The organism is Alteromonas sp. MmMcT2-2, assembly GCF_022348305.1.
Classification (GTDB): domain Bacteria; phylum Pseudomonadota; class Gammaproteobacteria; order Enterobacterales; family Alteromonadaceae; genus Alteromonas; species Alteromonas macleodii.
Map to the genome: position 1 here is coordinate 1 of NZ_JAKRFA010000029.1, position 46,231 is coordinate 46,231.

The following is a 46,231-nucleotide window of genomic DNA, read 5'->3' on the forward strand; positions in this document are numbered from 1 at the left end:
CTCTTCAATTAAATATATCGAAATATGAATCGTCGTTGTGACACTCTTAACGAGTGCCCACACAGATTGTCTTGTCTAAATTTTTAAAGAACATTCACTTGAAGCCGCTGCTTCTTAGTGACTCACCCTGTTCGAGTGAGGTGCGCATTATACGCTGGAAGTTTTCGCTGTCAACACTTTTTGAAAATTTATTTTCTGAAGCGTTTCTTCTAAACTCCCGTCTTTACTGGCCTACAAAGGTAGTAGAGACTTACTTCAGGAGGCTTGCTATTTTGCTTTTCCCCCCGAAGCGGATGCGCATTTTAGGGAAATGAGCGCTCACGTCAACACTTATTTTGAAAAAGTTGAAAAAACTGAACTAACCGTCTATTTTTCGCTCAAATGTGATAATTAGTAGACAATATGGACTAATTACTAATAGGATAGGAATTCAGATCCTATAAAGTAGTAGTTCTTAAAGTAGTATTTGATCCTGCCGTTATTATATTAATGCTTAATATTAGCGATAGAAATTAAGGCTTGCGTAAAGGAATACGTATAAGAATGTATATAAGCGTAAATGACCTATGCTTTGTGTTCTTTATAAATGTATTAATACTGGTGGTGTCAGAAATTGACTACGCAATAATTATAAAGGTGGGTTTATGTTACAAACTCTTACACTGCTGTCTGCGGCAATACTAGCAACTCATGTTAGTCATACAGCAATGGCACAAGAATTATCCGCAAATGATGTTGCTCAGCCACCTGCGTCAGCGAATGTAGAAAGTGCTGACGAGTCAAATCATTTTCAAACCGCCTTCTTAAGACGTCAAGTAAACCAAACTATGTCGGTTGGCCGAGCAATCAGTTCAATCGCTGGTCATTATCCGCAAGAGATTGTGTCTATTGTGGATATTGCTTTAGATACCTATCCAGACAAATACAGAGAGATCATTTTTGCTGCTATCTCTGCACAACCTGCGTCTACTGAAGAGATTGTACAGCTGGCTATTGAGAAAGAAGTAAGTAGCTGCCCTAACATTGTTCAGTTAGCGATAAAAGCAGAGCCGACTTATGTCGACTTTGTTGTGCAGGCTGCTGCGGTTTCAACACCTGAAGAGCTAGATGAGATTGTACGCGTTGCCGTGCTTACTCAACCTGACGCAGCAGACAGTATTGTTCAGACATTATCGCAAGAACATCCAAATAAGATTGTCGATATCATGACAAGCGCATTGAATGCTGTTCCTTTTGTTGGTGAGTATGTAGTGGATGCGCTTCTGGCCGTGTTTCCTAACGAAGCAGAAACGGTAGTTGAAACGGCGGTGAGAGAATCTGCCCAGCAGCGTGAACAAGTAATGCGTATTTTAAATACTGCGCAACACGCGGGTGTATCTCAGGATAAGTTAAAAGAATACGCTATGTCTGCCGGACTAAGCGAAGACGACTTTAATAGTGCACTGGGCAATTAACCCCCTACTAAATTGATTTTAAAAAAAACGGCGTATTGATTTACTCAATACGCCGTTTTTGTTTATAGCTGTACTAGTATCTTCAACCCTTACCTGCTTTTTAACAACAAGCAGCAAGCGATAGCAACCAAGCCTACTTCACAATTAAACTCGATGTTTTCAAAAAAGCTCAGTTGTTAAGGGAGTGCAACATAGCGGCTTCTTTATAAAGGGTTAGTTCTGCCTTTAGTAAGTCCACTTTCGCTTTTATCTCTTTTATTTGGGCCTTAATTTCATTTTGTGCGCGCGCATTTAACACGAACATATCACTGTCACCTGCATCGAAACGTGTTTTTTCTACTTTAGAAAGGGTTTTCGCTAGCGCCGCATTTTCACTTTGAAGAGCAACAATGTCTTTCGCCTGCCCCCAATAAACTAGCGCTTGTTCAAAACGCTGAGTTATCGCTTGCTCAGTAGAGGTTAGCTTGTGCTCTAGCTCTCTTTGCTTTGACTGTAATTGGGCTTGTTCAGCTTTCGCCTTCCTGTTTCCTAAAGGGTAGGAAAACGACAGTCCTACTTTTGTTTCGGTACCGTCCAAATTTGACGGACCAGAACCTATATCTCTTGCAACCGATGCTTTTAAATCTAACTTCGGCAATAACGCGTTACTAGCCAGCGCAGCCTTGTTATTTACCACCTGCTGTTCTAATTTCATCACATCAAGTTCAGGGTGATTACGAAGGGCATTGCGAAGAGTCATAAGCTGACCGTTACCAACCCAGAAAGGCCAGTTGATATCTTTAGGCGGGTTCGCTTCATCTACTATCAACATATCTCCCTTAGGTGAACGCCAATAATAAGAAAGCATTTGAGCATGTGCGTCTCGCTTTTGCTTAAGCTCGGCAAGCAAAAGGCGCTGTTGCAAAATGTTGGCTTTAAATTCTGTCAGCACAACATTGGCTAAATCTCCTTTCTCTACGCGGGTCACCAACGCTCTTTCACGTTGTGTTGCGGTGTTAAGCAACTCTGTAACGGCATTGACCTGCAATGCGCTTTCGTACCACGCAACATATTCACTAACCCCTTTGTAAACAAAGTCATTAATTAAACTTGTCGCTAACGCTTGCCATTGTGAAGTAGCTAGCCCTGCATTGGCTAACTCCGTTCTACGCTTATCCAGTTCTCTGTTTTTAAGTAGGGAGATGGCAATGCCCACACTAGCCTCGCCGCCAGACAAGGTTTCGTAATCGGCTTCGTACACTGGAAAATCACCGTCTGATATACGATACTCGGTATAAACTGAGCCATTAAAGTCTTCGAACGGATTAGAAAAGCGCTGCGTTAAATTAGTACCATCGTAATATCCGCTAACGCGGCTACTGGTTTTCTGCTCTATAAACGGATCAAAACTGCTTCTTGCTATTTCTAACTCGGCGGCAGCTTGATAGTTTCCTTCATTTATCGCCATAACGTAGGGATGATAGTTCACCATACTCTGGATAAGTGCATCGATTGATGGTGCTTGCCTAGTATTTTTGTTTTGCGCTGCTGCATCAGAAACATGAGTGCTAATAACCGCAACAGTTGCAAGCATTGCCAATGTAAACCTTCGAATTACCATATTGATGCCCCAGCCCCCTTGGCTCCACCGGTAGTAGGCTCTTGCGTTGGCAATGGCGGGAAGTTGTTCAACTGTCGCCACATCTCGTAACCTAGACGCACCTCTTCTAATAGCACCCACGCTTTAACCCGGCTACCCAAACGCGCAGAACTTTCAGCCGGCCAAGGAATATCAGACTCGTCAGGTCTAATCCACACGTTAAAATCGCCAGTAGCATTAGCAACAGGCTCTACATACACAACTTCACCACCAAAGGTACCTATTGCACTACCCGGCCATCCACTAAACTGAAAAACGGGCCAGCCATCAAACTGCAAACGCGCCTTTGCACCAGGCTTAACCAGCGGTGCGTCTAACCCTCTCACGGTAACGCGAACGCTGCGTTTTGCATCTGCTGGAATAAACTGCCCAAGAATATCGCCCGACTTTACGAACGTAGACACACCGCCTGATAGCAACCGAACAACCGTACCATCAACGGGTGCATATTTAGTTTGCGTCGATTGGCGAGATAAAATCATGCTTACTTCATTAATTTCCGAAACAGAGGCGGCAGCTTTTGCTCGCAGTTCCTGCACTTTTATCTCGGCCTGTTCTACTTCTTTGCGTGAAACCAGCCCTTGCTCTTGCAGAGACTGTTGACGCGCCAGGTTGTTCTCAGCATTTCTTACTGCTGTTTCATTAGCTTGATTCTTTAAGTTCGCTGCTGAAAGCTGAGATCGCAGCTTCTCAAGTCGCTGCGCATCAATATCGATTAACGTAACGATTGGCTCGCCGGCTTTTATTTGTTGGCCTTCCCTTACGTGCCACTGCTTTACTTGTCCATCAACTAACGCATTTATCGGTTGGGTTCTGTCTTTAGGATCGAGCGAGTCGACCATACCGGTGCCATAAGCCGTTTGGATCCATGGTGTGAAATACAAAATTAATCCAGCTGCCAACACCAAGAAGATGATAACTCCGGTAATTACACGATGAAGCTTTGGCACTTTCAATGAAGGCAATGAAGTGATGTTATCTAAAAAGCGACGTTCTGCGTGATTCACTTACTCACCCTCCTTATTGTTCTTTGAAGCCGTGCTGCTCTCACTTGCGTTAGTAGCACTAATCGGTGACTCACCATTTGAATACTCATTTAACATTGCCGTTGCGTTATCGTGCAGATGCAACACACCTTCGAAACAATCTGGCAGTGGCATATTGGTAAAATACATGACGGTAAAATCATATTTACTTAAGCGTCTTAGAAGTCGCGCCCTCAACTCTACCGGTATTGCGTCGAAGTGCTGATTCAAAATGAGCAGCTTAGGTTTACCAATAATTGCGGCGGCAAGTTTAAGCAACAAAAACTCCAATGGCTGCAGCGGTGCCCCTAATACGGATACTTTAGTCTGCAAACCCGCTGGTAAGCTATCTATCACTTTGGTCATTTCTACTTCCTCAAGCGCAGCGCGAATATCCGCGATGGTTGCCTGAGGATGTGCCAACTTTAAGTAGCGCTCTACAGAAACTTCGATAATTAAAGAACGATCTAGAATGGTGACGGCCTGCCGTAACTCATGGGTGTCGTAATCGTTTAGACTAAGCTCTCCTAACAAGATGTCGCCCGATTTAACGCGGTCATATTGCTTCAGCAATCCTAGCAGTTGCTTCTGCACCCAACTTTTATCAGTAGTAACAAAATACTTAGTGCCAGGTTCGAAGATAACATTGAGGTGGCACGCATCATTACCATGTTTAAGTTCAACATCGTTAAACACCAATTTAGAAGAAGCTGGTATATGTTCCGAGGTATTGAGCTCTTCCTGCGGCATGGCAAGAGCGCCACCCAGCTTCTCGGCAGCGCCATATAACTCATAGTAAAGTTTTAAATATTGGGTAAAGCGAGACAACCCAAAGAAAACAGCAGACATCACAAGCTCAGCAGCCACTAGCTGACCAATAGAAAGCTCGCCTTGTACAACCAGAACACCACCGATACCAAGTAGCGAAGCACTCGCCACGGCATACATCAATAGAAACATAACCACCTGCGAAAAGGTGTAGTGAAAGTGGCTTTTGTGCTTTTTCACATAGTTACTGATATAACCTTCGGTGCTGCGCCCTGCGTATTCAACATGATCAGCTGACTTAAAGAATTCGTGAGCAATTGCAATATCGTGTAGCCACTTTGCAGAATCGTATTTCGCGTTAGACAATTCAATAGCCGTGCGCTTAGCACCACGCCCCCAAATTTTCCAAACCGCATACATGGTAAGTAAAAGCACCACATTAAACGCGAAAAGCGCTGGGTGGTAGAATGATACTAGAGTGAAACCTACCAGCATCTGTAGTACTAGCGCGAAACCATCAATCATTAAAGACGGCATATTCTTTTGAAAAGTCATTATGTCGAAGTAGCGCTGTGTAATGCTAACGTTTTGTCGACCTTCAAAAAAACTGTGGGGCGCGAGAATAGTTTTTAGCCCTAAGTCTGCGGTGAGGCGGGCGTAAACTTTACGCTCGTAGAACTCCATCACTCGCATACGAAGCGCGCTAAATACGCCAGATATAAATAAAGTAAGAAATAGAATGACGGCCAATATGATAACTGCCCGAGTTGAACCGATATTGGCGATACTGTTAATCAGCGTTTGAACCGCTATAGGTACGGCAAGGGTCATTAAACTAATTGCTACACCGTATGCGATAGCAACCCAAAAAAAGCCAGCTTCTGGTTTCAATAGCGAAAATAAGGTCTTTCGCGTTTTACGTAAATCAATTGGTTTAGCCATAGTTATGTCTTCAATATACCGCTAGCTTAAAAATCAGTGACGCGCTGCTTCTAATCGTACAAAAACAACGCTAGATAGTGTATTGCAATAGTTAGTTAGAATAAATCTGTTATATTCTTAATAGTTCATCGAAAAAAATGGGGTCAGAGTACATTTCTTACCCTAATACCTTAATAACCGAGTAGCTTGTTGAAGTATGCATCACCTAAACTACCATCATTTATATTATTTCTATCTTGTTGCCCGTGAGGGTAGCATTGCGAAAGCCGCTAAATTACTCCACGTTACCCCGCAAACCGTAAGCGGGCAACTAAGCACCTTCGAAAATCAGCTAGGTTATTCTCTCTTTGATAGAATAAATAAACGCCTATACCTAAACGCGAGAGGTAAAGTAAGTTATCAGTATGCCAGCGAAATATTTCATAAAGGTAATCAACTAGCTGAAATACTTAACAATAGCGATGAAGTGAATACGAAAGAATTTGTGATAGGTATTACTAATGGTATTCCAAAAGTGCTTTTTTACGACTTTGTGCATGCCACCATGCGTAGGTATTCACAGGTTAAATACGTGATAAAAGAGGATAGCTTCGACGGTTTGTTGAAAGAGCTCGCCATTAACGCAATCGATTTCATTCTAGCAGACAGAGGCATAGCCCCTGGTACACAAATAAGCGCCAATAGTTTTTTCTTAGGCGAAAGTTCGTTGAGCTTCTTTTCTAAATCCCCCCTGGGTGAAGGGTTACAATTCCCAGACTGTTTAAACCAAATGCCACTGCTTATTCAAGGTAACACTTCAGGAATACGTCACGCGCTCACAAGCTGGCTTGAGACAGAACAGCTTTACCCCAAAATTGTTGCTGAATTCGATGATACAGCGTTGCTGAAGTTATTCGGCAGCGAGGACTTCGGCGTATTCTGCGCACCTTCTGCTATTTCTAAGCATGTAGAGGAGCAGTATGGCGTGCACTGTATTGGTAACGCAAATACGCTTAACGAAAGATACTACGCCATTACCGGTAAAAGCCGTGCCGACTACACGATAAGTAAGGCAATCGTAGAAGCCGCTCGCGGAATTCTAGCCTAGTGCACTAAATGGTGGGGTCAGAGTACATTTTCTGCCCCCACTTAATTTAAGCAGCAACACCACCATCTATATCTTGAGCATAAAAACTCAGTGTTAGAATTTTTTCTAACACAAAACGTAGTGCGTCATTTATAGGCATAAGTCTTTCCCCCAATTCATAATCTAATTGAGCAAGTTTTTGTCTGCCTTCTGCGATCATTGGCGGCTTTGTCGATGTAACTCGAACCTCACTATTTGCGGCAATATCATCCACTAATCGCTTTTCAAAGATATCTAAATGCTGAGGCTGTATAGCAATCAGCGCGGCCGCATACTTCTCTGGTACAGCTTGCTTAATTGGTTTACACACCGAAAGTGTGGCTTCGCCAGATTTGGTTTTATAACCTGCTGCACCGAACATACGGCAAATGCCAGGTCGGTATTCGTAAATTCCGCAGTAGCCTTCTTTACCGTCCAAACTTAAGCGTTGATATTGTTTACAGGCGAAGCCGCTGTAGCTGTCTAGCTCGTCAAACGCCTGTTCAGCCCGTCCTGTATCAAACAGATGAAGTGCTAAAGGCAGCATCTCCAATGGCGACACTTCAATGTCGGGGTTATTGCAACATGCACCACATTTCTCAACACAGTTTAGTGACTGGCTAGATTGATATGCACTGAATTCTTGGGAAAGAGATTGGTAAACATCCATCACTTGGCTGGACAGCTCACGCAGCCTATTCATAACGACTCCGCTAATAAAAGCAAACTAAAACAAATACATGTTCATGCTGGTGTAATGTAATAGGTAGCATGAACTCAACATTCTGATTATTGATTTTGGTAACCAAATTGACAGATCGTACTGGAGGAAGAAATGTACTCTGACCCCAATATTTTAAAGCATGCTTCTTCCCCGCCGGGTGTGCGTAAGCTTGAGGCTTAATGGCAGGGGTTGAATTGGTGCGGATTCTATTTTGGATTTTGGGATTTGGGAAGTTTTTTTGTGAAAGCTCTTTGATGATAAGAGCAATACAGCGATGTGGACACAGTAGGTATAACAGATATGTATGGCTTGTAGTAAAAAAATTTTGGTCGATACCCGTTTTTAATATGGTGGATGAACACTTTCCTGCGTACGGGATAAAATTAATTAACGCATTAACAGAATGGTTCTGTGGGTATTTTGGTGATAAATATACGTTGGCGCTAGCTCTGATAAACTAGCGCCATAACTTTTTTGAACTATCGCGTTATTAATTCCGAAGTATACGACAGCGAGATGTCAGGCGCATTTAAATTGCCTAAATCTGTATTTTCCCAAAATTCAGGATATTGTTCTTCTAGGTTTATTGTAAATGTAAAACTTAAACGAGGAAGAATGTTAAACACAGTGTCTTCGTTAAAATCATCTGCGTAATCAACTTTGTTGGACTGCATTTCAAGTATTGTAACAACACCTTCTTGCTTTGAGCCCAGTAATTTCCAAGTGTATTCTCTGTTGAAAGTAAACGCGTTACTTTCGCGTAACCCAATGATGTTGACCTCGTTGTCGTCTGCGGTCCATTGGAAGTTATAAAGTTCACGATCTCCTACAAAGTATGGCTCTTCCATATGGGAATAAATTCTCCCAGCCGTACCGTCCGCGTAAAAGTAATAAGCAAATAAGTCTTCAGGTAACGGTACACCATCTACGAAAAGTACTTCATTGTAAGAAGACATCCAAACATTAGGTAATGAGCTCTCTATGCTGAAGTCTTCGGCCAACTCATAGTCTATGGCGTGCATATCGCCAGTGTATTTAATCGCTACGCCATCATTGTCAAATTCATAAAGCGCCAGCACGAAATTATTCTGCGCTTTAAAGGGCGTAACTGTGAAAGACATATCTTCCAATTCAATGTCTATAACACCATCATTTAGCTGCCATGTTCCTTGCACATCAAAAACAAGAGACGTAAAGGTATTATCATCTTTAAATGTGAACTGGTCGTTCAAAATACCAACTTCAGTACGCTCATCTTCATTTAAGTAGTCTTTGTCATACGTATAACTTCCCTGATAAGCAAATACCCAAGGTGATGCAAGCAGGTCTTCCTCGGTTACGGTAAACGTAGATGCTGTGGTGTCGGTATACTTAACGTCGCTGGTAGTTTCGTAGGTGGTAGTAAAAGTTGGTTTATCTTGTATGTCATCCATCGGTGTGATGGAAAGCTCAGTGGTAGTTGTTAACACAGCAAGTGCGTGACCGCCGGATTGTGTTAGCAATTCTATACGCTCGCCCACTGTGGTTCGCTCTGTTTTCCAATACTCAATGCCATATTCATGAACATAACTAAGAATCTCCGAAGCTGTTTCTTCATCAAATCGATCATAGATTTCTTCGTCAAGAAACACAAAATAAGCTATGAGTGATTCATCAAGCTCATCAATAACTAAGTTTCCGTCTACAACACTCCAGTTAAATTCATCTGAATAAATATTAAATGCATTTTCCGCAGACGTTTTTGCGCCGCTACCGTCCGCGTTGAACGTATACGCTGTCATGCCCTTGCCAGCTTGCTGTTCTGAATGGTAGTAAGTCGCAAAAACCGCACCCGCAATGTCGGCATTTACGAAATTTTGCTGTAACGATTCATCTTCGAGAGTTTCTGCTCGGGCAGCATTAATTGCTTCCACATAAGCCTCGTCATAAGTACCGTCATCGTTTAACAGTCCCATGCTATCAACATACTTTCGGATGGTGCTTAGCGCATCGACTAGGCTTCCAGTAAAAAACGACAAGGTGCTCATACCTTCAGGAACCGAGAACTCGCTATTATCAGCAAGAACTTTTATGAAGCTGGCCAATCCTAAAACCTTTTCGAAGTCCACTTCACTTGCAAACGTATCGAAGCTTCCCTCGCCGCCGTTCTCTTTATACTCCGAATAAAGTACATCCATAGCCGTACTTAAATGAGTTATTTTGCCTGCAGGAAATAGATCGCTGTTAAGTTCATCAGTATTATTTTCGATGCTAAGGTTACGCATTGTAGTGAAGTCACCGACTCGTGATGATAGCGTTACATGGGCTTGTTCTTCCGTGCCCACTGCATTAAGAATTAAATCGCCGGGCGCAGCACTTACAGTAATAGGAAGTGTGAATCGACCATCCGCACCGGCCTGCACGGAAGCAATTACATTTCCACCTGCATCGAGCGCGCTCACCTCTGCATTCGATAAAGGCGCATCGGTTGCAATACTCGAAATAGAAATAGACTGTTGGTTCGTGATTGTAATCGTTGAACTTACTGTGTTTTCACCGTCAGTTACATCGTATGAAAAACTGACTTCGCCCATCGCCAACGCTGTAGGTGTGTACACTATCTCATTATTGATGATAGCGGCTTCACCAACATCTGGCACTCCAACTGCCGATATAGTTAAAGCATCGCCGTCAGGATCGGTATCATTCGCAAGTACATCAATAGATACTGCGTCACCATTGAGTGTAACCGCGGAGTCTGCGACAAGCACTGGTAGTTGGTTGTTGTCGTCGGAACCGCCACAGGCAGCAAGAAGAGTTGAACTAACGGCAATAGCAATAATGCTTTTGTTCATTTTGAACGTCCTTGTATTTAGAGTTATTTACTATGAGGCTTCGAATTTATCTGGCTGAATATAACCTATTGTTAAGCAATAATTAAGATAACTACTAGAAAATTAAATGCTCTTTTTTTTGGCTAACGATTAAAGGCACGTCGAAATATTTTTATCTCGCCCATAACTCAGTATACTGGATGCATAAAATGTATTTGAAAACTAGGGAATTCAAATGAAGCCAGTCATTCTTGCAGGTGGTACCGGAAGCCGCTTATGGCCAAAGTCTCGCGCCGCTTTACCAAAACAGTTCCTGTCTCTTACTTCTGACAAAACGATGATTCAAGACACTGTACTGAGACTCAATGGCATAGAGTCTTTGCCACCTTCTATTATCTGTAACGAAGAACATCGTTTCCTTGTTGCCGAGCAAATGCGACAAATAAGTGTCGATAACAGCGACATTCTTTTAGAGCCAGTTGGTCGCAATACCGCTCCTGCTATTGCACTTGCTGCATTTCAAGCTTGCGAAAACGGGGATGATCCTGTTCTTTTGGTATTAGCCGCCGATCACTTAATAAAAGATAGCGATACGTTTCGTACCAAAATTAAAGAAGCCCAGGCTCTAGCTGAACAAGATAAGTTAGTTACTTTCGGTATTGTCCCCACTCAGCCTCATACTGGTTACGGCTATATAAAAGCCGGAAACAAGCTGAATATTGGCTTCGATGTAAGTGAATTTGTTGAAAAGCCAGATATGCCTACCGCAACACAATACGTAAGTTCAGGTGAGTATTTTTGGAATAGCGGCATGTTTATGTTTAAAGCCAGTGCATTTTTAAAGGCGCTGGAAGTGCACGCACCTGACATATATTCGGTATGTAAAAAGGCGATTGAAAAAACCGAAAAAGATCTCGACTTTGTTCGTGTAGACAAAGACATTTTTGCTTCATGCCCAAGTGATTCTATCGATTATGCAGTGATGGAAAAAACTTCCGAAGCCGCGATGGTAACACTAGATGCAGGTTGGTCTGATGTAGGCAGTTGGTCGTCTCTCTGGGAGACGGGAGAAAAGGACGCAAATGGCAATGTAACTACTGGCGACACCTTATTAGAAGGCACCAACAACAGCTATGTGAATGCCGAGCACAGCCTCGTTGCAGTTATTGGCCTTGAAGACGTAGTTGTAGTTGAGACCAAAGATGCTGTTATGGTGGCGAATAAGAAAAACGCAGAACACATCAAAACCGTTGTGAACCGTTTGAAAGCTGAAAAGCGCCCTGAATTTGAGTTTCACCGCGAAGTTTTCAGACCTTGGGGAAGTTACGATTCAATAGACAATGGTGGACGTTTTAAAGTTAAGCGTATTACCGTGAAGCCAGGCGAAAAACTATCAGTTCAAATGCATCATCATAGAGCTGAACACTGGGTTGTAGTATCGGGAACAGCTAATGTGACAATAGGCGATGAAACGCAAATGCTAACGGAAAATGAGTCTGTTTATATTCCTATTGGGGCAGTTCATGCATTAGAAAACCCAGGAAAAATTCCACTAGAACTAATTGAAGTACAATCTGGAGCTTATCTTGGGGAAGATGACATTGTTCGCTTTTCTGACAGGTATGGACGGTCTGATAAATAAATGCAGTGTAAGGCAGTTTGTCTAACTAAGAAAAGCCAGGTTATGAACCTGGCTTTTTTAATTTACGTGGAAAAATGTACTCTGCCCCCAAACTTGGGTTAATCAGCGTTGAACAAGTCGCGGCTGTATACTTTATCTAGTACATCTTCGATATCGCCCGTAACTCGGTTTGCTACGATTACGTCAGAAATTTTCTTAAACTCTTCTAAGTCGTTAACTACGCGTGAATTAAAGAAATCTTCTTCCTTAAGTACCGGCTCGTAGACTACAACTTCAATACCTTTCGCCTTAATACGTTTCATGATGCCTTGAATAGCACTTGCTCGGAAGTTATCAGAACCAGACTTCATGATAAGACGATAAATGCCTACAATTTTAGGCTTACGGCTTACAATTGAATCGGCGATAAAATCTTTACGCGTACGGTTAGCATCCACAATGGCCTGAATCATATTATTAGGCACTTCACTGTAGTTAGCTAGTAACTGTTTGGTATCTTTTGGTAAGCAATAACCACCGTAACCGAAGCTTGGGTTGTTATAATGATTACCGATACGTGGGTCCAATCCGACACCTTCGATGATTTGTTTAGTGTCTAAGCCATTACGTTCTGCATAGCTGTCTAACTCGTTAAAGTATGCTACACGCATTGCCAAGTACGTGTTGGCGAAAAGTTTGATGGCTTCTGCCTCAGTACTGTCGGTGAATAAAACATCGATGCTCTCTTTTATTGCACCTTGTTGAAGTAGCTTGGCGAAAATTTCTGCTCTCTCGCTTTGCTCGCCCACAATAATACGGCTAGGGTAAAGGTTATCGTAAAGCGCTTTGCCTTCGCGCAAGAACTCAGGCGAAAAGATAATATTGTCAGAACCAAAACGGGCTTTAGCGTCTTTGGTAAACCCTACCGGTACGGTCGATTTGACAACCATTACCGCATCAGGGTTAACTTCCATCACGGTTTTGATTACCGCTTCTACACTACCAGTATTGAAGTAATTCGTTTGCGGGTCGTAGTCTGTTGGTGTTGCAATTACCACATAGTTAGCATCTTTATATGCTTCTTGCGCATCAAGCGTTGCTACAAGGTTCAACTCTTTCGTTGTTAAATACTCGGCTATTTCTTTGTCTTCAATTGGAGACTTTTTGTTATTAAGCATCTCGACTTTTTCAGGTACTAAGTCGACCGCTTTCACTTCATTGTGTTGTGCAAGTAGCACTGCATTTGAAAGCCCTACATAGCCTGTGCCTGCTACAGCTATTTTAAGCTTCTGCATAGTACTATCCATTTAAATCCTCTCCAGTTTTGTACAAATAATTTACGAAAGCTTTATTACTATCATTGCATAGTAATTTTAAACAATAATGAATACTACGGCTAACTCGCCTAATTCTCTTAATAGTGTATCAAAGCTCTGTTTGATGCAGTATGCATAAATTATGCCTTATGTGACACTCTTTCAATTCTACTGCGCTTCTTATCGAAAAGTTCTCACGCTTTAGCGTTAGATTCGGATTGTAAGCTGGATCATTTGCTATGAAGTCGCTCCACGTTGTTTGAAGGTAAGCTAATTCGCGATTAAAACGAGCCGCTTTTTCAGGTGAAATATCTAAGCCTCGACTAACCGATTCATGATGGAAAAGCTCTGCTTCTGCACAGTAAACATTATTAACGCCTAAGCCCTTAACCTTCAAACAAAAATCCACATCGTTAAAGGCAACAGAAAGGTCTTTTTCATTCAAACCGCTTACTGCATCAAAATCCGTGCGTTTAACTAATAAGCACGCTGCGGTTACCGCACTATAGTTGTTTGTAGCGACGATTCTTTTTAAGTAACCAGTATGAAAGCGCGGAAAGTTCTTGTGAGCATGGCCAGCACCACCGCCGTAGCCTAAAACAACACCAGCGTGTTGTATGCGTGTATCAGAATAAAGCAGCTTTGCACCAACACAGCCAACGTCTTCGCGCTCTGCATGACCAACCATATAAGTAAGCCAATTAGGCGATATAACCTCGATATCGTTATTGACTAACCCAAGAATGGAACCTTTTGCATGTTCAACACCGAAGTTATTAATTGCAGAGTAATTAAATGGCGCTGGATAACGAAGAACTCGAACCTTATCCAAAGTGTCTAAATAGTCAAAGTACTCAATACTTTCCTGCTCGTCAGAGCCGTTATCAATGAGCAATATCTCGTAATTTTTGTATGTTGTTTTTTCTAGAATTGATTCAATACAAGCTTTAACCAATGCTTTCCCATTTTTCGTGGGAATGATTAAGCTTACCAAGGGATTACTATTGGGCCAGCATACTCGGTTTACGCTAAATTGCTCGTCTAGTTCGACTTTCGCATTTGTATGTTTTTCTATCACTGTTTTAACGCGCTCTAGCGTGTTTAATTCACCTTTTTTCTCTGGTAATTGGTGCACCAAGGGCAGCGGCAAATGATTAATAGCCAAACTTTTGATAGTGAGGGAAAGTTCTGTAACTATCTCTGCAATTGTTGTTTGGTTAGTAATGTGTAGCGACTTGAGCAGCGCTGTTTTGATCATTACCCCAGTATTGATATAAGCGGTAGAGAATTGAAGCTCAGGGTTCCAATCGGGTAAGAATCTTGGTGATGACTTAGCCCCATTTATATTAAGTTCATCCGTATCACAATAAACTAAGTCGCGTTCTTGCAAAGCATCACATAGGTGGCCAATAGCAACTTCCTGTAATGAATCACCACCGTTAAGTAATAACGTAGGAATCTGGTCATCCAGTCTAGCAATATTCTTTTCTAAGGTACTTTTATCTATATCGCCCGCAATAAAGCAGGTTTTAACACTAAGCGCCTTAAGCCTTTTTTCAGTGACGCCTTGGCTGTCGGTGCCAAATACTATAGCTTGCCATCCATCAATCTTGCCTGCTGGCTTTGAAAAAGCAGACTCATTTACTTCAAGCCAATAATTGTATAACGCCTGAGTTTGTTTAGGCGCTGGCGCATCGAAAAATAGCCCCGACTTTCTTACAGACCTTACATACAAGCCAGTTAAACGTTCGTTTTGTTTGAGCTTGTTTTTTAAGTTTTTAGGAATAAGTTGAAGGGCGGCACGCACTGACCGCATAGCAATTTTTTTCATGTAGACTATTTAGGGCCTTAAAAATAAAGAAAGCCGCTTTATTTAAAGCGGCTTTCTAGTTTAACACTTGTAAGTTTGTATGGGTATCAGCTTCCGGTACCTAAACGCTCGCCTTGGTAACTGCCGTCAAGAACTGCTTTCCACCAGCCTTCGTTTGATAAATACCACTCAACAGTTTTGTGAATACCGCTTTCGAAGGTTTCTTGAGGCTTCCATCCCAGCTCACGCTCAATTTTGCTAGCATCAATGGCATAGCGCATATCGTGGCCTGGACGGTCTTGAACGTAGGTAATCTGCTCAGCGTATTTGCTATCTTTCGGCTTAACTTCATCCAGAATTGAACAGATAGTTTGCACTACTTCAATGTTCTGCTTTTCGTTGTGGCCACCAATGTTATAGGTTTCACCGATTTCGCCGTTTAGTGCAACCACAACTAATGCACGTGCATGGTCTTCAACATACAACCAGTCACGAATTTGGTTACCTTTGCCATATACAGGCAGCGGCTTTCCAGCTAGCGCATTTAGAATAACCAACGGAATAAGCTTTTCCGGGAAGTGGTACGGGCCGTAGTTATTCGAGCAGTTAGTAACTAGTGTGGGTAACTTATATGTACGAAGCCACGAACGCACTAGCTGATCTGAGCTCGCTTTACTTGCTGAATACGGTGAGCTAGGTGCATACGGTGTAGTTTCTGTAAAGAGTGGAAGCTCTGTTCCTGGTTCAACCTCATCTGGGTGAGGAAGGTCACCATATACTTCATCGGTAGAAATATGATGGAACTTAAAGCCTGCTTTTTTATCGCCTTCTAGTGCAGACCAATACGCTCTTGCTTGCTCAAGTAAGGTGTATGTTCCTACTACATTGGTCTGAATAAATTCGCCTGGACCGTCGATAGAACGATCTACATGTGACTCGGCCGCTAGGTGCATAATAATATCGGGCTTGTGAGTATTGAACACGCGCTTTACTTCTTCAGCATCACAAATATCAACTTGCTCAAAGCTATAGCGGTCGCTATTTGAAACTGATGTTAATGACTCTAAATTGCCCGCATAGGTCAATTTATCCAAATTGACTACAGTATGGTCTGTATCGTTTATAAGGTGGCGAACCACGGCTGAGCCAATAAAGCCTGCACCACCTGTTACTAAAATTGTTTTACTCATTTTATTTACCAAAAGTATAATTCTATTTCGACCGTTTAGGCTTTCAATTCATCAAGCATATCGGACAACTGCTTTCGCCAGTGAGCGGGCTTGCACGAAGTAAATGCTTCGCGCGCAGTTTGTTTATCCAACACGCTATAGTGCGGACGCTTCGCTGGGGTTGGGTACTGGCTAGAAGGAATTGGTAATACTGGAATAGTACTACTGAGTAACCCTTTTTCAATTCCAAGCTCTTGAATAGCTATAGCAAAATCGTACCAGCTTGCTACGCCCTCGTCGGTCCAATGATAGACACCTGCTGTTTTATTTTCAGATGCCGATACACACGCTTCAGCCAACCCTTTGGCCCAGGTAGGTGTACCAATTTGATCGTCTATAACAGAAAGCTGTGTTTTTTCACTCATCAAACGCAGCATGGTTTTTACAAAATTATTGCCATGAGATGAATAAACCCAAGCGGTACGAATTAGGCAGCTAGCCTTTGGTAAAATTTCAAGCAGGGCTTTTTCACCTTCTGCCTTTGATTTGCCATACGCACCTTGAGGTTCAATAGGGTCGTCTGTTAAATAAGGCGAGCCTTTGTGACCGTTAAACACATAGTCGGTCGACACATGCACCATAAAGGCGCCACGTGCTTTACAGAAAATCGCCAAATTCTTAACGGCAACAGCATTGATAGCGTTACACGCATCAGCGTCTTCTTCAGCTTTATCAACAGCGGTGTACGCTGACGCGTTAATCAAAACATCGGGGGATAGAGGGGCTAATGAAGCTCCAATGATATCGCTATTTGTAATATCAATATCATCGCGACCTAAAAACGTAACTTGGTGAGAGCTATTTTCAAATTCACGGGAAAGCTCAAAGGCTAGCTGACCAGATTTACCTATAACTACAATATTCATTAAGCGTTTCAATCCAGTAACAATTAAAATGTAGGTGCGTCTACAAACGCTAAACCCACTTCGTCTTTACCAGACAGCGAAGGTTTCTCACCATTTACCAAAGGCCAGTCAATATTCAACGTTGGGTCGTTATACTTTACCGATACTTCAGAATCCGGATGATAGTAGTCTGTGCATTTATACACGAATTCAGCCGATTCACTGGTTACGTAAAAACCATGAGCAAAACCAGCAGGCACCCAAAGCTGACGCTTGTTTTCGGCAGAAAGTATTACCCCAACCCATTTACCATAAGTTGGTGAGTCTTTACGCATATCTACGGCTACATCGTACACTTCGCCGCTCGTTACTCGTACTAACTTACCTTGGGTTTGCTCCATCTGGTAATGAAGGCCACGAAGAATACCTTGGCGAGATTTAGAATGGTTATCTTGAACAAAGTCTACATCTGCGCATTCTTTTTTAAACCAATCGGTACGAAAGGTTTCTAGAAAGAAGCCGCGCTCATCGCCAAACACTTTCGGCTCAATAATTTTAACGTCAGGGATATCTGTCTTGATTACTTGCATTTACTTTCCGTACTAACGTGCAAATGAATATAAGAAGAAAGGTGGCAATGCCACCTTCTATAACTTGAATATAGGTTAAACTTTTACTCTGTCTTTAAGTACTTTCAATAGGTAATCACCATAGCCACTCTTCTTAAGTGGAGCCGCCAGCTTTTCTAGCTGCTCAGCGTTGATATACCCCATTCTGAACGCAACTTCTTCCGGACAACATACTTTTAAGCCCTGACGTTTCTCTATAGCGCCCACAAAGTTCGCTGCATCAAGTAGAGAGTCTAGAGTGCCCGTATCAAGCCAGGCTGAGCCCCGTCCCATTAACTCAACTTTAAGAGAGCCATCTTTTAGATAAAGATTGTTTAGATCGGTAATCTCAAGCTCACCACGAGGAGATGGTTTTACCTCTTTCGCGAAATCAACAACTCTGTTGTCGTAGTAGTAGAGCCCTGTAACTGCGTAATTAGATTTGGGAACAGCAGGCTTCTCCTCAATAGAAAGGGCGTTCCAGTCATCATCGAAGCTAACCACACCATAGCGTTCTGGGTCATTGACATGGTAACCGAATACAGTAGCGCCCTGCTCTTGGGTATAAGCGCTCTGGAGAGAGCGCTTTAGGTCATGTCCATAATAGATGTTGTCACCAAGAATGAGCGTGCAACAATCATTACCAATAAAGCTATCACCTATAAGAAATGCTTGAGCCAAGCCATCAGGTGAAGGCTGAACTGCATATTGAACATTAATTCCCAGTTCGCTCCCATCGCCGATAAGCTCGATGAAACGATTCTGCTCTTCTGGTGTTGTGATAATTAAAATATCCTTTATCCCAGACATCATAAGCGTAGCCAGGGGATAATATATCATCGGCTTATCGTAAACCGGCATCAGTTGCTTGCTCACCACTTTCGTTAATGGGTGCAATCGAGTGCCAGAACCACCTGCTAAAATTATGCCCTTACGTTTCATTTTCTGTCCTTACTAATTTGCTCGAATTACCTCTGACAAACTATTTGCCAGCGCGGCAGCAGTTTCTCCATTTTTTGCTTCAATCATTACTCGAATTAACGGTTCTGTACCAGATTTCCTAAGAACCAGACGTCCGTCCTTACCTAATGATTCTTCTACGCGACTGACCTCATCTTTTACTACATCTAAATCAAGCACTGAATCTAGGTCGCTATGACGAACATTCACCATGCATTGAGGAAGTTTTGTCATTCCTGACTTCAATTCATGCAAGGGATACTCGCTTTTCACTACCACTGTCAAAATTTGAAGCGCGGCTATTATTGCATCGCCGGTAAAAGCGTAATCCAAATTGAGAATATGCCCCGAAGTTTCACCACCAATTCGCCAGCCAGTCTCTTTAAGCTTTTCAACGACATACCTGTCACCCACTTTCGTTCTTACGAAAGGTATATCTAGTTCTTTTAAAGCTAGTTCAAGGCCTAAGTTGCTCATTAGCGTGCCAACGACACCGCCTTTGTAGCCTGCTTGCTTTGCTTCACGAGCCATTAAAAAGAGAATTTCATCTCCGTCGACTACTTCGCCTTGTGAATCAACAAACATAATTCTGTCTGCGTCTCCATCCACAGCAATGCCTAAGTCGGCTTTATTAGTTGTTACCGCTTTACTTAAAGAGTCTAAAGAAGTGGCACCGCAGTCATTGTTAATGTTTATGCCATTTGGTGTGTTCGCAATATTTATCACTTTTGCACCAAGCTCTTCGAATACACTAGGCGCGACTTTATATGCTGCACCGTTGGCACTATCGACAACAATTGTAAGCCCTTCCAAACTAAGTTCACTCGAAAAGGTACCTTTACAAAACTCGATATAACGACCTGCAGCGTCTTCAACTCTTCGTGCTTTACCTAAATGCTCAGAGTCGACACATTCAATACCATGTTCAAGCGCATATTGTAACTTCTCTTCGATAGCTTGCTGCTGCTCACTTCCTAGTTTAGCTCCGCTACGGCCAAAAAACTTAATACCGTTATCGTAATAGGGGTTATGAGATGCACTAATAACTACGCCAGCGTCAGCCCTAAACGTAGAAGCTAAATAAGCCACTGCCGGTGTGGGGATAGGCCCCGCCAAAGCAATATTCACCCCGGCCGCTGACAAACCTGCTTCCAGTGCAGACTCCAGCATGTAGCCACTGGCGCGTGTATCCTTTCCTACTAGTACCTCTTTTGTGCCGTCCGCCGCTAAGACTACACCTGCAGCCCAACCAAGTTTCATTACAAAATCGGGGGTCATCGGAAATTCGCCCACTTTTCCGCGAATTCCATCAGTGCCAAAATATTTTTGAGACATTCTTACTTCCTAAAAAACGAAAGGCCACAACTTAAAAAGTCATGGCCGATTATCAAGACATTAGCGCTATTCTACTGTAACTGACTTGGCTAAGTTTCGTGGCTGGTCAACATCAGTCCCTTTGATCAGGGCTACATAGTAAGAGAGAAGCTGTAAAGGAATAGTGTAAACAATGGGGGCAATAATATCTTCACAATGTGGGATATCAATAACGCGCATTGTTTCGTCACTTTCAAAGTGTGCGTCAGCATCCGCAAATACGTACATAATACCGCCTCTAGCACGTACTTCTTCAACATTAGATTTTAACTTCTCAAGTAACTCATCATTTGGTGCAACCACGATGACAGGCATTTCATCATCTATCAACGCTAGAGGGCCATGCTTGAGCTCTCCTGATGCATAAGCTTCAGCGTGAATGTATGAAATCTCTTTTAGTTTAAGCGCGCCTTCCATTGCAATCGGATATTGAGCGCCGCGCCCTAAGAACAAGCTATGGTTTTTGTCTGCAAACTCTTCTGCAAGTGTCTCGATAGCATCGGCAGTGCTGAGAGCCTCCTCAACCTTGCCAGGAAGGGTTTTAATCGCAGTAGTTATTGAGCCCGCCTTTTCACTAGACATGCCATTAAATTTGCCTAGTGCTAATGTAAGCATTAAAAACGCTGTGAGCTGAGTTGTAAACGCTTTGGTCGATGCAACGCCAATTTCAGCACCGGCAAGAGTCATGAATGCAAGATCTGATTCGCGTACTAACGATGACCCTGGCACATTACAAATTGTAAGTGCAGACATGTACCCCAATTCTTTAGCTAGGCGTAATGCTGCTAACGTATCTGCTGTCTCTCCGCTTTGAGAAATCGTGACAAGCAAACTGTTTTGATGAACGGCTGACTTGCGATACCTAAATTCTGAAGCTATCTCTACTGAACAAGAAACATTTGCATGCTCTTCCAGCCAATATCGCGCAGTCATTCCAGCATGATAACTTGTGCCACATGCGATAATTTGCACATGCTTAACTTGTTTTAAGATGTCTTCTGCGCCATCGCCAAATAGCGCATCAATGTTGTGAACATTATCCACTCTATCTTGAAGCGCATTTCGAATAACCGCAGGCTGCTCGTAAATTTCTTTTAGCATGTAGTGGCGGTAACCAGCTTTGTCACCCGCATCATGCTCAACTGTCGATTCGATAATTTCGCGTTCTACCCGAACACCAGTTTTATCAAAGATCGTTACTTCTCTACGGGTAACTTCCGCTACGTCACCTTCTTCTAAAAAGATAAAGCGGCGTGTTACAGGTAGTAATGCTAATTGATCTGAAGCTATAAAGTTTTCACCTAAACCAAGACCGATGACTAAAGGACTACCTGAACGCGCTACTACCATTTTATCCGGGTCTTCTTTATCGATAACTACTGTTCCATATGCCCCAGTAAAATGCGTTACTGCACTCTGAACAGCTTCTAATAAAGACTTACCGTCGTTAAGCATTTCGTGAACTACATGCGCAATGGTCTCGGTGTCAGTATCGCTTGAAAAGGTGTACCCTTTTTCAGAAAGGTTCTTACGCAACGAAACGTAATTTTCGATAATACCATTGTGCACTACCGCAACACGGCTTGAAGAAAAGTGTGGGTGCGCATTGTATTCAGTCACGCCACCATGAGTAGCCCATCTTGTGTGGGCAATCCCCGTGGTCCCCAGAGCTGTTTCACCTTCTACAGCTTCAGCTAAGTTTTTGACCTTACCTACTTTGCGAATGCGCTTTAAATTACCATCCTTGTCCAACAAAGCTACGCCAGCAGAATCATATCCTCTGTACTCTAACCTTTTTAATCCTTCTAGTAGTATTTCAACCACATTCCTTTCGGCTACTGCGCCTACTATTCCACACATCCTACATACTCCGTACTTCGCGAGTTATTTATTATTAAGTTTCTGCGCATATTCTAAAGCAAGTCACCACCAAGGCAACTAAGCGCGACTACTAAAATCAGAATTAAACATGTTTGACACATAACTCTATGATTTACACAAAAATGTTTCTAGGGCTTCATTAAGCTTTGAATTATAAACATCACCAGAGAAGCGCCTAAGCGCACTAACTCTAGCTTTTTTTGCTATTTCAGTTAGTGATTCATTATTTTTCTGGAGGTGCTCAAGTGCATTGGCTATCGCTTTAACATTCTTATATTCGACCAGAATACCTGTCTCCTGGTCTATTAACTCTGGAACAGCGCCCCAATCATATGCAACAACCACTCGTTCGTTTAACATTGCCTCAGCCACAGTTCGACCAAAAGACTCTTCAAACCAAGACAGTGAAAGCACAACATGGTTTTGCTGCATCGCAGCATTCACGTCCGAAACATACCCATGAATCTTTATATTTTTCGTATCTAATTCTTTTTGTGCTTTTTTGACTTCGTCAGTAATGGGGCCGTATAAGTTGAATTGGATACCATTATTTAATTTGCACAAGCTTGCTACTTCAAAAAAGTCGTTCACGCCTTTTTTCTTTATATTACTGCTGACCATACACACGTTAAGTACTTTTTCAGACATAATCTCCTTGATTAATTCCGGCGACGAGACCTTGTTATAAACAACAGATGTACGATGGGGCACATTCAGCCAACTCTCCGTTTTTTTAGAGTTGGCGATAAAGAACTCGCTGTTTTTTAGCAGCCGTTCTCTACATTCTTCCGGAGTTTCGCCAAGTATCTTCATTAAATCAGGGTCGTATTCAGGCAGCTCTCGAACATGAACGATGCTCGGGATGTTACTTTGTTTTGCAGCAATTAGCGGTTCATGCATAACTATTGTATTTACATATACGGCAACTACAGCGTTTTCCTTAAAGTACTTAGACAGGTAATTTACGAGTGCAGTGCTTGTTTTGCGTGATTCGTTAAACCATGGGAGAGGTAAGAACTGAATAGTATCAACTAGTTGACTGCACTTGTCGATATAGTCTGTATTTATCGCGGAAGGTAAAATAAGCGTAATTTTATACCCAGCATTGCTTAATGCGAAGAGCATATCGAGAAGGCTTCGCTCGGCACCAAAAATTTGAGATGTCACCTGATGCCCCACAAGAACGACATGACGCCCCGACATATTTCTCACATCTCCCTGGAGAGTTAAAGGCCGATTAAACTCCCACCCATTTGTTAAGGCATGCCACGTGGGGCTTCTTTCCTGTGCATACTGAGGAAAACAGTATTTATAAGCGCTAGGTATAAAAAATGGAGACGGCGCTCTATCTTCTGCCTCTCCGCTTTGCCAGAAATGCTCGTGTATACCGATACCTTGAGCATTGACATCCTTGTTAGACAATAGATACCACTCTTCATCCAACGCCGTTAGCCAACGGTTATATTTAGCTTCATTAACTTCGTTAGCGGTATTAGCGGCGTTTTTCAGTAATACGGGAGGGATGGGAAAAGGTAAGCCTACATTATGATCACCGCTATTTATGCTTAGATCGTTTGTATTTTTATGCCATGCTCTCGCAAAATCAATATACTGTTTCCTAGCACCGCCGTACTGGGTAATAAGATGTGTACTGGACTGCTGAGTAAGTGACGACTTACTAACCCTTCCAAGTGAAAGTGGCGTACCGGGCAGCACCTCTCTTATGCTATTTTCACCTTTAAGCGCTTGTAGACGATAATAAAATTCTGTATCAGCATTGGCTTTAACATTATTCCACCCGCCTAGTTCTAGAGCTATTTGCCTATGCACCATCAGGGAAGATACATTCCTATGTACCCATCCATTTTGAGGCCTAAGTCGAGTAAATTCCAACGAGCTATTACATCTTGCCCAATGCGATACAGAGGCCGCCAGGCTCCTCCTCCAGATGAGCGGCCAAACTTGTTTTTCTATCTTTTGAGGATGAGCCCAATCATCAGCATCCATAACCGTAACAAACTTACCGGTCGCTAAAAATAGGCCTCGATTACGCGAGAAATAGGCACCTCTATTAATATCGTTTCGAAAAACACTGATTCTCGCATCTTGCTCCGAAAGCACTTTTAATTGCTCAAAAGTGTTGTCCGTCGAGCAGTCATCAATAACAATTATTTCAAGATTTGCCCAGGTTTGTGAACGCAAAGAACGAAGCGCTGTTGCTGCGGTTGTTGCCCCGTTGAATACTGGCACAACAACTGAAACCTTGTGAAATGGAAAAACAGAAGATTTAAGTTTATGGAACAGCTTTGTTTCCTTACTACTGCCGAGGCTATCGAACAAAGCTGGATCTTCGGCGACAATTTCTACATTTTCCAAATGTTCAGATGAGTAAATCTGATTTAGACGCTTTATTTTACCGTACTTTTGCTCGAGTAAAGAGCGCGCCATTAAAGACTCAGTTGGTGAGAAAACGGCTTCCCATCTTCGCAATGCGCTTTCGGCACCTTTGATATCACCTACTTTTATGTAGCTTTCAAGCGCAACAACATACCCCCCCTGCTCTGCTATAAGTTCTGGGAATGAAGTAAGCAGTTTCGTATTGCTCTCTATTAAGGTGATGACCTCTTTGAAGGCCCCTAAAGAGTGATAGTACGAGGCTATGTTAGCCAACGCGTAGGCGCCATTAGGCCCTTCACCTTTAACGTGCTCTCTCAAACGAACTAGCGAAAAGTTGTCGATTGAATGAGGAGCGCCCCAAAGCGCTCTTATGTCACTTAATACTGGAAGGGCGCAAGGTAGACGCCCTTCTTTTATTCCGAATTTTTTGTAGTGTGTTAGCGCATCTACACCCGCATTTGCTACATCAGGGTAGGTCGCTAAATACCAACTTTCGTCAAAGTAATTAATAAGCACGCTAAGTTTTTAAACTGTATTAAGACACTAATAGAGGAAATTTTTCTTTTGCCAAAGAAGCTTCTTCAAGGGAGCACTTGAAATGTTTCACAAAATGAACCATATGATATTCACCATGTCTTTCGGAAACATCATTCTCACCGTGGTTGACAAGGTATAAAACAGAAGAATCAAATGAAAAATAAACCTTGCGCGATGCCTCTTTAGCTCGCAAATGAAACTCGATGTGATTTTTTAGCCTATGTATAAAACCTTTACTTTGCAAATCTTCCAACGTTATCTTCGAAACAAATGACGAACCACAATTTCTGTAAAAAATCCGCTCGTTTCCGTCCAAATAACCAAACGTTTTATTCTTGTAGTCGTACAGATAACCCGCCATAATTGCAATATCGTCACATTTCTGCTGGTCAAAAGTGGGCAGTATATAATTAAAAAAATCTTTTGAAACTAGATCGTCAGCATCAAAGAGCATTAAAAAAGCTTTGTCATTATCACTTTGAGCGATAAAACTCTCAACATGTGAAAACGCAGTAGTTTTCTTCAACTCCTTATCTTTCATATACAAACTTTTGTCAGCTGGTCGAGGGAAGCTATTTTCTACGAAATAGATAGAAATACATTTCCAATCTTGCGCAACACTTTCTAACGGGTTCTCATGGCCACTTATGAATACAGTTACCTCAATTGCTTCGTCGGCGACACTAGCTGCATTGTCGATTGACTTGAGAGTTCTCATCAAGTTGAGGAGAATTAAGCCCCGCTTTTTTTCACTATCTACCCACTTATTATCTTCAAAAACTCTTGTTGTTTTTAAAGGAATGACAAAACAAAATCTCACTACCTATCCTTCATAGATTATATAGTTATAAGTTGGCGTTCGTTCTGAACTAACGTAGGAATATTAAAAATCCACTATATTTTCATTTAAATGGTCTGCAACGATTTCGGTCTGTTCGCCAGTCAAGAAATACTCATCTGTTGCATCCCAAGTATGAGCTTCAACGTTACCTCTCCATACAATGAAGTTAAAAGGATCCGAGGCGTAAATTTTAATGCCATCTGCCTTTAAACGATTCAATAGCTCGCTATCTTCACCTCTATTAACCGCTTTAAATTTGTACTTGTGAAAAACATCAGCCTTGAATACTAGCGTAGCCCCTGCTACAAAATCTGCTTCTTGATGTTTTTTACCCGGGAAACGTTTTATTAGTTTGTCAGAACCAGATAAATACATATAAAGCTCTTTCTTACCTACAACGCCATAATCACCAAAGGTAAACGGTATTAGCATATCTTTCAGGTAATTAGCGAAATAGAAGTCATCATCATCCATTTTAGCGATATATTCGCCGTTCGCTTTCTCTGCCGCTTTGTTGAACCGTTCGCCCAGCGTCTCTTCACTATCATTAATCATTGCTGTAACACGCTTAATTTTAGAAGCGACAGACTTCAGTTTACCGATTAGCTCTTCTGACTGAGATTGGCTAAACCCTTGAAGTACTAAGATGAGCTCAATATTCGAATGGTTTTGGCGCGCCATATTAGTGACAATACGATCAATCATTTCAGGCCGTCTTGTGCAAGTAATAATGCTGACTAGTGGCTCTTCTCGCTGATTGTCAATGCCTATCGCTTTTTCAATATTCACTAAACGGTGAGCATAGGTATGCTTAGTCATGACTTCTCGATAGCCGAGGTGAGACGTTTTCTCCCAGTAATGTTCGTCAGTCAACAAGCGCTCAATAATCACATTTGCTTCATCGGCATCCTTTGCAACTTGTACTATGCCTGGGAACTGTTCTTCAATTGCTTTTGAAGGCGTAGATACAACAGGTGTGCCGCAAGCGAGCAACTCATAAACACGACGCGACATCATTGTGGGTGACTCCACTATCGTGTTTACGTTCAAGAAAACTTTAAATCGCTTGTATAGCTGCACAACTTCGGTAAAAGGTACTGCATCGCGTATAAACGGTGTGTATTGTGGCGGGAACTTGTATCTGTCGCTATCTACCTTCGACATTCTGTCATAGATAGCGCCTTCAAATTCTATAATTGATGGTAGCAACGCATCCATTTGGCGTTTACGTTCGTCATGGCCAACACCGTAGTACGAGCCAGCGAAGCAAACTGACTCAGCCTCTGACTTAAATCGATCTGAAGGGTTGCAAATTTTCTGTTGAGCGGCAAAAGGCACGGCATAAACATCCGCATCAGGCACGTCTGCTTTATAACTAGCAACTTTTTCTGAATCAGTTGTAAAAATAACGTCCGCATATTTAGCTATTGGTAAATACTTATCATAGTGCATTGGGTCTTCTTTGTTCCAAAACACAATAGGCATTTTTTGCTTAACTTGAGGAATTAGGTCTAACAACGCTTGCGCATTGTTGTGTTTCAAGCCCGGTGATGTAAATGCGTATTCCCATGTGCCCTTATTGCCCTTCCAACAACTTTCCAAGAAGCAAAAATTTGCCGTAGATGAAGCAATTTGCTCTACATAGTTAGCCCTGCTAATTGGATAGCTTGTCATTTCGTAGCGCCAGCACTCTTCAGATATTTCATCCATAATAGAAATAGCTTTAAGCTTTGGCTTTTTGATATCAAAAGCTGGGCTCTTAGGCATAACAGCGTTAGACGCGCTTTTCTTCGCGTTATCTTTCTCAGTCCACTTATTAAACTCGTTTACCATTACTTCAACATGATTTGAGAAGAGTAAATTGGTAACAGGCTGTGGTACTGGAAGAGATGCAGAAAGCTTCAGCGCTGAAAGAAGACTTTCAACATTGCCAGCATTAAAGCTTAATACCGAGTCATAATTATCTGCATACTCTTGAAGCGGTGGAACATTTGAAACCACTACCTTTTTACCAAAAGAGATGGCCTCAACTATCTTCATAGGGGGTACTATCGTACAGACCTGCTCATTTCTACGAGGAATAACAATGGTATCTATTACAGAAAAGTATTTGATTACGTCGTCGTGCGGAACTCTTCCCGTTTTTATCAGCCAAGGTGCCGAATCTATTGAATCGCTGCTTGCACCAAGTTTAGTAATTGCTGAAGCATCACCTACAAGCAACAACTTCACAGTTTGTTCTGTCGCATTTAGTTGAGCCACAGCTTCAATAAGGTCTTCAATGCCTTCGTAAGAATTGAAGCTGCCAACGTAGCCTATTACGTTGTCGTTCGCATCTATACCTAAACTTTCTCGCAGTTCCTGTGAATTTACATTTAACTGAGAGACACTTGAGAGCCCGTTAGGCACTAACTGAATTACATCGCTCTGAACACCTCGCGCAATCAATTCTTGCTTCATTGTATCATTTAACGTAAAGACACCCGTCGATTGGGCTGCAACAAAGGAATCGCGAGTCGACTGTGCTGTATAAGCTTCTGAGTCCACATATGAAGGTTGACGAGTGGCTTGAGAAAGCTCCCAAAACCCCCTCACCTCATTGAAAAAAGGCAAGCCTAACTGAGAAGCAGCCACTAGGGCTGGCAAACCTACTTTATAATCGCTGCCAGCCATAACAAATTGCGGGCGAAATAACTGAAACATTTGTACATAGTAGTCTACGGACTTACGCAAAAACTCTTCTTCACTTTCAGGTAGAAAAATTCCGTCCTTACCTGCATGGATATAGCGCACGCCGTTTACCACTTCTTGAGTGTTAACCTTCGCGTTTTCATCCAATTCCCATGGGCGGCCAGGGCGCACGAAGCACAAAGTTTCAAAGCCTTTCATATTTAATGCTTCGGCTACACCTTGCGTTCTTATTGCATAACCGTTGCTTGCATAGCTAGCACCATGGCTAACTATATATGCGATTCGACCAGCTATGTGTCGTTTAATAGGGTTGAGTTCAAATGCAGCTAGGCTAGATGCGACTTCAGTTAATCTATCTTGTGCTAAGTCCATGGCAATACTTTTATAATTTGAAAATTTGAAAAAAGGCAATGACGATATTTGTTCTTACTGCATATCGAACAGTTTGTTGCGCAAGTTCTGCGCTTCAAAGTAGTATTTTTCTAAGTTAGCTTGAGTTTCCTCTAGCTGCTCTTCTGCATATGAAGGAGAAGAGGCACTACTTGCTGCGAAGTTAGGCAGAGGTACTTTTACGGTTTCTTCTCCATTTTCAAGCTGCGCAAGTCGTTTAGTACACAACCAAATATTTGCTTTAAACAAATGCTCGCCATACTTCTTGCTTGCCTTCTCATACAGTGCTTTGGCCAACTCATACTGACCTTGAGAAAATAGAAGACTAGCTTGCTCTATAATCGAGCCTTTCTCATTATTCATAGGTATAAAGTTCCTTTAATTCGAAATGGCCTAAAAAGAAGAAAACCTGTTCGGCGCTCTCTTTTCGTCTTTTCCGTATTTCAAAAAGTGTAATAGTGGATTCATTCCAGACTTAGCTACATCAGTATTTCTTTTCAAATACCAGTCTCCATCGAACTCAGTAGACGGTCGTCGCCCTTCTTTTGCCCCGAAGACCAAATAATGCTCAGCTGGGTCTACACCAGACTCCTTTACATCTTTGTAAGTCGAAAGGTACCAATCTGCGTCAAAGTAATCACTGCTGTAAACAAGAGCCACATTCTCAAGTAACTCCCTTCGTTGCTTAGCATTCCGGCTTACTTTGGCATTTAATTTGTCTATGCTCTTAGAGACTTTCCAAGAAGGTGACTGTTTAATTGAACGCAGCTCAGCGACTTGCAAGCGCAACTGTTTTTCCGCTTGAGACTTACGCTTAAGCTTTGCGTTAAGCTTCTCGTTTTCTAGCTTTAGTTCGTTGTTTCTTGCGGCTTGCGCAGCGATATCTTTCGATTTGTTAGAAGAAGTGAGCCCTCCTCCCATTTCCAACTGATGCTGCAACACAAAAAGTTGTGAGGTTAGTACCGAAATATCTTGCTCTAGTGAAGCTTCTTTAGAGCGCTTCAAACTCGTTAAATTAGCAACTTCAATCTGCGTGCGAGTTAATTGCTCAATTAAGATTTGGCTCTCTTCTTTGCTTTGATATAGCTCTTGCATGCTTTCTATGAGGAAGTTTGCGGCATCTTTATGAGAGGAATCAGCATATAGTTGAGCATCACAACCAGTCACGAACAACTGCTTAATTTGGCTGTATAAAGACTTTATTTCAGGCTCTAGCTTTAATATTGACTTTGCGCTGTCAATTACACGCACAGAGAAGTCAGGCGTTTGTATATCAGAAAAGTAATGCGCTATTGCCTTTCCTGCGTCGCTACTGCATAGATCACTCGCTAGGTTATCGACAGAATACACATGGTCAATCAATTCACTTTCAGCAAGTAAATGCGTTGCTTTTAGGTTGTTAATTACGGCTTGTAGGGTAAATTCTTCTTTACTACACAAAGCTGCAGCTAGTTGAAACTCAGGAGGAAAAGTAACCAGCGCTACCTGAGCACTTTCTAGCGTCTGCTTCTGCTGGCTGAGATCTGCTTTCGTTACAGGCTTTACGACAACATTAAGCACTTTCGAACTATCGGAAGAAGCAATTGAGTTGACCGTGTACAAAGATAAAGATTTACACAGCGCTTCCCACAACACCGAGTGTTCAGCTGTACAAACTAAAAACATTAAATTCCTCTCAAACCTAGCAAAGGGATACTTTTAGTCAGTGACCCTTCCGTGTTATTAGCCATTCATGATAACAAACTGGAATGTATAACTCATTTAAAACTTTGTTTGGTCGCGTGTGGTAGAAACAAAAGTTCTGTTATACTGAGCCGCTAGCAAGGTTTCAGATGTACTATGACATTAATTAGAACGCTTTCATCACTATTTCGATTCAAACACGGAACAGCACAGCCCGAAGACATACAGTGGCTTTCATATCACATCCCAAAAACGGCTGGCAGTTCTCTTCGCCAAATGTTTTACAGGGAATTTGGTCGTTCTAGTGTTTTTGATGTTTACCGCCCTGACGAAGCAAGGTCTCTGGGGCAAGGAAACGCGATTCAAGTTTCTGCCCGCTCACAAGTGGTACACGGCCATTTTAAACCCCACCCTAGACATAGCGAGCTCTTTCCTAGCGCTAACAGCATGGTCTGGGTGCGCGACCCCATTCAGCGTATTTGGTCTTTGGTGGGACATTTGCTAGATCTGCAATGGAAACACCCTCACTATGAAACCATTCATAATATATATGTATCGAAGGGTATCGAAAACCAATCTGACATCGTAGAAAGGATAATAAAAGAGCGCTCGATACCTTATATGGTAACTACCTACTCACGATTTTTTTCGGAGGTTGGTATTCAAGAGTTTAGTTTTGTAGGCTCGATGCATAACTTTGCGACCTCAATTGAGTTCCTAAATAAAGAATTTAATTTGTCGTTGAAACCACTGCATCGAAATAGCCGCACAAAAGCAGGAATCCCTAGCACTTTAAGCAATTTAGAATATTTAATGGAAGATGAATATAGTCTGGTTGATGACTATCTTTGATAGGATGATAAGAAAGTAATGGCAGTTTTTACAATTTCTGTAAAGCAGGCGAGCACTGACGTCAGTGATAAATTCAAATGGTGTTTGGATGAGCCCAGCAACGGTGCTGAGCACGAAGGAAACCTTATTGAAAAAGAAGGCATTAGAATAAAAGGCTGGCTTCTTAAAAAACTTCAGAATAATGCGTCTTTAGTGTTACTAGACGGATACGAGATTTTTCCACTTGAATTGAATACTAAAAGGCCTGACGTAATCGAGAAAGTGGCTTTGATAGAACGCGACTTTCAACAAGAAGTACTTTGTGGTTTCGACCATACTTTAATTCCCAAATCGTCTAATTTAGCTATAGCAATTGTTCACAATAGCCACTTTTACGTAATTTACGAATTAAGTATAGAGGGCGTGTTTAAAATATTAGAAGGCGAAGATAAGTGGTTGTATCTTGATAACGACACCAACAAAAGTGTTGAACAGTTTACAGGTAAAACAAAACTCAGTTGGGCAGAAAAGAAAAATTGGGCTGATTACGCCAACACTTTTAGCACCTTGCCGCTGAGTCAAGCTGGAAAGAGTGCATTTCTTATTGCCCCTTCTAAAGAATTCGTTGTTGAAGAGCACTACCCTTTCAAAAAATCAAAACATACACCGCTAGACCAATTAACTAAGCTTGTTGATGACTCTTTCAGCTTAGTTACACCAATTGATGCGCTGAAGCACTTTGAAGAACGAACCTTTCGAGTTTGTGACACGCATTGGAGTTGTCATGGTGCTAGAGTAGCTACGATGGAAGTGGCAAAAAAGTTAGGCTTAGACTGCGCTCCCATAGAAAATCTCTTCAAAAATGATATATACGTAGAGCGTGTAATGGCTGGCGACCTTGGCTCTAAAATTTACCCAACTCAAAGGCATGCTGAAGATTTTCTTACTACGTTTAACTATAACCGAGTGGTTGTTTACGATAACAATCTTCCCAATTTTGGCAGGGCTTTTATTTTAGATAACCCTGACGCTTTAAACGAACAAACCTTATTAGTATTCGGCTCGTCTTCTGTTTATTCCATGTTTAACTATTTAGCCAGAATTTTCAGAACCGTAGTATTTTTCCATACCGCAGGTAACATTGATAAAGAGTTGGTTGATAAGATAGCACCTGACTTTTTGTTAGCTCAGTCTAACGCAAGGTTTGTAGTAAAAGCGCCTTCGTTTGATATTAAGATTTCGGATTATATAAAGGACAAAAAGCGCAGGTTAACTCATTTACCCGACGTAGTTCATAATACTGAAAAAACGTCTGCCATTGTAACCAGCCTTGCTCGAGTACTTGACGAAATGAACGCAAAATAAAGACAATTTAGACATTTGTGCTGTACAGCGTTTTTAACGCCACATCTTCTAAAGCAGTAGTTGGTAACTCTTTATCCATTGTTAATTCAACGCGAAGTCCCTTAGGAGGCTGAGTAAACTCGTTGACTAACCTGAATGTTGTGTTGCTACCAGTTTTTAATAGGTAAGGGTAAAGCGCGCTCTCATTTACCATGTTTACCACAAGCCGCTTGTTTCTGTAAGTCTGGTTAGTAAACACCGTATAAGCATGTTCTGCTTCATATATATTACTGACATTAGCAACCAAATGAACGTTCGGTAAGTGATCGGTAATAGCTATACCAATTCTATTGCAAATTTGTTTTAGCCTGTCTGCCACCGTATGTTTGCTTAGCACCTCACGCACGCCTTTCTCAACTACTTTTCTGTATTCGCTTTCGTCTTGCATTTTCTCTAGGAAGCTTACAATTTCATCAGGGTTATCGCTGGCACAAACAATATCGCCAAATTGCTCAACAACGCCTTTAGAATAATTACTAACTACAGGCGTACCAGAAGCTAACGATTCATATACACGGCGAGCAAACATAGTAGGGCTTTGTTTAACTGAATTCATGTTGATTGTGTACTTATAGCCTTTATAAGCTTTCCACATTTCATCTGGCTTTAAATGACCAACCACGCTTTGCTTGAACCTTTCAGGAAACTTTAAGTTCGACTCTTGTCGATGAAGGCATCTGTCAAAAATATCGTATTCAACATTTGCTCTTTTTAGTGCGTCAATTAACACGTCAAAATCGGCGCAGCGTTCTTTTTTAGTTGAATAATAGGAACCGGCGAAAGCAGCTTTATTTTTTCGAGGAATAACTTCTGAAGGGTTATGTATTGCGGGCTGGCAAAAGAAACATAGAGGCTCTGCATCTATCCCGTAGTCTTTCTTATAGCTTTCGACCATATTTGCATCTGTAGTAAATACAAAATCGAATAACTTGGCTGTGGGGGCAAATTTGTCGTAATGAACGGGATCTTCTTTAGACCAAAAAACCGTAGGGATCCCTTCCTTTTTACAGTACTCGACAACCTTGGCTAACTCATCCATTTGATTTGGTGCATTATATGAATTGCCATATATAAGGCTGCCCCACTGATTATTATTTCCGAACCAACAACTTTCTACGAATAGGAAATCGGGTTGAGCTTGCTTTACTTCTTCTTTCCAATTCGATGGTGAAATTGGAAATAAATTAGTGTCTTTTTCAATGCATATAGAGGAAAATCCATCAAGTATCGCTGCAACTCTAATGGAATGTAAAGTCGGCATTGTTTCAATAATCAATTTTTAACCTCACAGACTGCCCAGTTTTTATAAGATACATAATTTGCTAGATCAACTCTAAAATTAAAAACACCATCAGATTATTTTTAATAGTTAAAAATCATTAAAGTTAAGCTCACGCCCAGAAGATAGAAAATATATATACCCTTCCTTATTGCTCTCCACTGCAATACACTTTTCTTTTTCCGAAAAACCACTGATCTTTGACTTTGGAATCAGAGAAATAAATTTAAACCCCGTTTCTTGCAGAGTAATGCGAAGCATTTTTGAGTAATTATCATTTACGAGTTTTTCAGCGAAAAATATCTTATCATCACCATATCCTGTTAAGATATCTCTGAAGGACGCCAATGAAAAGTTGAGGTCACTATAAAACTGGTCTAAAAATAATATGTATGTCCGTCCAATCAAGTCAATTTTTAATTCTGAAATTAAAGAACCAATCTCTAGGTCATTTTCTACATGATAAATTTTAACTTGACTATTTTTCCCATGAGTAAGGATTTTACTGAAGTTAACGAGACTTAAAACGCAGTTTTTGGAATTAGAAAATACATGGCAATTTTTAACCCTAAAGTCAACAGCAGCCTCTAGTGTTTTTGTTACTGTTGGACCACTTCCTAAGATTATAAGATTGTTCGGGCAGCTTTGTTTTAAAGTATGGATAAGTGGACTTATATCAATATCAAAATATCCGTGGTCTTTATTCTTCTCCATTTTATTGATATATGATAAATACTTACTTGGACTACCATAAGAATTTGGGATTGCAGATTCAGCCCTGTAACCTTTTGGCGCTTCTTTAATAAACTTCCCTACTACTACTTTTTTTTCCGGGATAGCAGCTTCTCTTACAAACGCTTTTACCTCAACTTCTTTTTCATAATCAGGAAAAGAAAAAGAAGCTTTTCTATCCAGAGAATACCACCTCTCACTAATTTTTTTTCCATCGACTAACAAATAAAAGGCAACCTCTGGATTATCAAAGTATCCCTCAGATAAGGTCACTGTAGCTTCGATTTTCTTTTCAGTTTCTAGCGTTAAATCTACTGAATTTTTTATTGTGTCAACTTTAAGGTGTCGCTCTGATCTTACCTCAGTAAAGTACGATACAGCATAACCTATGGCTTTGTTCACAAATGCTAAATCGGAAAAGTTGTTGATATTGCTGAAATAAAAATCTTGACCGGCAGTAAAGAATTTAAAATAACCCAATTCCCTGAATACTTGCTCTATTTTATCACTTAAGAAACACTCTATTTGAACGATGCATGGCGAACTTGAAAGAAGCTCCCTCGCTCCTTCAAGCACAGATATTTCATGCCCCTCCACATCAATCTTTAGCGCCAAAACTCGGCCTCTTAGGTCCGTTAGCGAATCGAGCTTAATACTCTTTAACTCTCTAACTTCTTTGTAGAGTGAAGCTTCGTGTATAGAAGTTTCAACGACACCATTTATTCCCGACATAGGAGAGTGGCTACCAAACTTAGTCGTTCCATCCATATTTGAAACTATGACTTGATGTGGCGAGACCTTTCTTTGAATAGCGTTTAAAGTTAAATTTTTTTCCATTTCTTTAAATGCGTGTGTATCAGGTTCAAAGGAATGAACTACTTCAACACTCTCAGCTAAAGTGGAAACAAGGCTGTAATAACCCACGTTCGCGCCAATATCGATAACAACCTTGGCGCCAGCATGATGGATAAAACTCAAAAAAAGAAAGGGTTGCAATGCTTCATGCTGCTCCGTCAATTCATTTCTTTTGATTGATTTTTCGCTCCAAATAAAACAGTTCATCCACCTTCCTCTAAAGCTAAGTGCTAAGTCACCTTAGCCATTTTCATCAAAATACTACTGTTTGTGTTCTTCTAATAACAGGATTTAACTCTAAGCTTTTTACGTAACATTCAAATTGATACTCGCCAGGCTCTGTTGGCTCAAAGTAGAAACTGTTATTCTTATCGTAAAGGTATTTTTTATAAATTTTCCCATTCAGAAACACATAAAAAGCAAATTTTAATTTTATACCAGTTGCATTTACTTCAACTTCAAATGCATTCATACTTCGGTTAAGCGATATATCATGAATTTCAGTTTTCGGTGGTTCCTCTAGCGCAATGATTTTTTCGCTGTTTGCCCCAGTTTTATTACCGAAAACGTCTCTTATGTAAATTGCAACATAATATTCTCCTGGTTCCTCAATCTCAAAACTCTTAAATGACTGTTTTCCGAAACCTGAACGCTTGAATTTCTGTCCATCCTTCATTAGATAAAATGCATACTCAATTTCGTCTTTATCGATACTAGGATCGTTATAATTTACGTTCGCAGTAACGTGACTACCTAAAACAATGAATCCATCATTACTGTTTATCTGTAAATCTATATTACTTTCCACCAATCGAAAATAAGATTTATTTCCTTGTGAATAGCTAATCCAACGCTCCAAGACCTTTCTAATAATTTGATCTTCTTCAATTGACAATAATGCACTCAATAACCGAATGTGAGTAAAGTGATATCCAATATGATACTTTGCTGGATTTCCGGGAATTGTTATGTGGGTCAAGTCATATGCAGAAATATCCTTCAAATCAAACATTGAAAGGCAGTGACGGAGGGACTCTAACCCTATTTCGAACCTATCACTATATTTGGTTGAACCGGTAAGCATAAACCCGTCATATAACCCAAGTAGTGAAAACATAAAACCGTTGAGGATATGAGACTTATTTGGCGTTGTATATTCCTCATACCATGGATATTTATCAAAAATACGACTTAATACACCGCCATTCTCAACATCTTCATAAAATGGCAATACACCTTTTTCAACAGCCGCTAAGTAATCAATATCATCAAATAGATAATAGGCTCTTACTAAACAGCTTATACAAAATCCCTGTGCTAATGCCGATGTCCAACCAGGTTCAAGTTTTCCGGTCTCGCGTACGGCGTAAAAATATTCAAAGTCTGACTTCCACGCGCCAGATTCTGTGTTTTGTGTCTGCGCTAGAAAATTAGCAACTGCTCTCACTTTTTCCAAATGTCGAGGATCTTGAGTTTTGTAATACTTGCTAACCTGTTCGAGACCATATATCGCTATCGTTATTGGGTAGTAGTGATACTCGCCTCTTCTAGAGATATTTAATTTTGGTATTCCGTTACAATCAAAAACAACGTCTTTTCCTTCAACACTCTGCATGTCAAAGTTCAAATATGCTTTATCATATGAATAAGAGTCTAAAAAAACCATCGTGCCAAGCTTAGTCTCTTTTACTTGGTACTTCACTTCCCTTCTAGAAATTTGTTTGGTAGTTGTTTTGGAGGTTTCTTTCATATTGTAGTCTTCTTTAATTCAAATTAGTTGAGGAGCAATAGCTCTTGATTAACTATTTTTTGTTTAGATACTTGATATCTAGCACGTTTGGAAGCTCCATCTGACAAGCTTAAAAATCTACTATGGTCGAGATAAAGTGATGCTAGCGCATCTGCCATACCACAATAATCTTCTCCTTCAACTAAAATACCAGAATCGCCATCTATAAACTCCGGGATGGCCGTTACGCCATTTGATATAACAACTAACCCCGATGACATGGCTTCGTCTTTCGATACACCTTGTGCATCCATTCGAGTTGGGCAGAGAAATATTCCAAACTCTTTGTGATATTTAGCAATGTCAGTTTGAGCCAAAAAGCGTCTTTCTATCTTCACATTATCAAAATCTGCAATCGGTGCTAGGGTTTCATCAAAAAGTTTACCGTCGCCCATGAAAAGAAACTCAAATTCGTTAAAAAATGGTTGTTTTGAAAGCTCTAGAACTGCATTCACACTCAAATCATTGGCATACTTTCTTGAAGCATATGGTCTTATCGAAAGAACTTTAAGTCTCTGTTCTGGCGGTTTTGGAATATAATCGAACAGGTCGGTATCTACAGGGTTATGAATAATTTCATACTGGTCAACTGGTAGCCTAAATCCAATATCCTCCATAACTTCTTCCGCAAAGTAATTGGAAACGAAAATGAGCTTAAGATTTTTGTGCATCTTATTCAAAATACTTCGCCAAAAACCTAGTCGTATATCACTTTGTTTTTTCGCTAATTCTAGCTGTTTCTCATCTGTATAATTATATTCCCTACGCCACCAAGGTTGTATCTCTGCGCCGTGAATCCACACAAAGACATTAATTTTGTGAATGTACTTTTCAATCACCTCCCACATGTCAGAGTCGAGGAAGTGAACAAGTAAGTTTTTATACTGACCACTACTCAGCATGCGTTGTAAGGCAACTGCAGAACCTGAAGTAACGTCGACGTTTTGGAATTCATGCCATGTTACAGGTTGATCCTTTCTAAATCTGAAAGTATCGACGCGAATCCCTCTCTCCATGTAAGCTGCAACTCTACTGTGAACAAATCCATTTCTATAAAGATCGTCGTAGCTAGGATAGTGGTTTGTAAGGAGTAATGTATCTGAACTACCTATCAATCTTGTGGGAGACAGATCTTTTTCCCCCAATAACAAGCCTTTTACGGTGCACTGACCAGATTGATACACCCTGAAGCCTAATTTTGCGTACACAGCTCCATCTGGACGCAAAAGAACGTTGTTTTTGTTGGGTTTAATTATCTCATGGTGCAGACGCGTCATGTTGACGTCGAAGAAGATAACTACAAACGAAAGATTTAACCCAGGAGTAACCTCTAAATGGAAAGGGATTTCATCTAATTTTTCGCTCTGAGAGAACAACTCATCTATTGAAAATATTTTTTTATCAATGGTATAGATATATGTATGCTTTCCATCTTCTAATGACGAAGATATCTGCATCCCTTCATTGTCTAACGTTATAGTGCAATCCTTAGTAGACGTTTTAGGAAACATTTCAAACAATGTTTTAGCATCAAAATGAGGAGCAGAATCTTCAGAGTGAACAACGGCTTCAATCTTTTCTGAAAGTTCTTGTAATTCTCGTACGCTACATCCAGTATCGAAGTCATCGTCTTCAACTTTGCTCAAAAAGCTCTCTTCATTTTTGAGTGTCACATTTTTGCAATAATTGAATATATCGATTGATTGTGAGTTATCTTCTTTGTAAGAGCCAAATGTAACATCACTTAACCAATCTTTTAGTTGAATATCTTGAGCAAGCGGTGAAATTGCACAGCATCGTTTTGGAATATCGATTGCACTTTTGTAACTACTTCCATCACTTCTTAACACTAATTTGTTTTCGGCCTCTTCAAAATAACTGCTTTTTCCGATAAATAACGCATCAGTGAAACGCGTCGCAAGAAAGATATCCAAGAGGTAATTGCTGCCATATAAGTCCAATGACGAAAAATAAGTAAGCCAACTAGAAGAAGAATGAAGCTTAAACAGAGACTGCCCTGAAACATCGTCTAAAGTTAGGACACTGAAATTCATAATTGCGTTTTCAGTTAACTTTTCTGCTATACCCTTTGTACTAAAACGATCAACAAGTACAACAACTTTCTTTATCTCATAGCTTTGACGCTTGACGTTGTCGATAAACCTAGATAAATCGCTCTCTTCTTGAACTAATGTAAAAACAACTACATCAGGCAATACATGTTCTGCGCTATTTGCAAATACTTTCTGTAATATGTAGTTAAATCGGTCTTCATAGGTGTGCTCTGAAAGAATTTTTCTAAGTCCTGCGAGCCTCAATTTGTCTGTTTGATAGGCATTGCTCTCTAAAGCTTTAAGCCTTCTAACAATCTCATTTCCACTATCGCTAACCTGAACTAGGTCACCGAACATTAATCTCACGCCTCTCGAAAAATTACTTACTGTGACAGTATTACTACCCAACAATTCATAAACGCGGCGTGCAAACATTGTTTGGCTTTGCTTTATTGAGTTTAGATTTATTGCGTACTTGTAACCTTTGTATGCTTTCTGAATTTCAGCAAACGGTAAAGTACCGACGATATGCTTATCAAAACTCTTTGGAAATTTGTAGTTTGGATCATTTTTGCCGAAGTTTCTGTCATATATCTCGACCGGCTTAAAGTTGGGGAAAGACTCTATGAAATCTTCTAGGTCTCTTGTTCTATCTGGATACTTAACATAATAAGCTCCAGCAAATGAGAATGCGTCCTTTCTCTCAAAAGTTTCAATTGGATTAGTAAGTTTTGGCTGGCATGCAAAGGGCAAAAAATAAACCCTATCGTGTCCTAATGCGGCTTTATACCGTTCTACACAATCAAGATCTGTTGTAAAGACCAAATCAAACAACTTGGCCGTATTTAGGAATGTTTCAAAGTGAATTGGATCTTCTTTATTCCAAAAAACAGTAGGTATTTTTCTCTTATTGCACCATTCGACAATATTAATAACTTCTTGCGATCGGTGGCCAACTTTTGAGCCCCATAGCTCGTCTTTACCTCTCCAAGCAGACTCAATAAAGAGAAGCTCTGGTTCAAATCCCGTTAGTTCGTCTAAGTAGCCGTCAGGGGTTAACTGACAAAGGTTAGCTTCTGGGCTATACGATTGAAACGTAAAATCGTCCATGATACATGCAACTTTTTTCTTCCCTGCATTGTTTTTATGAGGCTGCGAGACTTTAAATGAATCGGCCAGATTCAAAGCCATTGGCTCTACTACACAATCCCAAGTAAGTTTTTCTTCAATCAATTTTCGTGCTGCGGCAAGCTTCTCTTGGATAACTCTTTTATCTTCGCTTCTCAACTTTGTTATTGATTCACAAAGAGATTGGACATTTCCTTTTTCATATAACCAACCAAACTTTCCATTCGCTAAAAGCTCTACTTGCGGTGCAACATTCGAAGCAATTACGGGTTTATTGAATGCCATGTACTCCAAAGGCTTTAATGCACTTACGAGTTCACACACTATGTCAGGCTTTCTTGGAACAACGCATGCGTCTACAGCTCGAATATAATTCCCTACCGCTTCATGAGCTACTCTTCCAGTAAAGACTACTTGGTTTTGCAGACCTAACTCTATCGCTTGCTTCTTAAATCTCTCTAAGACTTCATCACGCTTGTCGGAATCATTTACTGGATTATTACCACCTACTACAAGCAATTTTACTTTTTCATCTTTAAGAGACGCTATGGCTTGCAAAAGAGTATCTATACCTTCGTAATCTGTGAGCGCACCAACGTAGCCAAGAAGGAATGTATCTTCATAGTCATTAAAAAATTCATTACGGTGTTTTGTACTCTTGCTTTCAACATTGGAAACGGAGGGAGCTGCATTAGGCACTAAGCTTATGCTTGCGCGATTAGCTCCACGTTTCACTAACTCTTGAACCATCGAGGTATTCAACGTGTAGAGCTTATCAGCGTTTGACACCAAGAAGCTTTCTAGTTCTACTTGTTCGTGATAACCATCCGAGTCCTCCCAATCAGGGTCTCGGGATAATCGCGATATCTCCCAAAAGCCCCTTACTTCGTAATGAAATGGAAGTCCTAATTTTTTTGCTGCAATATACGCTGGGAAAGCAACTTCATAATTTGAGGCTGCCAAAACGATTTCTGGCCGATATACTTTAAATAGCTCCTCATACTTTAGTGCCATCACTTTAACTCTTTCAAACACATCTTTAGGTACTAAAAAGTTTTCCCATGGTGAGTGAATGTAAGTAACGCCATCTACTTCTTTTTGGAGTTCTGAAAATTCTCTCTTTGCACCAAAATCCCAAGGTCTACCAGGCCTTATTAAGCACAGAGTATCAAAACCGCGCTTATTGAGTGCGGCTGCAATTCCATGAGTGCGAATAGCATAACCATTACTCGCGTAACTTTTTCCGTGACTTACTGCATAAGCTACACGCTTATTAATTGGCGCATCTAATGTCGTTTGTGAGGAACTTTCGATTATTGCTTGCTTGGCAAAGTCAATTATTTGATTAGCTTTATTCATTGAAAAGAGTTTCTTAGCGTGGAAAATGACAAGTATGAGAAGCGACGTGGTGAGTTTGCTCTCACCACGTAAAGAATTTATTTAAACAAGCCAGCAAAATCTAAAGTTTTGCTACTCTTGCTATGAGCTTTAAATTGGCTATGGGCAACTAAGTAGACAAGAATATCTGCGTTGTCTGCTTGCTCTTCTGATACAAGTTTTAGCCCATCAAAACTCTTAATATTGGGCTCAACGGCTACCACGTCATTAGTTTCACTTAAAGCTTGAGTAATATATAACGCTGGTGATTCACGCAAGTCATCAATATCAGGTTTAAAAGCTAAGCCCATGCATGCCACTTGTGGCTTTCTACCGTTTTCTCTTTCAAACTCAAGTACGGCGTTTTTAACTTTTTCAACTACCCACTCAGATTTGTAATCGTTAGTTCTGCGGGCTTGCTCAACCATTTTGGCTTTGCCATTAGCAGAGTTAACAATAAACCAAGGGTCTACTGAGATACAGTGACCACCTACACCACAGCCAGGTTGCAGAATGTTTACGCGTGGATGATGGTTGGCAAGTTTAATCAACTCGTAAACATCAATATCCATGTCGTCTGCAAGCATTGAAAGTTCGTTAGCGAATGCAATATTTACATCTCTAAACGCGTTTTCTGTCAGCTTTGCCATTTCGGCTGTTTTCGACGTAGTTTCAAGCACTTCGCCTTCAACAAATGTTCTGTAAAATTCTGCTGCCGCTTTAGTAGATGCGTCGTCAACACCGCCCACTACACGATCGTTCTCAATAAGTTCTCGCATTATGTGGCCAGGCAGAACACGCTCTGGAGAGTGGGCTACGTGAATTTGAGATAAATCAACACCGGCCGCTTCTAGTTCTTCAGCCATCATTTCTGTTGTGCCTACCGGCGATGTAGATTCTAGTAAAACTAGGTTCCCTGGCTTAACATATGGCGCTATCGCTTTTGTTGCACTCTTCACGTAATCTAAGTTAGGAACCGGTGAGTTCGTCACTTCATTAAGTTGGTCGTGATGAAACGGGGTAGGCACAGCAACCAAAAAGATGTCTGCTTCTGCTGGCTCTAGGTGAGCACTTAACATACCGCTATTAACCGCTGAAGAAACGAAAGTGTCTAATTCTGGTTCAACAATGTGTATTTTACCTTCATTGATAGTATCTACAGCATGCTTGCTAACGTCTACACCATGTACTTTATAACCGCGGTTTGCCAAAAGCGCAGCCGTTGGTAAGCCAATATATCCCATACCAACAACGCATACTGTTTTATTAATTTCCATTAACTTTCTCTCTTAACACTTCAATAATTCTTTCACATGCTTTGCCATCACCATAAGGGTTGTGGGCAAAACTCATTTCTTCATAAGCTTTTTCATCGGTTAATAACTGATTTAAGCTTGCGGTAATTTTATCTACGTCAGTACCTACTAGTTTAACGGTACCAGCACTAACTGCCTCTGGCCTTTCTGTTGTGTCACGCATTACTAGTACGGGTTTACCTAAAGACGGCGCTTCTTCCTGAATACCGCCTGAATCGGTCAGGATAATATGAGCCTGATTCATAAGATAAACAAAAGGCAGGTAGTCTTGCGGCTCAATGAGCGTGATATTTGGCACGCCTTTTAGCAGGCGATTAACAGGTTCTTGCACATTTGGGTTTAAATGCACTGGGTAAACAATCTGGCATCCTGGGTGTTGCTCTGCTGTATAGGCAAGTGCTTTACAAATGCGCTCGAAACCACCACCAAAGCTCTCTCTTCTGTGGCCTGTAACCAATATCAACTTTTTATCTTTATTTAAAAAGCTGAAACGCTCTGCCATTTCATTATTCAGCGCTGTGTCATTTTTTAGCTTAGCGCTTACATCTAATAGAGCATCGATTACCGTATTACCAGTTACCGTAATATTTTCTGGGGCTACAGCCTCATTAAGTAAGTTCTGCTGCGATGTCTCTGTAGGCGCGAAATGATATGTAGTAATAGCACCAGTCAGCTTTCGGTTTGCCTCTTCTGGCCACGGAGAATAAATATTCCCTGTGCGTAAGCCGGCTTCCACATGACCTACCGCAATTTGCTGATAATATGCTGCTAGACTAGTAGCAAAAGTGGTTGCCGTGTCGCCATGAACTAAAACCACGTCAGGTTTGAAATCGGCTAGTATCGGCTTAATACCTTGCAGAATATTAGTGGTTACATCCGTCAGATCTTGACCTGGCTTCATAATATTTAGGTCGTACTCTGGCGTAATTTCAAACAACCCTAAAACCTGGTCTAGCATTTCACGGTGTTGCGCTGTAACACAAACGCGTGCGTCAATTCCCTCTTGTTCTGCAAGTTTTATTGCGAGGGGGGCCATTTTTATTGCTTCAGGCCTTGTTCCAAAAACGGTTAATACTTTCATTTTAATTTCTCTGCATTAGCTGAAGTTTTAGGGATTGCGATTGCTGGTAGTACTCTTCAAGCAATTGTTGCGTTTGCTCTAGCTGCTTTTTTTGTTTTAAGAAGTTTTCTGCAGTATAGAATTCAGTGTTGGCCGTTACTACACTGCTATTTGTATTAGAGGAGGTGTTAATAGAATTTTGGCGTTTTTTACATAGCCATATACTAGCTTCAACTAAGTCTGTGCCTAGTGTTTTAGCCGCTTGCATGTAATACTGCTCAGCTTCGCTGAACTTATTTTCTTTAAAGAGGCGATTAGCTTCTTTAATTAGCGAGTGATTTTCGTTTAGTTTATCCATTTTTTCCAACTACTTCCAGTGTACCACAGAGATAAAAATCGACGCGAATGATAACAAGCACCTCTGCAATACTCAATAACTAGGGGAACTTATGCTTAGGGTTGAATATTAAATATTGTTGCGCCCTTGGGCGTATTAAAATGCTCACTGGTGATTGCCAAACGACGGCGTTTGCTCTCATCTTTCCACTTTACCGATAAGCCACTATTTTCATTTGCATTATTATTCAAAAAGAATGTAAGACTACACCGAGAAAGATAGTCTAGTACTAAAGGTAACGCCCAATATGCCATTTGTGCTTCGTCGCTTTCATTCGCACCGCCAGTAACAATTACTAAGACTCTTGCTTTATCTGCACTAATAGTACGTTTTAATTCTAGTAGCTTTTCTGCGCAATCATAAAAGAGTGCACCTTCAAAAGAACCATCAATACTAGGAACAGAGACTAATGGGGCATGGCATAACTCTACGTAGGCGTCTACCCCTGCATTGCACAGAAGCTCTTTTGTTTTTTGACCATGCTCATAACTTTCTTCAAAGCTAACTATATGCTTGGGCAACGCATTAGCTATATCACTTATATTACTTTTATCTTTCAATAAGTTATCGCTGTTGCGTTGTTGTGCACTTCTATCTTGCAAAGCGCTGGCAGCTACAACTGTACTTAATCCACTACCGAATTCAATGATTACATCATAATTGTTTAAGGCTATTAATGATGATAACTCGGCCAAATTAGGTGCATCCATTGAACGTGAGTCTATTGATATAGGTAATCTAGACAAAGCTGAGAGCTTTCTTAACTCAAGCTGGCTTGCTATATTGCTTTTTTGCTCTTCATTGCATCGCGTTACGTGCTTACCTAATGCATTTGCTATTTCTATATTATCTTCGCTTTGTTTGTTTAGTAAAGACGTAAGCTTTTGTTCGAGTTCACCTACCGCTGATGCGGTTTCTTTACTAGAGACCAAAAGTGCATTCTCACGTTTTAATGCTTCAACTTCTTTGCTCAAGGCTTCCGCCTGCTGCTTTCTACTAACAAACCAACCATGTGTTTCTTTCTGCTTTTCCTCGCATGCCTTTAGCTTCGCATTGAGTTCTTGAATTTCATTTATATGCGACTCTTTACTTTGCTCAAAGCTAACCTGAAGGTTATTAATAGTTGCTTCAAGTACTTTCTCATTAGCTTGTAAGCCTTCATTATCACCAAGGTATTGTTGTGATTTCTGTAGCTCTGCACGCAATTGCTCTTCTTGCTTATATATAGTGGCGTTATGTTGCTCAATTTCTTTATTGGCTTCGATTAATTGTGCATTTAGCTTATCTTTTTCGTTTTTGAGTGCACTGATTTGGGCTTCACTATTTTGTGCCTTTTCTGTAACTGCGTGTATCTCG

At 41.0% G+C, this 46,231-nt stretch carries 31 protein-coding genes; 5 read left to right on the forward strand and 26 right to left on the reverse strand.

The features are described 5' to 3' along the window. The first annotated feature begins 644 nt into the window (after positions 1-644). The gene (locus MHM99_RS15255) at positions 645-1,454 is read left to right on the forward strand and encodes a hypothetical protein (protein ID WP_239220061.1); all 810 of its coding nucleotides are present in this window, start codon (positions 645-647) and stop codon (positions 1,452-1,454) included. A 169-nt stretch (positions 1,455-1,623) separates the two neighbouring features. Here MHM99_RS15255 and MHM99_RS15260 read toward each other — a convergent pair whose 3' ends face one another. From MHM99_RS15260 to MHM99_RS15270, 3 genes are read right to left on the reverse strand one after another with little or no spacing between them, the layout of a single operon-like run. Further along, positions 1,624-3,135 (reverse strand): TolC family protein, encoded by a 1,512-nt coding sequence (locus tag MHM99_RS15260; protein ID WP_239220063.1) that lies wholly within the window; start codon positions 3,133-3,135, stop codon positions 1,624-1,626. Next, entirely contained in the window at positions 3,048-4,100 is a 1,053-nt protein-coding gene (locus tag MHM99_RS15265; RefSeq protein ID WP_014977505.1) for an HlyD family efflux transporter periplasmic adaptor subunit, read from the reverse strand. Before MHM99_RS15265 ends, MHM99_RS15260 begins: the two co-directional genes overlap by 88 nt. Beyond that, positions 4,101-5,828, reverse strand: a complete 1,728-nt coding sequence (locus tag MHM99_RS15270) for an ABC transporter ATP-binding protein (protein WP_239220065.1) — start codon at positions 5,826-5,828, stop codon at positions 4,101-4,103. Positions 5,829-6,024: 196 nt separating this feature from the next. Between MHM99_RS15270 and MHM99_RS15275 the strand changes: the two genes are divergently transcribed. After that, positions 6,025-6,915, forward strand: a complete 891-nt coding sequence (locus MHM99_RS15275) for a LysR family transcriptional regulator (protein WP_239220067.1) — start codon at positions 6,025-6,027, stop codon at positions 6,913-6,915. Positions 6,916-6,961: 46 nt separating this feature from the next. Here MHM99_RS15275 and MHM99_RS15280 read toward each other — a convergent pair whose 3' ends face one another. Beyond that, a complete protein-coding gene (locus MHM99_RS15280; RefSeq protein ID WP_014977507.1) occupies positions 6,962-7,636 on the reverse strand; it encodes a YkgJ family cysteine cluster protein in 675 nt (224 codons plus the stop codon). Positions 7,637-8,136: 500 nt separating this feature from the next. Next, the gene (locus MHM99_RS15285) at positions 8,137-10,491 is read right to left on the reverse strand and encodes an Ig-like domain-containing protein (RefSeq protein WP_239220069.1); all 2,355 of its coding nucleotides are present in this window, start codon (positions 10,489-10,491) and stop codon (positions 8,137-8,139) included. 214 nt (positions 10,492-10,705) lie between these two features. Here MHM99_RS15285 and MHM99_RS15290 point away from each other — a divergent pair, with 214 nt between their 5' ends. Beyond that, complete coding sequence (locus MHM99_RS15290; protein ID WP_014977509.1) at positions 10,706-12,112, forward strand: mannose-1-phosphate guanylyltransferase/mannose-6-phosphate isomerase; 1,407 nt, start codon at positions 10,706-10,708, stop codon at positions 12,110-12,112. A gap of 98 nt (positions 12,113-12,210) precedes the next feature. Here the strand turns inward: MHM99_RS15290 and MHM99_RS15295 are convergent, their stop codons facing one another. The 13 genes from MHM99_RS15295 to MHM99_RS15355 form a co-directional block, all read right to left on the reverse strand. Then, on the reverse strand, positions 12,211-13,398 hold the full coding sequence (locus tag MHM99_RS15295; protein ID WP_101566005.1) for a nucleotide sugar dehydrogenase: 1,188 nt from the start codon (positions 13,396-13,398) through the stop codon (positions 12,211-12,213). Between the two features lie 118 nt (positions 13,399-13,516). Next, a complete protein-coding gene (locus MHM99_RS15300; RefSeq protein ID WP_239220079.1) occupies positions 13,517-15,238 on the reverse strand; it encodes a glycosyltransferase in 1,722 nt (573 codons plus the stop codon). An 86-nt stretch (positions 15,239-15,324) separates the two neighbouring features. After that, on the reverse strand, positions 15,325-16,407 hold the full coding sequence (gene rfbB, locus MHM99_RS15305) for a dTDP-glucose 4,6-dehydratase (RefSeq protein WP_239220081.1): 1,083 nt from the start codon (positions 16,405-16,407) through the stop codon (positions 15,325-15,327). 35 nt (positions 16,408-16,442) lie between these two features. Next, positions 16,443-17,312: a dTDP-4-dehydrorhamnose reductase gene (gene rfbD / locus MHM99_RS15310; RefSeq protein WP_239220083.1), complete on the reverse strand. Its 870-nt coding sequence runs from the start codon at positions 17,310-17,312 to the stop codon at positions 16,443-16,445. A gap of 23 nt (positions 17,313-17,335) precedes the next feature. Next, a complete protein-coding gene (gene rfbC, locus MHM99_RS15315; protein WP_239220085.1) occupies positions 17,336-17,881 on the reverse strand; it encodes a dTDP-4-dehydrorhamnose 3,5-epimerase in 546 nt (181 codons plus the stop codon). A 75-nt stretch (positions 17,882-17,956) separates the two neighbouring features. Next, positions 17,957-18,841, reverse strand: a complete 885-nt coding sequence (gene rfbA / locus MHM99_RS15320) for a glucose-1-phosphate thymidylyltransferase RfbA (RefSeq protein ID WP_239220087.1) — start codon at positions 18,839-18,841, stop codon at positions 17,957-17,959. Between the two features lie 12 nt (positions 18,842-18,853). Continuing rightward, on the reverse strand, positions 18,854-20,194 hold the full coding sequence (glmM, locus tag MHM99_RS15325; protein WP_171337378.1) for a phosphoglucosamine mutase: 1,341 nt from the start codon (positions 20,192-20,194) through the stop codon (positions 18,854-18,856). A gap of 66 nt (positions 20,195-20,260) precedes the next feature. Beyond that, a complete protein-coding gene (gene glmS / locus MHM99_RS15330; protein ID WP_239220089.1) occupies positions 20,261-22,093 on the reverse strand; it encodes a glutamine--fructose-6-phosphate transaminase (isomerizing) in 1,833 nt (610 codons plus the stop codon). A 126-nt stretch (positions 22,094-22,219) separates the two neighbouring features. Further along, the gene (locus tag MHM99_RS15335) at positions 22,220-24,784 is read right to left on the reverse strand and encodes a glycosyltransferase (protein WP_239220091.1); all 2,565 of its coding nucleotides are present in this window, start codon (positions 24,782-24,784) and stop codon (positions 22,220-22,222) included. Between the two features lie 262 nt (positions 24,785-25,046). Further along, positions 25,047-25,868, reverse strand: coding sequence for a hypothetical protein (locus MHM99_RS15340; protein ID WP_171337381.1), 822 nt, complete (start codon positions 25,866-25,868; stop codon positions 25,047-25,049). Positions 25,869-25,931: 63 nt separating this feature from the next. Then, positions 25,932-28,952, reverse strand: a complete 3,021-nt coding sequence (locus MHM99_RS15345; protein ID WP_239220093.1) for a glycosyltransferase — start codon at positions 28,950-28,952, stop codon at positions 25,932-25,934. Between the two features lie 54 nt (positions 28,953-29,006). Continuing rightward, positions 29,007-29,333 carry a hypothetical protein gene (locus MHM99_RS15350; protein WP_239220095.1) on the reverse strand — a complete coding sequence of 109 codons (327 nt, stop codon included), beginning with the start codon at positions 29,331-29,333 and terminating at the stop codon, positions 29,007-29,009. Positions 29,334-29,363: 30 nt separating this feature from the next. Beyond that, on the reverse strand, positions 29,364-30,635 hold the full coding sequence (locus tag MHM99_RS15355; protein WP_239220097.1) for a hypothetical protein: 1,272 nt from the start codon (positions 30,633-30,635) through the stop codon (positions 29,364-29,366). A gap of 174 nt (positions 30,636-30,809) precedes the next feature. On the opposite strand from MHM99_RS15355, the gene MHM99_RS15360 reads away from it, so the two are divergent. Next, a complete protein-coding gene (locus MHM99_RS15360) occupies positions 30,810-31,505 on the forward strand; it encodes a sulfotransferase family 2 domain-containing protein (protein ID WP_239220106.1) in 696 nt (231 codons plus the stop codon). A gap of 18 nt (positions 31,506-31,523) precedes the next feature. Further along, entirely contained in the window at positions 31,524-32,849 is a 1,326-nt protein-coding gene (locus MHM99_RS15365) for a hypothetical protein (protein WP_239220108.1), read from the forward strand. Positions 32,850-32,856: 7 nt separating this feature from the next. Here the strand turns inward: MHM99_RS15365 and MHM99_RS15370 are convergent, their stop codons facing one another. The 8 genes from MHM99_RS15370 to MHM99_RS15405 form a co-directional block, all read right to left on the reverse strand. Further along, positions 32,857-34,164, reverse strand: a complete 1,308-nt coding sequence (locus MHM99_RS15370) for a glycosyltransferase (protein WP_239220110.1) — start codon at positions 34,162-34,164, stop codon at positions 32,857-32,859. Positions 34,165-34,257: 93 nt separating this feature from the next. Continuing rightward, positions 34,258-35,961, reverse strand: coding sequence for an FkbM family methyltransferase (locus MHM99_RS15375; protein WP_239220112.1), 1,704 nt, complete (start codon positions 35,959-35,961; stop codon positions 34,258-34,260). Between the two features lie 46 nt (positions 35,962-36,007). Then, positions 36,008-37,504, reverse strand: a complete 1,497-nt coding sequence (locus tag MHM99_RS15380; RefSeq protein WP_171337389.1) for a D-glucuronyl C5-epimerase family protein — start codon at positions 37,502-37,504, stop codon at positions 36,008-36,010. Between the two features lie 23 nt (positions 37,505-37,527). Next, positions 37,528-42,084 (reverse strand): glycosyltransferase, encoded by a 4,557-nt coding sequence (locus MHM99_RS15385; protein WP_239220113.1) that lies wholly within the window; start codon positions 42,082-42,084, stop codon positions 37,528-37,530. Positions 42,085-42,161: 77 nt separating this feature from the next. Next, the gene (gene wecC, locus MHM99_RS15390; protein ID WP_239220114.1) at positions 42,162-43,379 is read right to left on the reverse strand and encodes a UDP-N-acetyl-D-mannosamine dehydrogenase; all 1,218 of its coding nucleotides are present in this window, start codon (positions 43,377-43,379) and stop codon (positions 42,162-42,164) included. Further along, positions 43,369-44,499: a UDP-N-acetylglucosamine 2-epimerase (non-hydrolyzing) gene (gene wecB, locus MHM99_RS15395; protein ID WP_239220115.1), complete on the reverse strand. Its 1,131-nt coding sequence runs from the start codon at positions 44,497-44,499 to the stop codon at positions 43,369-43,371. Before wecB ends, wecC begins: the two co-directional genes overlap by 11 nt. 1 nt (position 44,500) lies before the next feature. Next, complete coding sequence (locus MHM99_RS15400) at positions 44,501-44,845, reverse strand: hypothetical protein (RefSeq protein ID WP_239220116.1); 345 nt, start codon at positions 44,843-44,845, stop codon at positions 44,501-44,503. Positions 44,846-44,931: 86 nt separating this feature from the next. Further along, on the reverse strand, positions 44,932-46,231 hold a 1,300-nt coding region (locus MHM99_RS15405; RefSeq protein WP_239220117.1), incomplete at its 5' end, for a hypothetical protein.

Excerpts from the sequence above, each read along its gene's own strand:
- wecB (WP_239220115.1), bottom strand. The coding sequence starts at position 44,499 with ATGAAAGTATTAACCGTTTTTGGAACAAGGCCTGAAGCAATAAAAATG.
- MHM99_RS15360 (WP_239220106.1), top strand. The coding sequence starts at position 30,810 with ATGACATTAATTAGAACGCTTTCATCACTATTTCGATTCAAACACGGA.
- MHM99_RS15345 (WP_239220093.1), bottom strand. The coding sequence starts at position 28,952 with ATGGACTTAGCACAAGATAGATTAACTGAAGTCGCATCTAGCCTAGCT.
- MHM99_RS15285 (WP_239220069.1), bottom strand. The coding sequence starts at position 10,491 with ATGAACAAAAGCATTATTGCTATTGCCGTTAGTTCAACTCTTCTTGCT.
- MHM99_RS15290 (WP_014977509.1), top strand. The coding sequence starts at position 10,706 with ATGAAGCCAGTCATTCTTGCAGGTGGTACCGGAAGCCGCTTATGGCCA.
- MHM99_RS15380 (WP_171337389.1), bottom strand. The coding sequence starts at position 37,504 with ATGAAAGAAACCTCCAAAACAACTACCAAACAAATTTCTAGAAGGGAA.
- MHM99_RS15275 (WP_239220067.1), top strand. The coding sequence starts at position 6,025 with ATGCATCACCTAAACTACCATCATTTATATTATTTCTATCTTGTTGCC.
- MHM99_RS15375 (WP_239220112.1), bottom strand. The coding sequence starts at position 35,961 with ATGAACTGTTTTATTTGGAGCGAAAAATCAATCAAAAGAAATGAATTG.
- MHM99_RS15255 (WP_239220061.1), top strand. The coding sequence starts at position 645 with ATGTTACAAACTCTTACACTGCTGTCTGCGGCAATACTAGCAACTCAT.
- rfbD (WP_239220083.1), bottom strand. The coding sequence starts at position 17,312 with ATGAATATTGTAGTTATAGGTAAATCTGGTCAGCTAGCCTTTGAGCTT.
- glmM (WP_171337378.1), bottom strand. The coding sequence starts at position 20,194 with ATGTCTCAAAAATATTTTGGCACTGATGGAATTCGCGGAAAAGTGGGC.
- wecC (WP_239220114.1), bottom strand. The coding sequence starts at position 43,379 with ATGGAAATTAATAAAACAGTATGCGTTGTTGGTATGGGATATATTGGC.
- rfbA (WP_239220087.1), bottom strand. The coding sequence starts at position 18,841 with ATGAAACGTAAGGGCATAATTTTAGCAGGTGGTTCTGGCACTCGATTG.
- MHM99_RS15270 (WP_239220065.1), bottom strand. The coding sequence starts at position 5,828 with ATGGCTAAACCAATTGATTTACGTAAAACGCGAAAGACCTTATTTTCG.
- rfbC (WP_239220085.1), bottom strand. The coding sequence starts at position 17,881 with ATGCAAGTAATCAAGACAGATATCCCTGACGTTAAAATTATTGAGCCG.
- MHM99_RS15355 (WP_239220097.1), bottom strand. The coding sequence starts at position 30,635 with ATGTTTTTAGTTTGTACAGCTGAACACTCGGTGTTGTGGGAAGCGCTG.
- MHM99_RS15295 (WP_101566005.1), bottom strand. The coding sequence starts at position 13,398 with ATGGATAGTACTATGCAGAAGCTTAAAATAGCTGTAGCAGGCACAGGC.
- glmS (WP_239220089.1), bottom strand. The coding sequence starts at position 22,093 with ATGTGTGGAATAGTAGGCGCAGTAGCCGAAAGGAATGTGGTTGAAATA.
- MHM99_RS15300 (WP_239220079.1), bottom strand. The coding sequence starts at position 15,238 with ATGAAAAAAATTGCTATGCGGTCAGTGCGTGCCGCCCTTCAACTTATT.
- MHM99_RS15365 (WP_239220108.1), top strand. The coding sequence starts at position 31,524 with ATGGCAGTTTTTACAATTTCTGTAAAGCAGGCGAGCACTGACGTCAGT.
- MHM99_RS15385 (WP_239220113.1), bottom strand. The coding sequence starts at position 42,084 with ATGAATAAAGCTAATCAAATAATTGACTTTGCCAAGCAAGCAATAATC.
- MHM99_RS15350 (WP_239220095.1), bottom strand. The coding sequence starts at position 29,333 with ATGAATAATGAGAAAGGCTCGATTATAGAGCAAGCTAGTCTTCTATTT.
- rfbB (WP_239220081.1), bottom strand. The coding sequence starts at position 16,407 with ATGAGTAAAACAATTTTAGTAACAGGTGGTGCAGGCTTTATTGGCTCA.
- MHM99_RS15280 (WP_014977507.1), bottom strand. The coding sequence starts at position 7,636 with ATGAATAGGCTGCGTGAGCTGTCCAGCCAAGTGATGGATGTTTACCAA.